Origin of the sequence: Shewanella sp. 1CM18E (assembly GCF_023161665.1) — a bacterium.
GTDB lineage: Bacteria > Pseudomonadota > Gammaproteobacteria > Enterobacterales > Shewanellaceae > Shewanella.
Genome location: NZ_JALNTW010000024.1, coordinates 1 through 57,671 on the forward strand (window position 1 = coordinate 1; position 57,671 = coordinate 57,671).

Here is a 57,671-nt window from a genome sequence, read left to right on the forward strand (position 1 = left end):
CGACATTAGCTCAGTTGGTAGAGCGATACCTTGCCAAGGTATAGGTCATCGGTTCGAACCCGATATGTCGCTCCAATCTTCCTCTGCACATTCTCAAATATCTCAAATCAAACCTGAATCCTGAATAAAACCAAAATATTTATGCGGCATTAGCTCAGTTGCGCTCGTAGAAATGTTGATACCTTTTTTTTGCCAAGGTATAGCCCTATTTTTTATAAGCAGCCGGTTCGAACCCACTCTTTACAAAATCAAAAGTTCGCTTCAATCTTACCCATAGTCATTCCTAACTAAATCTCAGCTATAACTCCTAATAAAGTCTCAAAATGTTTATTTGGCATTAGCCTCAGTTGCGCTCGTAGAAATGTTGATACCGTTTTTTGCCAATCTATAGCCTGCTTACATAAACTGTCGATAAGAACCCACGCCCTATAACATCACCGTTGTTCAAACCTAAAGCCGCTAAAGTTTTCTCCAAAGCTATTTTTATCGTGTGATCAATGTTGTGTTTCTTTAACAAACGCTAAACTAAATAGCTTTGCTAGGACTAAAACTTGATGTTGCTCAAATTTATGGATGTTTTTTCATACCATAATCAATACAGAGTAATAATTCAGCAGCCTATTCGAACAGGCTATCTAGGGAGTGATAGATGCGAATTCAACAATTGAGTGAACTTTTAGACTATGTTGTGTCATGTCGTATAGAGATGGCAAAGCTCTATGGACGACTGCATGCTCAAGCTGACTCTTCTAGAGTGAAGTTGATGCTGGAATACTTTCAGCAACATGAGCGAGAAGCCGCAGAGAAGTTAGAAAACTATATTGATGATGCTCCCAAGAGAGTGTTAGATACTTGGTATAAAGACATTGTATTTGAAGACTTTATCGCTAGATGTCAGAAATTGAATTTGCCTGGAAATATGACAGAAGAAGATGTGCTTGAGCAGCACTTGGTGCTAGATAACCTTTTAATCGATCTGATTGAGAAAACGGCAGGTTCTTCAGCAACCCTAGAAACCAAAGGCGCTTTAGAAGATCTTGTCAGAGCCAAAAGAACCCAGCAGCAGCGCCTAGTCCATAGCAGTATTCGAATGGATGATATTTAAGGCTAATTAGTTTGATGATAATAAGGCACCGAAAGGTGCCTTTTTTGTCCTAAGGCTATAAATGATTTGATTATAATTGGCCAAGATCACATTTAGGCGTAATCAAAGCTGCCAGCTTTTCATATGTAGTTAATCCACGACTTATAAGCTATTACAGTATCTGTAAAGCAGAATTAGGAGCTGAGAAATGAGTGAACTTAACCGACTATCAACACCGTTATATCTGAGTCAGCAAGTCAGGCAAGCTGAAATGGATGCAGTTGATAATGGTGGGGTGAGTTTATACCAGCTTGTGGAGAAAGCGGCACTTGCTGCTTTTGAGTTATTGCAAGCTCGCAATCCTTTGTGCAGCGATGTTTTAGTCTTAGCTGGGCATGGCAATAATGGTGCAGATGCATTTGTCACAGCAGCATTATTACTCGAAGCCGGCGTTAATGTGCAGCTACAGTGCAGCAAGAGTCGTAATCCAAGTGATGAGTTAACTTTGGCAATTAAGCGCTTTAGTCAAGTAGGCGGTATCATTGGTGAGTTTAATCATGCCGATATCAATGATGCTTGCATCATAGTTGATGGACTACTGGGGACTGGTATTCGTGGTGAATTATCTACTGAATACGAACAAATCATAAAAGCGGTAAATCAAAGCGCAGCTTGGGTATTAAGCCTAGATGTGCCATCTGGCATAGATCCTGACACCGGCTATTATGATGCTATCGTCATTGAGTCTGATTTAACGCTAACTTTTGGCGCAATAAAGCAAGGTTTGTTAACTGGTAAGGCTCGACATTGTTGCCCTGAGATAGAACTTGCCGATATCGGACTCACTGAGTTTTTACCTAATCCAAATGCATGGCAAGTTACCAAGCTAGCACTCGAGGGATGTTTTTTGCCTCGCAGAAGAGATGCACATAAAGGTAGTCACGGTAAGGTTTCTATTATAGGCGGTGACTATGGTATGGCTGGTGCTGTGCGTCTTGCTGCTGAAGGCTGTTTACGCAGTGGCGCAGGATTAGTGACGGTAATATCAAGACCTGAACATCAATTTATTATCAGCGCGACACGACCTGAGTTAATGTTTTGGGGCTGTGAGTTAGTTGATATGGAGGTTTACCTAAAGTTAGGCTGGGCATCAGTGCTTGTTATTGGTCCAGGTCTTGGCACCAACGATTGGGGTTATAACTTGCTTAAGGCGGTTGATTTAACGGATAAGCCCTGTGTTATCGACGCAGACGGTCTAAACCAATTAAAAACAGTGCCCATGACGGGCAAAAATTGGGTACTCACGCCACATCCCGGCGAAGCGGCAAGGCTTTTAGGGATAACAACCGCGGAAGTAGAGCTTGATAGGTATAAAGCCGCTAGACAATTGCAACAAAAGTACGGCGGTGTGGTCGTATTAAAAGGAGCAGGCACCATTATTTGCGATGAGGCCAATTGTGTTGTAGCTGCTGTTGGTAATCCAGGATTAGCGAGTGGCGGCTGTGGTGATGTACTTGCGGGGATTATTGGCGGTTTAATGGCGCAAGATTTTACTAACTTTGAAGCGGCTTATTTGGGCGTTATTATTCATGGTGAAGCGGCTGATATTGCCGCAGTATCTGGTGAACGAGGTATGTTAGCCAGTGATTTAATGCCTTACATTCGCCAGTTAGTTAATCAAATCTAGTTTAGAAATCTAGGTGATTAGGTTAAAGTACCGCATTCTACCAGTAATGCTATTAGGGCGCTTTTCGATTCGGAATGAACACGCAATCAATGATATTAAATTTAAAAAACGAACAAGATACTGTAGCGCTAGGAACTAAGCTTGCGGCTCTGATTACTCCACCGTTAACTATCTATTTAAGTGGCGATCTTGGAGCGGGTAAAACCACATTCAGTCGTGGTCTGATCCAAAGCTTAGGTCATGAGGGAGCAGTAAAAAGTCCGACATATACCTTGGTTGAACCTTATGAATTAAGTGGCCTAGATGTGTATCACTTCGATCTATATCGTTTGTATGATCCTGAAGAATTAGAGTTTATGGGGATCCGTGATTATTTCACTGAGCGTAGCCTTTGTATTGTAGAGTGGCCGGATCGTGGTCATGGTTTATTACCTGCTGCTGATATACATATTCATATTAAATATGTTAATACTGAGCGAGAGGTGGAATTACAAGCACTTTCGTCTGTAGGTGAAAAGATATTAGCGGCTTTAAATAATAATGATAATAAACAGTAATATATTTAGATTATTTTTACTTTTAGTTAGTCTTGGGACATCATTTTTTGCGCAGAGTGCCAATAAGCTCGATAGCGTAAGAATTTGGGCTGCGCCGCAATCGACACGTCTGGTATTTGACTTAAGTCAGTCGCCTGATTACAGCTATTTCACTTTGAAAAATCCAGATCGCTTAGTGGTAGATTTGAAAAAGTCTTCTAGCAAAGTCGATCTTGGAAAAATCAAAAATAACAGCAAACTGGTTAAAAAAGTCCGTAAAAGCACGCCGCCTGAAAAAGGCACTTTACGTTTAGTTATTGACTTAAATAAACCCGTTAAAGCGAGTTTATTTGCACTGCCACCAACAGCCCCTTATGGCAATCGCCTAGTGGTTGATCTTGATAGCGGTAGTGCCAAAGCAAAACAACCTGCTATTAGTAAACCTAAAACCACAACCAAATTACGAGATGTGGTTATTGCTATTGATGCTGGTCATGGTGGTGAAGATCCTGGCTCAATTGGCCCAACCGGGATTTACGAAAAGAAATTAGTGTTAGAAATATCGAAAAAAGTTGCCCAAAAAATTAATGCCACTCCAGGTATGCGTGCAGTGATGACGCGTACCGGCGACTATTTCGTTAATTTAAATAAACGCTCTGAAATTGCTCGTAACAGCAAAGCCGATCTGCTTATTTCTATTCACGCAGATGCATTTACTTCACCTCAACCCCAGGGCGCCTCTGTGTGGGTGTTGTCTATGCGACGCGCAAACAGTGAAATTGGTCGTTGGTTAGAACAAAAAGAGAAGCATTCAGAACTACTCGGCGGTGCAGGCGAAATTATTCAAAATACTGATAATGAGCAGTACCTTGCGATGACGTTGCTTGATATGTCTATGGACCGTTCAATGGCAATTAGTCACAATATTGCTGGTGATGTATTGTCGAACTTAGGGCGTGTGACAAAATTACACAAACATAAACCTGAGTCTGCAAGTTTTGCGGTGCTTAAATCACCAGATATTCCTTCTATTTTGGTAGAAACAGGCTTTATTTCTAATCCAAAAGAAGAGCGTTTATTATCGCAACGAGATCACCAGAACAATGTTGCTAATGCTATCCATAAAGGTGTGCTGAAGTACTTCGAACAAAATCCGCCAGTGAATTCATTATTGGCGAGCAAAAGTAGCATCGAGCACAAGGTACGTAGTGGTGAATCTTTATCTGTCATCGCCCAGCGCTATCAGATCTCGGTTAGCAAACTTAAGCAAGCTAACAACCTTAAATCAAATAGTATTCGAATTGGTCAAAAACTGATAATTCCAAGAGCTTAGGCTGTATTAAGAGTAAACCATGGCTATAGAAAAGTTACCGCCACAACTTGCAAACCAGATCGCTGCTGGAGAAGTTGTTGAACGACCAGCGTCAGTGATCAAAGAGCTCGTTGAAAACAGTCTCGATGCGGGGGCAACTCGCGTAGATATCGAGATTGAAAAGGGTGGTGCAAAACTTATTCGAATTCGAGATAACGGCTCAGGGATCCCTAAAGAAGATCTCAGCTTAGCTTTATCTCGACATGCCACCTCTAAGCTTAAATCCCTTGATGATTTAGAAGCTATTTTAAGTTTTGGATTTCGCGGCGAAGCGCTGGCAAGTATTAGCTCGGTTTCACGGCTTATTTTGACCTCGCGTACAGCAGAGCAAACAGAAGCTTGGCAAGCACACGCAGAAGGGACCGAGATGGCAGTTAAGGTTTTACCTGCTGCGCATCCAGTAGGCTCAACAGTTGAAGCGGTTGATCTGTTTTTCAATACGCCAGCTAGACGCCGTTTCTTAAAAAGCGATAAAACCGAATTTACCCATATTGATGAGTGGTTAAAGCGTATTGCGTTGGCAAGACGTGATATTCACTTCACCTTAAAAAATAACGGTAAAACGGTTCGAAATTATCGCCCAGCCAATACCGAAATCCAATATGTTCAGCGTTTAGGTTCAGTTTGCGGTAAAGCTTTTGCTGAAACCTGCTTACGTATCGAGTGTGAACATAACGACCTAAAATTAAGTGGTTATTTACAATCACCAAGCGCTGCAAATGGCTATAGTGAGACCCAATATTTTTATGTTAATGGGCGCTTGGTTAAAGACCGTTTAGTTAACCACGCGGTGCGACAAGCTTTTGCACAGTTTGCTGAAGGTGTGTCGCCAGGCTACGTGTTAATGCTCGACCTTGATCCTCATCAAGTTGATGTTAATGTGCATCCGGCCAAGCATGAGGTGCGTTTTCATCAAAGCCGTTATGTACATGACTTTATTTTACAAGCTTTGCAATCTGCAATGTCGCAATCTATGCAGATATTGCCAAGTAGTGATAACGAAGCACTTTGGGCTGAGCAGCAAGGAACCACTCGGGGCGCAGTTAGTGAGCATAGCACTGTGCAATACCCAGATGAGCCTAGCGGCCAAAGTTTGAATGATCATGAGCATAAGCCTCGAGAGTCTTACGCTTCTTCAGAGGTTCGTGACAGTCAATCTGGAAGAAGTCAGCAAGATTACTCTAGTGGTTCAGGCTCAAGCTCGAACTACCGTAGCCCGCTAAAATCAAGCGCGCGCTCAGAGGTTAATTTACCTTCTCAAAGCAGTATTCGTGCTTATGGTGAGCTGCTAACAACTCAAGGCTATCAGCAACAAGATACATCGGCTAGCGCTGCAAATAGCCAGCAAAATCATACTTATTCTGGTCACGTACCCGCAAGGCAGAGTGGTATGTTGGCCGATGACGCTAATGTCATTACTATGCCTGCAGTTATTGCCGGTGAGTATTGGCTGTTAGCAAAAGAGGATAAGATTTCTTTGCTAAAGATAGCGCTGGTGGCAAATGTCGCGATGAAAGCCGAGATAGCTGCAAAATTTGCTCAAGGGCTTGTTGGCCAGCCGCTATTGATGCCAGTCGCAGTCACTGCCGATAATGACTGGCAGTCACTTATCGAGGAGCGTGAGCAATTACTGCGAAAGTTAGGCATTGAGCTATCTATTCGTTTGGGGCAGTTGATTATTAAGAAAGTGCCCCCATATCTAAGAGATAGCCAATTGGCGAGTCTGATCCCAGAGTTATTGCAATGGATTAGATTTGAGTTACCCAGCGATGAAGCCCTAGTTAAGTGGTTGGCGCAGCAAGGCGCTAATCGTTTTACCTCTGCAAAAGAGGCGTGGAATGCGCTCAATACGTTGCCTGAAGAAACGCAGCGTGAGCTTTATAGTCAATCTCAAGAATTACCTTGGGAGCAATGGATAAAAGAAAAGTCACAGTGAGCGATAAAAAATCACAAAAGGTTATCACTTTAATGGGGCCAACAGCCTCAGGGAAAACCGCATTAGCGATTGAGCTTGTAAAGCAGTACGACTGTGAAATTATCTCAGTAGACTCAGCGTTGATCTACAAAGAGATGGATATTGGCACCGCAAAGCCAGATGCTGCGGAACAAGCTGCAGCGCCGCATAAACTGATCGATATCATTGATCCACTGCAGAGCTATTCTGCCGCAGACTTTAGACGCGATGCGCTAGCACAAATAGAAGATATTCTTAGTCGTGGTAAAACACCGCTACTTGTTGGCGGTACCATGATGTATTTCAAAGCGTTGCTGGAAGGTTTGTCGCCTTTACCAGCGGCTGATGAAGAAGTAAGAAAACAAATTGCAGACGAAGCTGAGTCGCTTGGTTGGCAGGCGATGCACGACCAATTAAGAGAAATTGATCCTGTTTCTGCAGAGCGAATTCACCCTAATGATCCGCAGCGATTAGCACGAGCATTAGAGGTTTATCGCATCTCTGGTCAGTCTTTAACTGAGCTGACAAAAATTAAATCTGATGCATTCCCTTATCAAGCTGTGCAATTTGCGATTGCACCAAGTGATAGAAAGGTGTTACATAGGGCTATAGAGAAACGATTTAACACCATGTTAGCACAAGGGTTTACCAGCGAGGTTGAGCAATTAAAGGCTCGCGGTGATTTGCATTTAGATCTGCCCTCTATGCGTTGCGTAGGATATCGTCAGTGTTGGCAGTATCTTGATGGTGAGATTGACTATGAAACTATGGTCGAAAAAGCTATTGTTGCTACTAGGCAATTGGCTAAGCGTCAATTAACATGGTTACGCGGTTGGCCCGATTTAATCTGGCTAGAAAGTGGGGCTGAAAATAATCTTGCTACAGTAATGCGATATACTCGCTAGCTAATTAGCTGTAGCTGTATAATACTAAAACCAAAGATAAAAGTTTTAGTATGCTTAGAATAACTATTAATTTTAATTAAAAAGGAAATTAGAAAATGGCAAAGGGGCAATCTTTACAAGACCCGTTTTTGAACGCATTGCGTCGTGAACGCGTTCCAGTATCTATTTATCTTGTTAACGGCATTAAGCTACAAGGACAAGTTGAGTCTTTCGATCAGTTTGTTATTTTGCTTAAAAACACTGTGAGCCAAATGGTTTACAAGCATGCCATTTCTACAGTGGTGCCTTCACGTCCATTTAACGTGAGCAACCACCAAGCGACAAACGCTCAAGCTGGCTATAACGCACAGCATGACGATGGCGACGATAAGTAACTTGTTAAGGAGATTGCTTTTTGTTTGATCGTTATGAGGCGGGAGAGAAAGCGGTACTTGTCCATATCGACTTTACTGATGATAACAACCGAGAAGATTTAGACGAACTAAAGTTGCTCGTCGACTCGGCAGGTGCTCAGTCAATTGGAGTGATCTCAGCAAGTCGTCGTTCACCTGACCGCAAGTTTTTTGTTGGTTCAGGTAAGGCAGAAGAATTGGCTGCGATGGTTGCGGCTACTGATGCCAATGTGGTGATTTTTAATCACGCATTAAGTCCAGCTCAAGAACGAAATCTTGAGCAGTTGTGTCAGTGCAGGGTACTCGACAGAACGACTTTGATCTTGGATATTTTCGCTCAACGAGCGCGAACATTTGAAGGTAAGTTACAGGTGGAGCTAGCGCAATTGCGCCACATGTCGACACGCCTAATCAGAGGTTGGACGCACTTAGAACGTCAAAAAGGTGGTATTGGTCTGCGAGGACCAGGTGAAACTCAGCTAGAAACGGATAGACGTTTGTTGAGAGGCCGGATCAGCACCATTAACCGCCGTTTAGCAAAAGTTGATAAGCAACGCGACCAGAGTCGCAGAGCCAGACAACGAAGTGAGATGTCGACAGTGTCGTTGGTTGGTTATACCAATGCTGGTAAATCGACACTGTTTAATGGCTTAACTTCGTCGGATGTTTACGCTGCAGATCAACTTTTTGCGACGTTAGACCCAACGTTACGTAAATTAGATTTACCTGACGGTGATGTGGTTTTAGCTGACACCGTTGGATTTATCAGGCATTTGCCCCATGATTTAGTTGCAGCCTTTAAGGCAACACTGCAAGAGACACGACAAGCAGATTTGCTTTTGCATGTGGTTGATAGCGCAGATGAAAATATGGGGGATAACTTTGAGCAAGTGCAAAAAGTGCTCAAAGAAATCGATGCCAATGAAATTCCACAGTTGATCGTTTGCAATAAAATCGATCTATTGGATGAGGTAAAACCTCGCATCGACTACGATGATGAGGGGACACCGATTAGAGTCTGGGTTTCTGCTCAGCAGCAAAAAGGCTTGGAATTAGTTGAAGAAGCGATTAATCAACTCGTTGGTAAAGCGGTTCAAGAGCTAACCTTGCAAATCCCAGCTTCGGCAGGGCATTATCTCGGCCAGTTTTATAAACTGGATGTAATACAGCAGAAAGCGTATGACGATCTGGGGAACTGTATGATCTCTGTTCGCTTATTGGATGCCGACTGGCGCCGATTAGTAAAACAGAGCCAAGGTGAAATAGAGACTTTTGTGGTCGACCCAGTCGTCGCATAATTAAGTATTTTAGTAATCTCGTTTATTTCATACACTTATGGAGTACTAAATGGCTTGGAACGAGCCCGGTAACAAGGGTCAAGACCCTTGGGGAAATGGCAATAAAGGTGGTAATGATAAAGGACCACCGGATTTAGATGAAGTTTTTCGTAACCTTTCGAAGCGCTTTGGCGGCAAAGGCAATGGCTCTGGTGGCAGCGTAAGCGGTGCTAGCTTAGTTATTGTTTTGGTGATCGCGGTTGTTGTATGGGGCCTTTCGGGCTTCTATACAGTAAAAGAAGCTGAAAAAGGTGTTGCGCTACGTTTCGGTGAATATATCGGTGAAGTCGATCCTGGTCTTCAGTGGAAAGCCACTTTTATAGATGAAGTGACACCGGTAAACGTACAAACAGTGCGCTCTATCCCTGCATCTGGCAGCATGCTAACAGCTGATGAAAACGTGGTTTTAGTACAACTTGACGTTCAGTATCGTGTTAGTAAGGCAAAAGATTACCTGTATAGCGTAGTTGATGCGGATGCCAGTTTGCGTGAAGCAACTGACAGTGCGTTACGTTACGTTATTGGTCACAACACAATGGATGATATTTTGACTACAGGTCGAGATAAAATTCGTCGTGATACTTGGGATGAAATCGAACGTATTATCAAGCCATATGAGCTAGGTATTACGGTTGTTGACGTTAACTTCTTGCCAGCTCGTCCGCCAGAAGAGGTAAAAGATGCCTTTGATGACGCGATTGCCGCGCAAGAGGATGAGCAGCGTTTCATTCGTGAAGCTGAAGCATACTCTCGTCAGTTAGAGCCAAAGGTTCGTGGTACTGTACAGCGTATGGATCAACAGGCTATTGCTTATAAGCAAAGAGTCATTCTAGAAGCTAAAGGTAAAGTGGCTCGTTTTGAGCAGCTATTGCCTGAGTATCAAGATGCACCAGAAGTAACTCGTGAACGTATGTATTTCGATACGATGCAAGAAGTTATGAGCGGCACAAACAAAGTGCTTATTGATGCTAAAAATAGCGGCAACTTAATGTATCTACCGTTAGATAAGTTGATGCAAAACAGTCAGTCTAATAAGTCTGCAAGTGCTAAGAGCAAACCGGCTACGCCTGTTATGTCAGTTAATAGTACAACTCATAATAACAGCAGCATGCCACTAGATGGTCGTCCATCGCGTGGTGAACGCTCGTCGGGGAGGAACTAAGCAATGGGTAGATTTACATCGATTATAGTAGCAATACTTATTGCTATCTCTTTGACTTCAATTTTAGTGGTGAATGAAGGCGAAAGAGCGATTGTTTCTCGATTTGGTAAAGTGCTTAAAGATGACGGCGTAACTCGCGTTTATAGCCCAGGTCTTCACTTTAAGATCCCTATGCTTGATAAAATCAAGTTTATGGATGCAAGGGTGCAGACATTAGATGGTGCAGCAGATCGCTTTGTTACTTCTGAAAAGAAAGATTTGATGGTCGATTCATACGTGAAATGGCGCATTAAAGATTTCGAACGTTACTATCTTTCTACCAACGGTGGTATTAAGGCGAACGCAGAAACGTTACTACAGCGTAAAATTAACAACGATCTTCGTACAGAGTTCGGTCGTCGTACGATTAAAGAAATCGTATCGGGTAGCCGTGATGAGCTGCAATCAGATGCATTAAAGAATGCAGCTGAAAGCGCTGAAGATTTAGGTGTTGAAGTTGTAGACGTGCGAGTTAAGCAAATTAACTTACCTGCAAACGTGAGTACTAGTATTTACCAGCGTATGCGTGCAGAACGTCAAGCTGTGGCTAAAGAGCACCGCGCTCAAGGTCAAGAGCAAGCAGAGATCATTCGTGCTAAGACAGATGCAAGTGTAACCATTCAAACTGCAGAAGCAGAGCGTAAAGCACTGACTACTCGTGGTGAAGGTGATGCTGAAGCTGCTAAGATTTATGCTGATGCATATACTAAAGACCCAGAGTTCTTTAGCTTCATGCGTAGTTTAGATGCTTACAAAGCAAGTTTCTCTGGCGACAAAGACGTCATGGTTCTTGAGCCTGATAGTGAGTTCTTTAGATACATGAATAGCTCAACTGGCAAATAGTCAGCTTTATAGTTAATTAAAAGGCCTAACACTTAGTTAGGCCTTTTTTGTGTCTTAAAATCGCCATATTATTTACTAGCGCTAATTCCTACCTATTGAGTCAACTATTGCATTATAGCCAGCAAAAAAATCACTAATATGAGCTAAGTTGCTAATTTAGTGGACTATGAATGAAATATTTTGCAATGTTCTGCTACGAAATTTTAGCGATTATGTTGGTTCAGATGCGGTCTTTTTATGCAGAAGTAGCACTAAAAGCAACATAGTTAACTAAGTTGAGCGTTTTAACTATGATCTGGTTCTAATTTTTGGCTATAATGAGCCGCGCTTCAAGTTTAGGATCCGATTTAAGTTCGATTCAACTTAGAAGAAGACAGATAAAACAAAAATTCCAACACTCTCTGGAGACAAGTGGATGAGCAATGCGCCAGTCGATACCGGACGTCGCAGATTTCTGACCGCAGCCACCGCCGTAGTTGGTGGTGCTGGTGCCGCTGCTGTAGCGGTTCCGTTTATAAAGTCATGGAATCCGAGTGCCAAAGCGAAAGCAGCAGGTGCGCCGGTAGAAGTAAACATTAGTAAAGTAGAGCCAGGTCAACTTATTCGAGTTGAATGGCGTGGTAAACCTGTATGGGTTGTTCGCCGTACGCAGGAGATCTTGGATGGTCTGCCAGCAATCGATGGTCAACTTCGCGATCCAGACTCTGTAGAACCACAGCAGCCTGCATATGCACAGAATACTGTTCGTTCAATTAAGGCTGAGTTTTTCATAGCCGTTGGCCTATGTACTCATCTTGGTTGTTCTCCAACTTACCTACCAGACACATTTGGTGAGCAAGTAGAGGGTGTCGCTTCAGGCTTCTTCTGTCCTTGTCATGGTTCTAAGTTCGATATGGCTGGTCGTGTATTCCAAGGTGTACCAGCGCCGTTGAACTTGGTTATCCCACCGCATCAGTATCTTGATGATAGCACTGTGCTAATTGGTGTTGATAAAGGAGCAGCGTAATGGTTAAGAACATTGTTAGCTGGATTGATGAACGCATCCCCATGACTGCAACCTACAACCGTCATGTAGGCCAATATGCGACACCATCAAATTTTAACTTTTGGTACTTCTTTGGCTCATTAGCCATGCTAGTACTTGTTAACCAATTACTGACAGGTATTTGGTTAACCATGAATTACGTACCAACAGCCGAAGGTGCATTCGCATCTATCGAATACATCATGCGTGATGTTGAATACGGTTGGTTACTCAGGTATATGCATTCCACGGGGGCCTCCGCTTTCTTTGTGGTGATTTATCTGCATATGTTCCGTGGTCTTATCTATGGTTCATACCAGAAGCCAAGAGAACTTCTGTGGCTATTCGGTATGCTTATCTTCCTAGTGTTGATGGCTGAAGCATTTATGGGTTACTTGCTACCTTGGGGACAAATGTCTTACTGGGGTGCACAGGTAATTATTTCATTGTTTGGCGCAATCCCAGTTATTGGTGATGACCTAACATTGTGGATCCGCGGTGACTTTGTTGTCTCTGGCGCAACCCTAAACCGTTTCTTCGCCTTGCATGTAATTGCATTGCCACTAGTGCTTGTTGTGTTGGTGTTCTTACACCTAATTGCATTGCATGAAGTGGGTTCAAATAACCCTGACGGTATCGAAATCAAGAAGAACAAAGATGAAAATGGCTGGCCAAAAGATGGTATTCCATTCCACCCTTACTACACAGTTAAAGACATCATGGGTGTTGCTGGCTTCCTAATTGTTTTCTGTTATGTGTTGTTCTTTATGCCTGAAGGTGGTGGTTACTTCCTTGAAAAGCCGAACTTTGAAGCGGCTAACCCGATGAAGACACCTGAGCATATTGCACCGGTTTGGTATTTCACACCTTTCTACGCAATCTTACGTGCTATCCCTGATAAGCTGATGGGTGTTATCGGCATGGGCTTGGCAATTGGTGTGCTGTTTATCTTGCCATGGCTAGACCGTTGTAATGTTAAGTCAATCCGTTACCGTAGCTTGACGCACAAATTGAACATCAGTCAGTTTGCAGTTTCATTCTTAGTATTAGGTTACTTAGGTGCAGTACCAGCGACTCCAGCTCTAACAATCGCTGCGCGTATCTTCACGATAACTTACTTTGGTTTCTTCTTGTTCCTATGGATTTACAGTAAGAACGAAAAGACTAAGCCTGTACCAGAGAGGTTGACACACTAATGAAAAAACTACTTATAGCATTAGTTGCATTGGTTCCAACACTAGCGGTTGCCGCTGGTGGTGGCGCCCCACTTGATAAAGCCAATATCGATCTTAATGATACTGAGTCACTGCAACGTGGATTGGAGTTATTCCAAGAAAACTGCGCAGGTTGTCACAGTACTCAATATCAACGCTATGGCCGCGTTGCTGAGGATTTAAATATCCCGATTGATGAGATGCGTGCTAAGTACCTTCCTGAAGGCGCTAAAATTGGCGAACTAATGGAAAATGCCATTCCTGACGCTGACGCGGCTAAATGGTTCGGTGCGGCGCCACCGGATCTAACTTTGGTTGCTCGAGTGCGTGGTGAAGATTGGATTTACTCTTATCTGCATGGTTTTTATAAAGATGAAAGTCGTCCATTTGGCGTAAATAATACAATTTTCCCAATGGTTGGTATGCCGCATGTACTAGAAGATCTTCAAGGTCTTCCGGTTAAACAAGAAGATGGAACAATTGTCGCTAGTGGTGGAGCATTATCTGCCGAAGAGTATGACCAAGTGGTTCGTGATATCACAGGATTCTTGGTTTACTCAGGTGACCCTATTAAGCTAGAGCGCGAAAGACTAGGTTGGTGGGTGTTAGGCTTCTTATTTATTTTCTTTATTGTGGCCTACCTCTTAAAGAAAGAGTACTGGAAAGATGTACACTAACCTAAAATAAAGGTTAGAATGTATTATCCGCAAATTGTAAACGGGGAGCCTTGCTCCTCGTTTACGTTTGCATTTTTTGCTTTTTACTTGTGAATCCCGGAGGGTATCAATGGCTGTTGCTGCCAATAAACGCTCAATCATGACCCTGTATTCAGGTGCAGACGACCTTTATAGCCACCAAGTACGTATCGTGCTTGCTGAAAAAGGTGTAACAGTTGACGTTCTGCAAGTTGATCCAAATGAGATCCCTGAAGACTTGATCGAGCTTAACCCGTACAACACAGTGCCAACTTTGGTAGACAGAGAGCTAGTTCTTTATAACTCTCGTATCATTATGGAATACCTAGATGAGCGTTTCCCTCATCCTCCACTAATGCCTGTTTATCCGGTTTCACGTGGTCAAACGCGCCTATGGATGCACCGCATCGAGGAAGACTGGTACGCACTTGTAGAGCGTATCCGTAAAGGCGACCGTGCTGATGCTGCTCGTAAAGAGCTTCAAGAAGGTCTTACTGCTATCGCACCAATCTTCGGTGAAGTGCCTTACTTCATGAGCGAAGAATTTGGCTTAGCGGATTGCTATCTTGGCCCATTATTATGGCGTTTACCTGTACTAGGTATTGAGCTAGATAGCCGTACAGCTAAAGATATCAAAGCTTACATGACACGTTTATTCGATCGTGAATCATTTAAAGCATCTTTGACTGAGACTGAGCGCGAAATGCGCATGGGTATCTAATGAAAGAGCTAACCCCGAACCGTCCATACTTGCTGCGGGCTTATTATGATTGGTTGATGGATAACCAGTTAACGCCCCATGTTGTTGTAGACGCTTATGTGCCAGGCACGCAAGTTCCACAGCAATATGTTAAAGATGGTCAAATTGTACTGAATATTACTGAAAGTGCTGTAGGTGGCCTACAGATCACTAATGAGTTTATTGAGTTCAGCGCGCGTTTTGGTGGAGTTCCTCAGCAGGTGCTATTGCCGATGGCTTCTATTGTAGCTATCTATGCCAGAGAGAATGGCGCAGGTACAGTCTTTGAGTTAGAGGAAGCTTATCAGCTTGACGATGACATCGAAGAAGAATCGGGACTTTCAGTAGTGAAAGAGCCGGTTGCCGAAACCGGCGAACCTGAAACCGAAACTGCAGAGGCGAAAGAGCCTAAGCGTCGCGGTCACCTTACTTTGGTGAAGTAAATCTAGTTTATTAGGTTTAAGATATTTAAAAGCCAGTCTATCGACTGGCTTTTTTGTGCCTGTAAATTAGGGATTATTTATCGCACTTGATCGCAGCTAAAAATTAATCATCTCTGAGCTCTTAGGTTTTGTAGACAAACTATGCTCCCAATCTGTCCACTTGTGACTATTTGTCCTTTCTGTCATGTAATAATAAGTCGTCATGTCGTAATTGGTTTTTTATAGGGTGATGACTGTCTAGACTTGAGTTTTTCAACAACTTCTCGTCGCAGAATAAGTCTAAGATACGCGCGAATTTTTGGCTAAATAACATTCCACATAAGTTAGCTTGGCCACTACAACGAGCAGATCGGAGTCTTAGGTGATCAAAACAAGAAATACTAAAATCGCAATTATCATCAGCGGCCTACTATCAAGCCAAGCCGTAATGGCTAACGAAGCTAATGACGTGTTTTCACTTGGTGAAATTGTCGTATCAGAGCAAACCGGTGTTAAAGATATCGCTATCAACAACACTATGACCGCAGAGCAGATCGAACTGATTGGTGCAAAAACGGCTGCCGATGCTTTGGATTATGTGCCAGGTGTCCACGTTGCTCAGTCGAGTAAAGGTGAGAAGTTCCTGACTATACAGGGTTTTGAACAAGATAAGGTACTTATCCTGCTTGACGGTGTGCCATATTACGAAACTAACTATGGCCAGTTAGATCTTAACCAAATTCCAGCTAACATCATTGCTAAGATTGATGTGGTAAAAGGCGCATCTTCAGTGCTTTACGGCCCAAACGGTATGGGCGGCGTGGTTAACATTATCACTAAGAAAGGCCAAGAAGGTGTTAGTGGTGACATTAACGCTTCATTCGGTCAAATGGGGCAAAACCACCAAGCAGGTTCAATCAGTCTAGGTAAAAATGGCTTTAGCTTATTTGCTTCAGTTGATCACCGCGGCCGTGATGCGATGCGTATGTCGAATGACTTTGAGCCTGTTCTTTCAGACATCAAAGACAAGTTTGGCGATCTGCCTAAGCAAATGGTCGTTGAAGATGGTGGTAAGCGCGATAACTCAGCTTATGAATCGACTAACATCTGGGTACGTGGTGGTTACGCCAATGAAAGCACAGAACTTTTTGCCAGCGTATTTAGCCTAGACTCTGATCGAGAGCTGCCATACAACACTCGCTATAACAAAGTGTTTAGTGATTTTAGTAGCTTTGCTGATATTTCAGAGTACAAAGATACCGGTATGGATCTAAGTGGTTTACATCGCGTAAATGATTGGCTAACAGTGCGTGCATTAGGTTATTACCACATGCATAACGACAGTTATGATTCATACGATAATCCTGATAAAGATCTTAAGTTAGCAACCAGTAGCTACAGTGACTACACTGCCGGTGGTGCTCTGTTTACCGACATGGCATTAGCAGACTGGAATAGCTTAAGCCTGTCTGTTAACTATAAAAATGATGTGCACAAAAAGAAGAATGTTGCCTACGTTGATGTAGACCGTTCTCACGGGTATGAGCGCTCTCAGCTTGATACTATCAGTGTTGCAGCCGAAGATACTATGACCTTTGGTGCGCTAAATGTGGTTGCAGGTATTGCTTGGCATAAGCAAACGATTGTTGAAGATCGTGGCAATGATGCAACACCGGGTGAAGATGGTTCAGATACCTTAGATCCTATGTTAGGTATGAGCTACACCTTTGATAATGCGGGTCTTGTTTACGGTTCTATCGCACAAAAAACGCGTTTTGCTACTTTCACCGAGATGTTTGACGATACCGGTGCACGTCACGATCTAAAGCCTGAACGTAATACGAGTTACACCTTAGGTTGGAAAAATGACTTTAGCCACAGTTTGTTAAATAGCATCGACGTGGGTCTGTTCTATCACGATATCAGTGACAAAATTGTTGAAACCTACCTACCAGATCCAAATGATCCAGGTTGGGATCTTGAAGTTTACCAAAACATTGGTAAGTCAGAGTTTTACGGTATTGAGATCAGCACCTTAAGCCAGCTGACTGAAAACATCAGCTTATCACTTGATTACACTTATACTCACGCACGTAACAAGAGCGAAAACCGTGACTCTGATTACTTCCGTGATATTCCAAAAGATTCAGTTACAGCGATCGTTAACTGGTACCAGCCTTGGTTAGATATTGATAGTAACCTACGTGTTCGTTACCGCACTGACATCCTAATCGACGAGCGCTCACAAGAGTGGGAGTCTGATACCTTAACTATCGATATGGGTATTAAAAAGGCCATTACACCGCAGCTTTCTGCTTATGTGAACCTTAATAACCTACTCGATGAGTCGCACTACGAAGGATACGGCCAGCCAAACGAAGGTCGTTCTTATGAAGTTGGCGTAAAGTACCGCTTCTAAGGAATTGGAATGTTAGACAGACTATTTAGTGCTGTTGTCATTCTCCTTTGTGGTCTTTCAAGTGTATCGGCGGCGCCGATACACTTGGTCGATCAACAAGGCCGTGAGGTGGTGCTGTCAAAGCCTGCCTCACGCATTGTGACGACGTTTACCCCTGCAAACCTTTTCTCTCTAAGCCTTGGCCTTGAAGATCAATTGGTCGGTATTGGCGGTAGTACCAAGCATTCGCCATTTATTAATCGTATTTTAGGTGAACGAGAGCCTTTAGTGATCGGCAGTCGCTCGGCTGGAACTAGCTTAGAAACTATCGTCGCATTAAAGCCGGATCTGGTTTTAGTCTTTGGTAAAAAAGATGGCTATAGATTGGCAGACCGTCTGACCTCATTAGGTATTGCTTGCTTAGTTATTCAGCCTGAAAGCTTTAAAGATAGTGAAGTTGTGCTGTCGTTATTAGCAAAAGCAACGGGCACAGAAGACAAGGCGGCTAAGATCGCGGCTGAGAACCAGCGTTTAGCAGAGATTATTGAAACTGGGTTGAAAGGGCTAAGTGACGATCAACGCTTAAATGCGTATTACGCCAATAGTTCAGATCTATACCGTACCGCCAGTGAGCAGATGTTTCAACATCAGCTAATGGCTGTTGCAGGTCTTAAAAATGTCGCAACAGGAGTGCCTGGCTTTTACCCTAAAGTGAATGCAGAGCAGTTACTCCTTTGGCAGCCGCAATTGCTTGTACGCGAGTCTAATGATTCGACCAAAGTTGATGAGCAACTTAAAAAGTCACTGATGACGCAAATTGCTGAGCTACCGCAGATCAAAATACCTAAAGGCAGTTTCTGGGATATGCCGTCACCGATGGCAATGGCAGGGGCACTTTATATTGCGGTTAACGCTTACCCTGAACGATTTAAAAACATCGATGTAGATGCCGAAATCGCTCACTACTATCAAGTCGCCTTTGGTGATGCTTGCCTGTCTCCGCTGCAAGAGATGAACCAATGTTTGTAGCAAAAACACGCGCGCTACAACCGGTTCAATGGCTTGGCGTGGCCATTGTAGTTGGTCTGGTGGGTCTTTGTGCTGGGCGTTTTTCGATTAACCCCAGCGACTTATTCAGCGCTATTCAAAAGCTGCCGTCCGTATTAGGTAGCTTATTACTTACAGGGCAAGTGCCAGATAACTTAACCCAAGAAGAAAGGGTTATTTTGTTGATCCGCTTTCCGCGTTTATTGACAGCTCTGATCGTTGGTGCAGGTCTTGCCGTATCTGGCGCCGTGTATCAAGGTGTGTTTCGTAACCCTTTGGTGTCACCGGATATTTTAGGCGTAGCTTCAGGCTGCTTGTTTGGCGCAGCTATGGGCTTGATCCTGCCAGGAAGCAGTTGGTTGATGGTGCAGTTATTAGCTTTTGCTTGCGGACTCGCCGCTACTTGTGCAGCTATGTTCATGGCAAAGCGCTTTGGTAGCAACAGCCTACTGCTAATGATTATGACCGGCATTATTGTTGGTTCGATATTTGGTGCTGGCTTGACCATGTTAAAAGCATTAGCCGATCCCTATGGCGAGTTACCTGCGATTGTATTTTGGTTAATGGGCTCTTTGTCGGTAAGTAGTTGGAGCACGGTCGCACAGCTTATAGTGCCTGTGGCTGTAGGTTATGGGCTTATTCATACACTGCGTTATCGACTCAATGTGCTCTGCTTAGGTGATAGTCAATGCCGTAGCCTTGGGGTTGAGCCTGCAAGGCTGCGTATGGTGCTGATAGTAATTAGTTCATTTATCGTGGCTTCATGTGTGGCAACTGTAGGCTCTGTCGCTTGGATAGGCCTAGTGGTGCCACATATGGTGCGCACCTTCACTGGCGCTAACAATATGCGCTTAATCCCGTTATCGACTGCAGTTGGCGCCATGTTTTTGCTACTAGCAGATAGCGTTGCTAGGGCGAGCTTTAGTATGGAGATCCCCATTGGCATTGTCACCTCATTGGTTGGTGCGCCTTTATTTGCCTTCTTACTGTTTCGTTTTCGTCAGGGAGGCGCGTATTAATGCTAGCGGTTGAGAATGTGAGCTTTGCTGTTGCGGGCAAGCAACTATTACAAGGTGTCAGCTTTGAGCTGGCGGCAGGCGAGTTTTTAGCTGTTCTAGGCGCTAATGGTGCGGGTAAAACGACACTAATGAATTGTCTGTGTGGTTTAAATCAACCAAGCAAAGGGCGAGTTAAGCTGAATGGTCAGCCGTTAAACAATATGACTCGTGCAGAAATAGCACAGCAGATGGCATTAGTGCCGCAGCAACAAGAAACCGCCTTTGCTTTTACTGCGCTGGAAATGGTGGTAATGGGACGGACGCCGTTTTTATCAACTTTTGAATCACCTTCAGAGCAAGACATTCATGACGCTAAAAGAGTTATGCAGTTGCTTGATGTCGGCGGTTTAGCCAAGGCGGACTATAACCGCTTATCAGGTGGCGAGCGTCAACTGGTTATGCTCGCCAGAGCCTTGTTTCAGAGTGAGCAGTTATTGCTGCTTGATGAGCCGACTAACCATCTTGATTATCGCAATAAATTTCAAATTCTTTCTCAGGTCAAACGCAGTTGTGTTGAATCTAACACCGCAGTGATTGCGATTTTGCATGATCCAAATCTGGCTCAGTTATACGCAGACAAAGTGCTGCTGTTGGAGCACGGCAAGGTATTGGATTACGGCGAGCGCAGCGCTGTAATGACCAGTAAAAATATCAGTCGACTATATGGTTTGGCTACAGCCAGCTATCAAGTTGCCTCGCAGGAGTTTTTTATGCCGCAAAACGTATTGGGCTTGAGCCTCAGCAAAGTGCTGATTGTAACTGGTGAAAGCGGTAGCGGGAAAACCACCGCTTTAGCAGCATTCATTGAGCAGTGCCAACAGCAGCAGATTAAATTAAAAGGCATGCTTTGCCCCGGTGTAATGAAAGATGGTCGCCGTTTTAGTAGCGACATTGTTGATATCGCCACAGGTGAGCGTTGTCTATTTGGCCATCGTACTGGCGTGTTAGATAAGAAAACCGGCACTCGTTTTAGTTTTACTGAAGCCGGATTGGCCCTTGGTTTACAAGCCCTTGATCATAATAACGTTAACCAAGGCGATATCTGTATAGTCGATGAAATTGGCCCGATGGAGCTTGGTGGCCAAGGCTTTGGTAAGCAAATCGCGCCACTACTCGCAGTGGCAAATAGCCGCCATATCTGGGTGGTACGGCCAAACTTGATTGAGCAAGTTTGTCGCCATTGGTCGCTGCATAACCCTGAAGTTATCGATATTGAAGATGCGCATTTAGCACAAAAGCTTATGCAGTTTATTAACGCAGAGACTGCAGCTTTTGTAAGTGAGCAAAGCCAATGAAAGATGTCAGCTTGAATCAAACGAGTACACTTGAGCAGCGCTTTATCGCTGCGCGTCTTGCCTGTGTGGTCGTGCTCGCGTTGTCGGTGACAACGCTGACCTTAATTAATGCCAATAGCTTGCTATTTCCTGGTAGTAGCGTGACAACATATTTAGTGGTCACAGCCATTGTTAGCTCGTTAGCTGTGTGCATTTTACCAATCCGTAATGCTTTACAAGCTCGCTATGCATGGATAGTTAGCGGCTTTGCGCTATTGCTACTTATCTATAGTAAAAACCTTGAGCCACCAATGGGTGACAGTGCCATGCTGACATCCCTTTGGGCACAACTATTCTTCCTTTCTCGTCCCATTGCACTAGGTTTAGCTATCGCTGCTTGTGTGGGGTACTTATTGCATGCATTCGGTCGTGATGTGCGATTAGAGAGTCATAGTCATCTATTGAGTCTTCTTGCCGGCACAGCGTTTCTTGGCGGCGAAATTGCGGGGAGCTATTGGGCATTTATCGGCTGGGGGCGCAGCTGGAGTTGGAGTGGCCACTTCTTTTTCTCGGCGCTGACTTACCTGTTATTTATCTTAGTGTTTCACCTACCAAAAGCTTGGTTTGCTAATGGTAAAGCGCTGGCATTAGGCAAGGCTGCGGTGCTTGGTTTTATTTGTGTATTGATGTTGGGGTATCGCCTGTCATGACAATGAACTGGTTGTTTTCAATGCGGTTAGCTTTTGTATTGCTATTGCTGCTGTCGGTGTGGTTTGCCCTTGGCGTTGCGATGAGTGAACAAGATGTTTATCGCCAAGTATTACGCTCACTTAATGAACTGCCTATGTCGCAGTGGATGCAGAGTTTAGCCAACGCGCCTATTGTGGCAAGTTGGCTGGCAGGGCTATTTGGTTTGATGTTTCTACTTGGGTTAAACACTGCACTTTGTTCTTGGCGCGATTTGTTGCCAACTTGGCGTCATAAGCGCTGGCGCAGTCCACGGATCATGATGCTGCCGATCCATATCCTGACCTTGTTAGTGTTCATCTTTCATGGCGTCGACTTAGTGTTTATTCATGGTCACGACAGTGTTGTGTTGCATCAAGGAGAGCGTTTTAACAGTGGACGCTACCAAATTGAGTTAGTCAAAGTTGATTATCGCAACGATGTTAGTCAAATCATCGAAGATGAAGCAGGTTTTAGCCCGGCAGGTCGCATCACACGTCGTAGCGTAGAGGTATTCGATCCGCGCATAAACAATGCTTATTTTAAGGTAAGCAATGGCGAGCAAACCGTCAGTGGTCATGCTGGTTTTCTGCGTCCATTCAACTGGGGCGATCTGTATATCACGGTGACGGACTTTCGTGTGCCATATCAACAGCAGGCAAAAGGGGTGCAAGTTAAGGTGCTAGCGGTACATAACCCGCTGATTAACTATTTCTTTATCTGTTACTGCCTATTGCTGCTGAGTTTACTGTTACAAGGGTTGGTGTTTTGGCGTCGTTCAATCAAAAAAGGGGGCCGCAAATGCTAGCTCGAGTTTATATCGGTTTATTGGTCGCCTTTAGTGTATTGCCGCTCAACGTTAATGCGACTGCAGCAGTGACAGACTCAAGCAGTCAGTTAGCTGAACGCTGGCGCGAACAAATACAACAACCTGTGATGCAAGCAGTGCAGCTTGGCGAAGAAGCTGCTGCATGGCAACAGCAAAAAGCACAGTCTTTGTCGCAGCAACAACAAGACTTGGGTGAGCTTTACTGGACTGAGTATCAGCTGCAAAAACAGCAAAGATACTTAGCCTCATTGCAAGCTGAGGTTGCGCAGTTGCAACAAGACATTGCCACGATAAGCGCATTAAAGCAGGAGCTCGAGCCACAGCTTGAGATCTGGTATGCCATGTTGGAGCGTCAAGTGAGCAGCGATCTTCCGTTTGACTTTGATGAGCGTAAGCGTCGCTTAGCATTTTTACGTACTGCAATGGATAGCCACGATCTGCCATTAGCCGAGCGTTTTAGACGGCTCCTTGATGTGATGACCATCGAGGTTGCTTATGGTTATGGCCAGCAGTTAACCCAAGAGGTTATCGCAATCGATGAGCAACCAGTGCAGGTTAATTTATTGCGACTAGGACGTTTATCTTGGTTTTATATCACTCCAGATGAACAACATTTAGGTTGGTTTGATATTGAGTCCCGTCAGTGGCGGCCATTACCTGTTGATCAACAAGGTGACATTAAAGTAGCCATGGCTATCACAGCTAATAAACAGGTGGCGCAAATTGTGAGCCTTCCATTAGGGGGGCAAGAGCAATGAGAACTGTGATTGCAATTTTACTATTTAGTGCCTCTATTCAAGCTTTTGCTCAAGACCAAGCTTTTGCAAGTACTCAAGTGAGCAAAGCTGCTGGTCATTATCAGCAGCAAAAGACTCAAATCGATAAGCGAGCAGCAGATATCCGTCAGCAAAATGCAGTTTGGGATCGTCAGTTAAAGCAAGAGATCGATGAGGTAAAATCTAACCAACAAGCGTTAAGCGCAAGGTTAGCCAGTAAACGCGCACAATTAACAGCATTAAATGAGCAATTAGTCGCACTTACTCAGCAAAAGCGGCAATTAACCAGTAGTTATCAACTCGCTGTTGATGATATGCAGTTGGTTCAAGGGGCTTATCAAAAAGCGCTGAGTAGCTTATCGCAGCAATGGCAGCAAAGCCCTACCAGCTTAGTTGAAGTGCAACGAGAGCCAAGTTTAGCTGTCGCTAAGGCAAGCTCTGGTTTTCCAAGTCTGAAGCAGCTTAATGAGCTTGTTGATTACGCTGTTGACGATATGCAGATGACCGCACAAGTTGCCCGTGCTTCAGCAGCAATAAGTCAAGCAGATGGCAGTGTTAGCACCAAAGAGCTATTTGTCATTGGTGGCTTAATGGCGGTAACAGACACTGATTTACCGAGCTTCATTGCTTTTACTGACAAACTGCCAACCGCTATTACACCTGTTGATAGTGATGTTAGCCAGCGACTCAAAGCGTGGATAGATGGTGAAACTCAACTAGTGGCAATGGATTTAAGCCAAGGCCGTATGCTGCCAAGCTTGGCGCAAAAGCAAAGCCTTGGCCAATGGGTAAAAGATGGTGGCGAAGTTTTGTGGCCAATTCTTATTTTGGCAGCGTTTGGATTACTGATAGCCCTCTGGCGTGCGGTTGTCTTACTGTATTGGCGGCCATTAGCTCAGCTTGAAAACGATGCTAGTACTAAAGCAGATCTGCAACAAATTAAGCAGCAACTACAGAGTGTGTCTCGAGTGCCCGCAGCGAAAGTACTAGCCGATGCCATTGTTGAGGGCAGTAGTGTTGACGCAATGGATCAGCGACTCAAGCGGTTGATGTTGAGACAGATGACGCAATTTGAACGAGGCCTTGGCTTTATTGCGCTACTTGCTGCAATGGCGCCGATGCTAGGTTTGTTGGGAACAGTTTCCGGCATGATTGAAACTTTCCAATCACTTACTGAATTTGGTAATAGCGATCCTAAGTTGCTGTCACAAGGGATCAGTAAAGCACTGATTACTACTCAAGCAGGCTTGCTGGTGGCATTGCCTTTATTGTTACTGCATTACCCGTTAAAGCGCCGCGCTCAAGCGTTAAGTTTGAATATGGAGCAGCAATCAGCCTTGTTACTAGCACTCAATCTTGAGCAAGGGGCAGGCCATGGTTCAAAGTAGTGTTATAGCATCACTAGCGCATTTTCTTAATGCTGTTTTAGGCTTTATTGAGCTTGGTGGCATAGTGATGTGGCCGCTATTTATCTGCTGTTTATGGATGTTGTGGTTAGTGAGTCGCGCTTTATTTAAAGAGTCTAGCTCAGATTTGGATAAAACTGGCCTAACAACCGAGTGTGATTGGCTTAATCAGCGCTTGCGTTTGTTAGCATTAAGACAAGCTCAAGCTCAGCAGTATGGCGATCTTCAAGGGGTTAAATTGCTGGCTATGGTGGCGCCGCTACTTGGTTTACTCGGTACAGTGAGCGGAATGATCGCCATGTTTGATGCGGGTGCTAATTATGGCTTTCACGATCCTGCGGTGATCTCAGCCGGGATCTCCATGGCAATGGTGACCACGCAAACAGGTTTATTTGTCGGGTTAACTGGCGCCATATTAGCCTTTTTCTGGCAACGAAAATTGAATCGTGTCGATACTAATTTATTAGCAGGGGGCACTAATGCTTAGCGATCGATTTAGACAAGATAAAGATCCTGAAATCAATATGACACCCATGCTGGATGTGGTGTTTATTTTGCTGATTTTCTTTATTGTGTCGACCAACTTTGTGCAGCAAGCGTCAGTTGAGATCAAGCGTCCTCAAGCCAGCATGGCAACCAGTGTTGATGGTAGTCCTATTGTGGTCACGCTCGACACTACAGGCCGGGTTTACTTTGAGTCGAAAGAGATCGATATTTACTATCTACCGGGAAAGCTGCAAAAAATTGCCAGTCAAACGCCAAAAGCCAAACTCTTGGTGGTCGCCGATACTAACTGCCCAACCGGAGTAACAATTAAAGTACTCGATATTGCTAAACAGGCAGGCATTAGTTTTAGTTCTGTCGCGTCAGAGATCCAATAATGGCTACGGTGCAATTGAAAGTGGTTGGGGTTAAGTCCGTAAGGTTTATTTTATCGTTAATGGCAACGATTTTACTTTGCTACTATTTACCCAATAGTTTAAATCAAAGCCAAACAGTAGGGCTGCTGAGTCAGCAGTTTGAGCCACAACCACTGCCCTTGTTACCGCCAAATAAACCGCGCCAATCTGAACCTGAAAAAGTGCAGTCAAAACCAGTAACCGCAAGTGCGGTAACGCCGATTTCAAGCAGTATGCCGATTATGCCAACCGTTGCCGATATGCCGTTGCAAGTGCCTGTTATGGCAACCCCTACATTAAACGGCTTGAGTTTACCTAGCATTGCTCCGGTTATTGCTGGGATCAAAGATGTTGATAAAGCGCCTGAATTGCTACGTTTTATTCAGCCAAAAATGCCTGTCGCTGGCCGTAAATTTAAGCAAGGCGGTAAAGTCTTACTGCGGCTGATTGTGGAGGCCGATGGCGTAGTGAGTCAGGCTGAGGTGTTAGAGGCTGAGCCCAAACAAGTATTTGATCAATCTGCGATAGAGGCGGCGCGTAAATGGCGCTTTAAGCCTGCGGTATTAGCAGGTGAGGCGGTTAAGGTGTTTGTTGATGTACCGATTAATTTCAAGGTGAGTTAGTGATGACACGTATTCAGCAGCTCGCACTTGCGCTTTTATTCAGTGGGTCTTTAGTGAGTTTTTACAGCCATTCTCAACAAGAGGAAAAGGCAGACCAAGGGCGCTCACTGAATCGATTTGAGTCTAACTTGCTTAATAAAGCTAGCGTATTGTTAGAGTCTAGGGATTATGATGCTGCTTTGGCTATGATGCAGCCGCTACTTGAGCAAGCAACTCCGCACCCTACGGTATTTCAATATGCTTGTAAAACCATTGCCGATACTGGTTCTGAAGCCGAATCGCTTGGTTGCTGGCAACGTGCTTATAAGCTTTATTCAAATAATGACAATATTGCGATTAATCTCGCTCATGCACAATTACAGCTTGAACATTTTGAGGCGGCGATAATCAGTTTAGCAGGCGTTAACCTTGCAAATGTAGACCAACCTATTGCGGCACAGGTGCGCTACATGCGCGGCTACGCGCACTATCAACTCGCGCAATATCAAGCGGTATTAACTGAGCTGCTTCAAGACGTCAAACAAGTTAAACCCCATTGGTGGCCGCTGATTAGTTACAGTCAATTGGGATTAGAGCATTGGCAAGCTGCTAAAACTAGCGCCGAGCAATGGCTAGCATTAGAGCCAGTGAATCGCAGTGCCTGGCAAGTATTAATGCGCAGTGAGCTTGGACTCAACCAGCTTGTTGAGGCGGCTGTTGCTAATGATATTGCTGCAAGCTTGCTGGTAAATAATACCAGCAGTGCAACAGATAGCATTGGGCTATTGGCTCAGATTAAAGCTTACAACTTAGCTGCAAGCTGCAGCAGGTTAGTTAATCCCAAAGCGAGTCTCGTAGAGTTTAGCGCAGCGAATTTTGCTTGCGCGCAATATACTTGGCTGTCAGGGCGCTACCAACAAGCGTTAGATATGTTAGCGGGCTTTGATATCACCACCCAAAACCAGCTGCATGATGACTTTTACCTACTTCAGGGGCAGTTGTTTGCAGGATTAAAGCAGGGCGATAAGGCACGTTTTGCATGGGCTAAAGTAGGCTTACAAGCGTTACCACTAGGCAGTGCTGCGCAGATAAAACATACCCGTCAGCGCCGTAGTCAGCTCCAAGGACAGGCTTTATTATTAATAGGGCAAAGTTACTGGCTAGATGGCTTGTGGCCTGAGGCGCAGGCGAGTTACAGAAAACTTGCGCAAACGCCGGGGTTTGCAACTATAGCGGGTGCTTTTAATCAAAGGTTATCTAGCTTAGTGCTGTTTGACGAGAAACTCAGATGATCAAAGCGGATGGCTGTGATAGCATCTGCGCCCAAATCATCCATATTGAGTGTTATTGGTCTAGCAAGGCAATAAGCTATTCGTTAGAAAAATAACGCCAGCAGCATAGGTTCTTAGATCTTTATGATCTTAATGATCGACAATTACGACTCATTTACTTTTAATTTGGTGCAGTATTTTCAGCAGCTTGGTCAAGATATTCTGGTTAAGCGCAATGATGAAATCACCCTCGCAGAGATAGAGTCTCTGGCACCCGATCATTTAGTTATTTCTCCTGGCCCTTGTTCACCTAATGAGGCTGGTCTGTCGTTGGCGATAATTAACCATTTTGCTGGTAAGTTACCGATCCTCGGTGTTTGCTTAGGTCATCAAGCGATTGCCCAAGTTTTTGGTGCTAATGTGATCCGCGCCAAGCGGGTAATGCATGGCAAAACTAGTGCAATAATCCATAACAATAGCGGTTTATTTAGTGGTTTAGCGAATCCGCTTACTGTCACTCGTTATCACTCACTGCTGGTGGATAAGGTACCTGAAGGCTTTGTACTTGATGCATGGTTTGACGACGAGCTGCATGGTCGTGAGATCATGGCGATGAGTATGCCGGCGAAAAAGATCTACGGTGTGCAGTTCCATCCAGAATCAATCCTGACTCAGCAAGGGCATGATTTATTAGAAAATTTTATTAAGATAAGCTAACGCCTTCAGCTTATGAAGCCGGTGCGAACGCTATAGGCTTTATCTAACAGATAAGAGGGTATGTCTGCGATAAAGCTTGACGATTAGACCATTAATACTAGCTAACCTTGTTGCTTGAACTGTTAGCAAGTTATAGCAAAATCAGCGAAAAACCTATCATCTGTTACAAATTTTACCGCTTTTTCAGATAATCCCGTTGCCAAAGTGTGGTATAAAAGTCCGCAAAAATACCAATAATAATAGGGATGGATATGAAAAGCGTGATTCGTTATGTCAGCATAAGTGCACTTTCATTGGCAGTTTTAGCGGGTTGTAGCGCAACCAATAACTCTACAGAACAAGTTCAGGCTTCTAATCAAGTATCGAGTCAAACTACCCAAGTGGCCTTATCTGTGCCGCCACAAGTCGATCAAGCATTAACCTTAAACCAAATTATGGCTAATCCTGATTGGATGGGCTTATTTGCTCAAGGTGCCTATTGGAGTGATGACGGTCAGTCAATTTACTTTGCAAGACAAGCACACGGTGCACCAACTAAAACCTATTATCAGCAAAGTATTGATGGTACCGCGGCAAGCGAGTTGGCACTAAATCAACTTCACACAGCTGATCAGCGCCGAGGCGTATTAAACAATGACAAAACACGCAAAGCTTATATCTATCAAGGCAACCTGTTTGTTAAAGATTTAAACAACGGCAAGATAACTCAACTTACTCGTCAAAATACAGCTGTAGATGGGGTACGCTTTTTAACTAATGGTGATATCGCATATTGGCAGGGTGATAATATTTTTAAAATTCACCAAGACTCTGGGTTGGTGGAAGAGATCGCTAATATCAAAATGGCAGCAGAGCCAAAAGGCGTACAAGACCCATCAAACTATCTTGCTAAGCAGCAACACCGACTCATCCAGTATGTTGCGATGCAACATGATAATGCTAAAGCTAAGCAAGACTATAAGGCAGAGCTTACCAAAGCAGATCCAACTATGTCGGCCAAGACATGGTATTTAGGCGATAAAGAGATAGTGACCAATTTAAGCCTGTCTCCTAACGGCCGCTATGTGATTGTGGCACTTAAAGATAAGAGCTACAGCTGGCGTGGTGAGCACGACATTATGCCAAATTACTTAGGTAAAGATGGCTATGTAGATGCAGTGCCTGCCCGCGCTCGTGTCGCTGAAGATAAAAACCCCGGCGAGCGTTTAGTACTGCTCGATTTAACTAACCATAGTAAAAAAGATATTACCATCGAAGGCCTAACAGGCTTTGATGAAGATGTGTTAGCGGCGGTTAAGGCTGAGAATGCCAAAGCTAAGGGTGAAAGCTATAAGAGTGAAAAAGCACCGCGTAATATCCAGCTAATGCAAGACTGGGGCTGGTCGCAAAGTGCTATTCAATGGTCAGGATCAGGTGATAGTGTTGCGGTAATGCTTGAAGCGGTTGATAACAAAGACCGCTGGATTGCGACAGTTAACTTAGATAAGGGCAGTTTAACTACTCTGCACCGTCTGCATGATGACGCTTGGATTAACTACACCTTTAACCAATATGGTTGGTTACCTAATAGTGATAGCATCTACTATCTTTCTGAGGAAACGGGCTTTTCTCAGCTTTACCTAAAACAGCAAGGTGAAAAGCCACAAGCACTGACTCAAGGTAAGTTTGTGGTGAGTGACGTTACCTTAGGCCCTAAAGCGCAGTTTATTTACTACAAGGCTAACAAGACTCACCCAGGTATTGATAACGTTTACCGCGTTGAAATTGCTACCGGTAAGGATGAGCAGTTAACCCAGTGGCAAGGCCAGCTTGATTACACTTTAAGCCCAGATGGCAGCGCACTGCTATTAAATGCATCGACTCGTATTCAGCCTGCTGAACTGTTTGTGCAGCCAATTGGTGGCGAGCTTAAGCAGCTAACTAACTACACCAGTGATGCCTTCAAAAACTACGCATGGCAAGCGCCAGAAGTTGTAGCTGTGCCATCAAGCCATGGTGCGGGTGAAGTTTATGCTCGTGTTTACTTGCCGCAAGGTTACAGTAAAGACAACGCAGATAAGTACCCAGCGGTGATCTTTAACCATGGCGCAGGTTATCTGCAAAATGCTCATTACGGCTTCTCAGGGTACTTCAGAGAGTTTATGTTCCATAACCTATTAGCGCAGCAAGGCTACGTGGTAATGGACATGGATTTTAGAGGCTCGAAAGGTTACGGCCGCGATTGGCGCACAGCAGTGTACCGTCAAATGGGCACGCCGGAAGTACAAGATTTAAAAGATGGTGTTAATTGGATGGCGGCTAACGTCAATGTTGATGCGGGTAAAGTCGGTACTTATGGTGGCTCTTACGGCGGCTTCTTAACTTTTATGGCACTGTTTAATGAGCCTGAGTTATTCCAAGCAGGTGCTGCCCTGCGTCCAGTAACGGATTGGGCACATTATAATGCGCCTTATACGTCGAATATCCTCAATACGCCATATGTTGATCCAATCGCTTATGAGCGTAGCTCGCCGATTGAGCATGCTGACGGCTTGCAAAAGCCATTGCTTATCATGAGTGGTGTATTGGACGACAACGTATTCTTCCAAGATAGTGTGCGTCTAGTACAACGTCTAATCGAGCTTGAGAAACCTATGTTTGAAACTGCCATTTATCCTGTGGAACCTCATGGCTTCCGCCAGCCATCAAGTTGGTTGGATGAATATCGCCGTATTCATAAGTTATTTGAGCAAGAGCTTAAATAACTACTCGCTTAAAAAGGCTTCATGATGAAGCCTTTTTTATTGTTATAACTAAGGAAAATTAACGATTTATACTAATTGGTATAATAGGTAAACTGAGCTTAGGTTTTGTAGGAGAAGATTAATTCGTGGCAATTTCAGTTGCTGGTGGGGTTAAGCCAGCGCAAATAATCGAAGTAGAGCAACGGCTGCTCAAGCGGTTGATTATCGGTAAAGAAAAAGTGGCCGCGATGGCTGACGATATCAACTCAGAGCTGGAAATGGATGCCAATAAGCTTGCGGTTGAACGCGAAGCTATTCGCGCGCGATTGGCAAAGCAAAATGAAGCCAAAGCAGTGTTTGAGGCAGTTTCAACCCAGCTTATCGCTAGTGTTAATGCTAATATCGAACATCAATTATCATCTCCAGAACAAGTATTAGCCGCATCCAAACTTGATGAAAAACAGGTTGCGCTATTAGAGTTCCTCTACGCTGACCAAGTTGATTTAGCGCGTATTAGGCCGCTGGTGGAGTCGTTACCTTGGTTAAAGCGTGACTTGATAAACATGCTTAACAGCTCAAGTTTTAGGCATCGTCGCCCTAAATCATCAGATGTCCAAGTTACTGATATTAAGCTGGTACTCAACTATATTGGTATCGAGAACTTACAGGCATTAATTCCCTACTTTTGCCTGCGTAACTTAATGCCTAGTGGTCAAACACAAATGCTGTGGTTAAGTCGTAAACTGTGGCGTTATACCGTGGTGGCCGCCATTGCAGCGCAAACCTTAGCTCAATTACATAACAAGCCTATGGCTTTTCTTTATAGCTGTAGTTTGATGAGTCAACTTGGCACCGTGAGTGTTATCAATCAATGTGGTAAAGAGTTTGATGATATGTGGGGCAATTGGCTCAGAGAGGCTAGCGCCAGTGGTGATAAAGCCCTTTATGATGCGGTGATAGCGACAGAGTTTCCTGCAAAAGATGTCTATCAACAAGTGCTTGCTCATAGTCATGCGCTCAATTGGCAATTGCTTTACTTGCTTGAGTTTAAAGATAGCCGCTTAGCTAAAACCTTTAAGGCGATAGACACCCACCTTAAATATGCAGATCTTGATGAAGACTCAGCTTTGATTGAACGTGCGAACTGCTATGCCAAAGTTTACCTGTTGCAAGAGGTTGATAAGATCACCACAGCTGAGAGTCGAGTGATGTTTGATTATTATCAACTGTCAGAGCAAGAGTTAATCAGGTTGAGTGGGCAAAACTTCCGTAAATTGCCATTATTTTAAAATCCGCCTCATAGGTGCATAAAGGTTTTTCTATGAGCGCTTTTAAGATATTTATCATCGATAATGCAATAGCGCACATATAAGTATGTAATTACTTTGTTGGTAAATGCGCATTTGTTGCCCATAAATCTGACGGTTTTTATCTATATTGATTAATTGTTTATCAGCTGTTTTTGCTCACTTTGATGGTTTTATGCAGAAACAGCTATGTTGACAGTTAGCTGATAACGCTACAGTTAAATAATATACAATTCTTATTAGCTTGAACTGTCTAACTCTCTCACTGTATTTCTCTATATTTACTGCACAAAACTTAGCTAAAAAAGACACTTTTATTGCAATTAGTTATTCAATAACTGTGAATAACTAGTGTAACTAGACGTTAAATAACTTTTTTATGACTATTTATGCTTAAAGCCCCGCTATATACGCTTTGTTAATTCTAAAACTCAAATCTTTATGCACTGTTTACAGAGCTAGCTCACTTGAAGGTTGTTAAAAACTGGTATTTTGATCACATTTTAGCTAATAATGTCTTCTTGATTAGACAAACAACCGCCATGTTACCTACAGAAACATAAAAACATTACGCGGGAATACGGCTTGTAAAAAGCCGATTTTTAGAAGGATGAGAAGCAATGAGCGTTAATATGAATCTTACACGTGCCCAATTTGACGAAGTAATGGTGCCTAACTATGCGCCTTCAGCGGTTATTCCAGTTCGTGGCGAAGGGAGCCGAGTTTGGGATCAAGAAGGTAAAGAGTACATCGACTTCGCTGGTGGTATTGCGGTTAACTGTTTAGGTCATTGTCATCCTGCCCTTGTTGGCGCACTAAAGGCCCAAGGCGAGAAGCTTTGGCACCTTGCTAACGTTATGACTAACGAGCCAGCACTTGAGTTAGCGACTAAGCTAGTTGACGCAACGTTTGCTGACCGTGTGTATTTTGCTAACTCAGGTGCAGAAGCTAACGAAGCGGCACTAAAGCTTGTTCGTCGTTATGCAATGGATAAGTTTGGTGCTGAAAAAGATCAAATTATCGCTTTTGACAAAGCCTTCCATGGTCGTACCTTTTTCACCGTAAGTGTTGGTGGCCAAGCAGCCTATTCAGATGGTTTTGGTCCTAAACCACAAAGCATCACTCATGTTCCTTTCAATGACATCGCTGCGTTAGAAGCGGTCATTTCAGATAAAACCTGCGCAATTATGATGGAACCACTGCAAGGTGAGGGGGGCATTATCGATGCTGATCCTGAGTTCCTAAAAGCGGTACGCGCACTATGTGATAAGCACAACGCCCTATTGGTATTTGATGAAGTACAAACTGGTGTTGGTCGTCTAGGTGAGCTATACGCATATATGCGTGGCGATGTAGTGCCTGATGTACTTACTACTGCAAAAGCACTAGGCGGTGGCTTCCCTATTGCAGCTATGCTAACCACCAAAGAGATTGCCGATCACCTTAAAATTGGTACTCATGGTTCTACTTACGGTGGTAACCCACTTGCTTGTGCTATCGGTAATGCAGTACTTGATGTTGTGAACACGCCAGAAGTATTAAACGGCGTGAAAGTACGTGAGCAGCTACTGCGTGACGGCTTAACTAAGATCAATGATAAATATGACGTGTTCTCTGAAGTTCGCGGTCAAGGTCTATTGATTGGTGCGGTCATGAATGAAAAATTCCAAGGCCGTGCTAAAGAGTTTTTAGTTGCGGGTATTAGCGAAGGCGTAATGAGCCTAGTTGCTGGCGCTAATGTTGTTCGCTTTACGCCATCTCTAGTTATTCCTGAAGCAGATATTGCCGAAGGTCTAGCACGCTTTGAGCGCGCCGTAGCGAAAGTAGTCGAAGCCTAAATGGCAAACGGAGTGTTACCGTCGGTAGCGCTCCTTTTTTGTCTTTAGGAAAGCTTGAACGTTTAGATTGTTGGCCTTTGGCCGGCAAACTTAAACAACAAGTGATAGCGAGGAGACTCCTAGATGCTAGTTATACGTCCAATCCGCTCAACTGACTATGAAGCACTTTATCAAATCGCCCAAGAGTCAGGGCACGGATTTACATCTCTACCTGTAAATGAAGATTTGCTGCGCAGTAAGATTGCTCGAGTAGAAGAATCATTTACTAAGCAAGTCGATACTCCATTCGATGAAGGCTACCTGATGGTGCTAGAAGATACCGAAACCGGTGAGGTTGTCGGTACTTGTGGTATTGAAGCCGCGGTAGGCATGGTCGATGCTTTTTATCATTATCGATTAGGCACAGAGGTTTATCATTCAGAGCAGATTGATGTTCGCAATGAAGTTGAAACCTTAACCTTATGTCACGACTACACCGGCGCAGCAGAGCTTTGTACGCTGTTTTTACGCAGTAGTTACCGTAAAAATAATAATGGTCGCATGCTTTCAAGAAGCCGCTTCCTGTTTTTAGCTCAGCACGCTAAACGCTTTGGCGAAACTGTGATTGCTGAAATGCGCGGTGAAAGCGATGAAGAAGGTAACTCGCCATTTTATGGTTGGTTACAAGAGCACTTCTTAGGTATTGATTTTGTGCGTGCTGATTACCTGTCAGGCTTAAGCCAAAAAGCATTTATGGCTGAGATGATGCCTAAAAATGCAGTTTATGTGTGCTTGTTACCTAAAGAAGCGCAGAAGGTGATTGGTGAGGTGCACACAAATACTCGTCCAGCACTGAATCTACTGCAAGCCGAAGGCTTTAGATGTCGCGGTTATGTGGATATTTTTGATGCCGGCCCAACCGTTGAATGTCACTTAAACGATATCCGCTCGGTACGTGAAAGCCGCTTGTTAACTGTCACTATTGGCGACACTCCAAGCGATGCCACAAGCTATATCGTTTCCAATACTGAACTAGAAAATTACCGCGCAACAGCTGTGAATTTAGCTGTCACTGACGATAGCGATGACGTGATCTTAGATGCCCAAACCGCAGCAGCCTTAATGGTTAAAGACGGTGGTCAGATCCGCGTATTGCCAATGTAGGAATAGAAAATGACACAATTTATTGAAGGTAAATGGGTAGCAGGTTTAGGTCACGAAGTGACATCAATTAACCCTGCAAACCAAGAAGTGATTTGGAGCAGCAAGACTGCAACACCAGAGCAGGTGTCTAACGCAGTAGATGCTGCGCGTAATGCACAATTTGATTGGTTTATGCTGGGCTTTGAAGCGCGTCTAGCCATAGTCGAAGCATACCGCGACCAGCTTGAAGCTAACAAAGCTGAAATGGCCGAAGTTATTGCTCAAGAAACCGGTAAACCACAGTGGGAAACCGCCACTGAAGCGGGCGCGATGATTGGTAAAATTGGTTTGTCAGTAGCCGCTTACAATAAGCGTACTGGCACGACTGAAAACGACACGCCAGCAGGGCGTGCAGTTCTGCGTCATAAACCTCATGGTGTTGTTGCTGTATTTGGCCCTTACAACTTCCCTGGTCACCTACCAAATGGTCACATTGTTCCTGCATTACTTGCGGGTAACACTGTTGTGTTTAAGCCATCAGAGCTTACACCGAAAGTGGCTGAGCTAATGCTTAAGCTTTGGGAGCAAGCAGGTTTGCCAGCAGGCGTAATTAACCTAGTTCAAGGTGAAGTTGAAACAGGTAAAGCACTTGCTGCTCACCCACAAATTGACGGCCTTTTCTTTACCGGTAGCTCACGCACTGGTCATATATTGCATCAGCAATATGCAGGCGACCCTGGTAAGATTTTGGCACTTGAGATGGGTGGTAACAACCCACTGATCATTAAAGATGTGGCGGATACCAAAGCTGCGGTACACGATATTATTCAATCTGCTTATATTTCTGCTGGCCAGCGCTGTACTTGTGCTCGTCGTTTATATGTAGAAAAAGGCGCTGCTGGTGATGCACTACTCGAGCAACTGGTTGCCGCTGTTAAGCAAATTCAAGTTGGACCATGGAACGCACAACCGCAACCATTTATGGGCTCAATGATTTCAGAAGCAGCAGCAAAAGGTATGGTTGAAGCGCAGCGTAACTTAGTTAACCTAGGGGCTAACGTTTTAGTTGAGCTAACTCATCTAGAAGCTGGCACAGGTTTAGTATCGCCAGGCCTTGTTGATGTAACTGATGTGATTGAACTGCCAGATGAAGAATACTTTGGCCCGTTATTGCAGGTGGTGCGTTATAGCGATTTTGATCAAGCTATTAAACTAGCTAACGCCACTCGCTACGGTTTATCTGCAGGTATTTTAGCTGATAGCCGTGAAGATTATGACTACTTCTTAGCGCGTATTCGTGCGGGTATCGTTAACTGGAATAAGCAGATCACTGGTGCTTCAGGTGCCGCACCATTTGGTGGTGTAGGTGCATCAGGTAACCACAGAGCAAGCGCATTTTATGCCGCGGATTACTGTGCTTACCCAGTAGCATCGGTTGAGGCTGACGCAGTTAGCCTGCCAGCAACATTAAGTCCTGGCTTGAGTATTTAAGCTTAGGTAGTTAATTCAAAAGGGAAGCGCTCGGGGGCGCTTCCCTTTTGTTTATTACGATAAAACAAGCAAGCAGTAATTTTAAAACGTGTACCGCCTCGTGCGCTCAGCCAACCAACAAAATATATAGGCAAGCACGCAGGCTTAAAGGAGTTAATCATGCACACGAATGTAAACGCGCTATTTGAAGCACTTTGGCAAGACTATATTGAAATGACGCCATCGGCGGCAAAAGTTCATCAGCTATTGTCGAAAGGTGATGCCATTATCAATGATCATATTGCACTGCGTACCTTTAATATTGCTAAGGTTAATCTTGAAGTATTAGCCGCACATTTCGAGTCTATTGGCTACGTTGCATGTGGCGACTATAAGTTTGAAGCTAAAAAGCTCAATGCTAAGCACTTTGAGCACCCTGATAGCACGCAACCAAAAGTGTTTATCTCAGAGTTATTAGTTGAAGAGTTCAGTGATGAGCTGCAAGCAACGGTTAACGGCTTAATTGAGCAAATTGATAGCGTAGCAACGACTGCAGATAACTTCCTATATTCAGGTCGTCACTGGGAGCTAGACAGTAACACTTATCAAGCGCTTTTAGCTGAAAGTGAATACGCTGCTTGGGTTGCAGCATTTGGTTATCGTGCTAACCATTTTACAGTTTCGATTAACCATTTACCGGGTTATGAGACAATTTTCGAAGTTAACGATGCACTAAAGGCGGCAGGCTTTGTATTGAACGCTTCAGGCGGTGAAGTGAAAGGCACGCCTGAAGTTTTGCTTGAGCAATCATCGACCATGGCTGACAAGATCTCAGTTAGCTTCTCAGACGCTGTGGTTGAGATCCCTAGCTGTTTTTATGAGTTTGCCTTGCGCTATGCTAAACCAGACGGTGAGCTTTACACGGGCTTTGTAGCGGCCTCTGCGGACAAGATTTTCGAAAGCACCAACGTTAACTAGTCACTGGTTAACCTTGAATATAAAAAACCGGAAGTGATTCCGGTTTTTTTATTGGTTGATCCAATCTTCAGTGAATTAGAACAATAAGGTCACTTTCAACCCCGATAGACTTTGGCTATGTTCAAATTTGAGTTCAATCTTATATTGCTCGGCAATATCTTTAACGATTGATAAGCCTAAGCCATGCCCCATAGTCGCCTCGTCAAGGCGCTTGCCTCTGTGAGTTAATAATTCGAGCTCTTCGGTTTCCACACCCGGGCCATCATCCTCAATACTTAACTTTAGCTGCTGCTCATGTTGGCTAATACAAACGCGTATTTCAGACCTTGCCCACTTATAAGCGTTATCAAGTAAGTTACCTAGTAGCTCCATACCGTCTTCACGATGCATCGGCAGACGAGTGATGCCACTAGGAATATCAAAGCGGCAGTGAATTGATTTAGTGCGATGTACTTTATTGAGTGTTTGCGATAAGTCTTCGATATCTTTTGGCAACTGCATTTGCGCAGCAGGTAGCATATCACCCGTGATGCGCGCAGCAGCCAGTTTGCGCTCAATCATCTTATGTACTAAATCGAGCTGTTTTTGCAGTGCTTCTGCGGACTCAGGCTCTTTTAAGTAAAGCGCTTCAACCTGTTGCTGCATCACTGCAAGCGGGGTTTTAAGACCATGGCTTAAATTGCCCAAGTTATTACGGCTACGCTCAATTTGTTTGCTCGAGTAGGTGAGTAACTCATTGTAATTTTTAGCCAGCGGCTGCAATTCAAGTGGAATAGAGTTTAAATCGAATGATGAAATCTCGCCTTCACGTAGTTTCGCCAAGGTATCTTTCATTTGGTTTACGGGCTTAAACGACTGCCGTAAGACTAAGAAAATCCCCATAATCATGGCAAGTAACATGGCTAGGTTGACCAGAAACTTAGTGCCGTAAACTTCAGTAAATACTTTACGACCAATACTTAAGTCTTGGGCAACGGTTAACGTGGCGCTAAGGCCAGAGGTCTCAGATTTTAGGCCAATCGATAATAATTGAATATCGTGATTCTGCGGGCCTTTAGTTTGCCAAGCGCGCGTCTCGCCTTTTTCTAAATCGACAACTTCAAGGCGTTGATCCCATAGTGAGCGTGATCTTAGCTCTTGTTCCGGTAGGTCGAGTTGATAGTAACGGCCTGAATAAACTGGGCGATAGAAGCTAGATAGCTGATTTTCATCAATTCTGAAAGTGCCATCATCTAAATGGGTGGCGAGTAGGACTTGCTGTAAGTCTTCTTGAAGTCTGGCAATAATCGAGTCGTGAAACGCTTGGCGTAGCATTGACTCGAAAAAGATAATGCCGATAGCGGTAGAGATCACCACTAAGCCTGTTAACCACAGGCTTAGCTTGGTGCGGATGGATATCATTGTGCTAAACCGTGAAAGATATATCCTTGTCCGCGGCGAGTTTCAATGGCTGTTTTGCCAAGTTTTTTACGCAGGTGAGTCACGTAAACTTCGACGACATTACTCTCTTTTTCATCATCAAACTGATACAGCTTATCGGTAAGCTGGGCTTTTGATAACAGCTTTTTAGGCGACATTAAGAAGATTTTGAGTAATCTAAATTCCATCGCAGTGAGTTCAAATGTTTGTTCGCCAACTGTCACTGATTGCTGGCTTTCATCGAGTGCAACACCGGCATAAGTTAACTGCTTATTAGGCGTGTTAGCTTTACCGTGGGCGCGCTGAATAAGCGCTTGAATGCGCACCAGTAGCTCTTGAGTGTGGAATGGCTTACCTAGGTAATCATCAGCACCTGAGTTAAAGCCTTCGACCTTTTCATGCCATTGGCTACGGGCGGTTAGCATGATGACTGGCGTATGGATACCTTGCTCACGCCACTTTTCTAGCAACTCTAAGCCGTTACCGTCAGGCAGGCCAATATCTAAGATAACGCAATCATAATTGGTTTCTTTAATGAGGTAATCAGCTTCGCTGACCTTGTCAGTCGTATCAGTAACATAACCCGCTTGCTTAAGCTGTTTAACGAGTTCTTCGACTAATAAAGTGTTGTCTTCAACAAGAAGTAATTTCATAGAATGCTCTCAATGTTGCCGTGTAAACTGACTGGCGATTTACATCATAAATTCATGTTAACTCAAAAATGGCTTTGCGGTGCAACTAGATTTGATTTTTAACGTTATTATTACAGCGTTTCAGCATTACAGCTGGCCGGGAGTCGAGTAGGTTGGGCAAGTTGCCCTGTGCTGGCGTCAAGTAATAGCTCCACTAGCAGGCCACTGTTAGTGCGGATTTGGATCTCGTAGCGCCAGTCGCCTTGGTCTTGATATAAATGGGCATCAATTAGCTTGCCATGACACATAGCTTGAATGCTTGTCAGGGTTACATCGAGAGATAGAATTTTACCGCTACTTACCAAGCTTTGCGCTTCGTAATGCTGAATTTCAATTTTTTGATTAGCTAATGCTGTAGGCAGGTGTAGCATCGCAGTCAAAAGGCATAAGTAAAATGCTATTTTCACGCTGAACTCCTAATAAAAAAAATGGCCTGAGATAATCTCAGGCCACTTTATAGAAGCTGTCTTAAACCGAGCTTAATACTGGCTTATCGGGTTCCGTAAACTACAATTGTTTTACCGTGAGCTTGAATAAGATTTTGTTCTTCAAGCATTTTTAAGATACGGCCAACTGTTTCACGAGAACAACCAACGATTTGGCCAATCTCTTGACGAGTGATCTTGATTTGCATGCCATCTGGATGTGTCATCGCATCTGGTTGCTTAGCAAGGTGAAGCAATGTTTGTGCAATTCTTCCAGCAACGTCTAGGAAGGCTAGGTCGCCCACTTTTTGACTTGTGCTGTGCAGACGGTACGCCATCTGAGAAGAAAGCTTCATCAAGATTTCTGGGTTTACTTGGATTAGCTGCTTGAACTTCTTGTAAGAAATTTCTGCAATTTCACAAGCTTGTTTAGCACGAACCCACGCAGTACGTTCAGCTTGTTCTTCGAACAGGCCAAGCTCACCGATAAAGTCGCCTTGGTTAAGGTAAGAAAGAATCATCTCTTTACCTTCTTCGTCTTTAATCAAGACTGCTACAGAGCCTTTAACGATGTAGTAAAGGGTATCTGAATCTTCACCAGCGTGGATCAAAGTACTTTTGGCTGGATATTTATGAATGTGACAGTGTGATAAAAACCATTCCAAAGTCGGATCTGGTTTTGGCTTTCCAATCAGAGCCATGCCTATGTTCCTCGGCTGATTTACATTAAAAGTAAGAATATGCTAATTAAGTATCTTACGTCAATTAAGCTATTAAAACCTTGATAAGAGTCTTACTTTAGTTCGACTCAAGTCTAAAGGTGAATAACCATTTATATAGTGTATTCTGATACATTAGTGATATAAGTCAACTGAATCCGCCACTAAGGGTCATTGTTGCACTCACAATTAGGCGTGTATCACATCTTGTTTAAAGTGCTGTTAGTTTTGGTGATTACAGCAGCTTAATTATACGTGCATTAAATATGCAGAAATTTGAAGCTTGTCAATAATAATGATTCTCATTAACGAAAGCGAGTGATTTACACTCGACATTTTGAGTGTTTTCTGGCTAACTTGGGTAAAACTAAAATAATACGTGAAGTAGCCGTACCCTAGATTTGAGTTACTTTTGAGTACTTGGAGGCAGTTGTGAGTAATAGACCTTGGATTTTAAATACTGTAGTGGTCTTTTGTTTGGCATTTAGCCAAGCTGCTAGCGCATTTTCGATTCCACAGCCAAAAGGTGCACAAGAAGCGAGCCGCTCCGCTCATATTCAACTTAAAGCTGCGCAAGGTGATGCAGATGCTCAATATTTACTAGGCCTTATGTATCTATCCGGCCGTTATATTGAACAAAATCGAGAACTTGGTGCAAAATGGGTAACAGCAGCTGCTAGTGCTGGGCATGTCAAAGCACAACAAACAATGGCTGACTTATCGTTCGAAGGTAGCCTGATTGAGCGTAATTTATCAACTGCTGAGCAATGGTATAGCGAGCTTAGCAAGCAAGGACATAAGTGGGCTAATTTCAGACTTGGCTTTATTTACGCCGCGGGTGGAGAAGGTGTTGAGCGCAATTGCGGTAAAGCTGTTGAACAATTTAATACCGTGGGTGATGAGGTATCACTGGGGAACGTAGCGTGGATATTAGCTACTTGCCCTGAAGCGCAGTACCGCAACGGTGATAAAGCATTAGAGTTGTCTTTAACTTTACTTGAAAGTGATAGGCAAGACCCAACGAACTTAGATAATCTTGCTGCTGCCTACGCCGAAATCGGCAATTTCGATGCAGCCATATCTACGCAGTTAAAAGCGATTAAAGCGTTAAAGTTAAGTGCTGATAAAAGTAAATCTGCTGAGTTTAAACAGCGTTTAAAAACTTATCAGAACTCTGAACCTTATCGTGAAATATTGCCATTATCGCCTAACTAGTTTCATTAAATAAACTTGATGGCTAATCGCGCTCATAACCCATAGTGCGATTGACACTAGATAATCAAGCTCCTCTACGCAGGGGCTTTTTTTATGTCTAGCCGCTAGAAACAGTTCTAAGGTAGAGCTCATTTAGAAGGTGTGTGGTTTTTTATATGAGGGATGTATATGGCACGCGTGAATGCTAAAAGGAATAAGATATTAAGTATGGATGCGGAATTCACTCTAGGGTGTGTTAGTTAGGAGATTGGTAGTTGCGTGAAACAAGCTGTGTGATTTTTGCTGTGTTTAATAAAAATTAGGTCAGCTAGTAATCCCAAGGAAACAAACAGAGCAAGCATAGATGTGGAATTTACTCTTTGGCGAGTTAAATAGCAGATGAATTTGGAAATAAACAGTGATTAGGTCAGTTAGCAATCCCACGGAAGCTAAACAGAGCAAGCGTGGATGCGGAATTCACTTTTGGGAATGCAGTGACTTAGTCAGTAAGATAGACAAACAGCGTGATGTTGCAGTTTTTTATGATTAGGTCAGCTAGCAATCCCAAGGAAACAAACAGATCAAGCGTGGATGTGGAATTCACTTTCGGGAGAGTAGTAGCTTAGCCACTAAGGGACATTTGTAGTTTTTAATAAAGATTAGGTCAGCTAGCAATCCCAAGGAAACAAACAGATCAAGATGGGGGAATTCACTCCCAAGGGAATGCTAACTTATCGTTCTTTCGCCTGAAATCCCGATGACTGAAGTCTACCTATTTAGGCTTAAACTAATCTTAAGCCTGGCTAAATTAACCCTGTTTTATTCACTTTCTGGTGAAAGCAGCTGAATACGTTTATCCATCAAGTCTTTTACCAAAGGCGTTAAAATCAGTTCCATTGCTAATGACATCTTTCCGCCTGGCACAACCATAGTATTCACTCGAGACATAAACGAGCCTTGGATCATGCTGAGATAATAAGGAAAGTCGACATTGTTAATTCCGCGAAAGCGAATGACCACAAAGCTTTCATCTAAACTAGGGATACTTTTGGCACTAAAAGGGTTAGAGGTATCTACTGTGGGGACACGCTGAAAGTTGATATGAGTGCGCGAGAACTGCGGCGTCATATGGTTGATGTAGTCGTCCATACTGCGCACAATTGAATCCATCACTTTTTCACGACTGTGGCCACGTTCCGAAGTATCGCGAATAATCTTCTGGATCCACTCAAGGTTTACAATTGGCACCATACCAATAAGCAGGTCGACATGTTGCGCCACGTTGCAGTCATCAGTGACTACACCGCCATGTAAGCCTTCATAGTAAAGCATGTCGGTGTTTTCAGGTAATGGATGCCACTGAGTAAAAGTGCCGGGCATTTGGTTAAATGGCACAGCCTCATCAAACGTGTGCAAATAGGCGCGGGTTTCCCCTTGGCCGGTGTTGCCATAATCACTAAAGCACTGTTCGAGACGGTTAAAGTCATTCGCTTCTGGGCCAAAATAACTGATGTTACGATTTTCTGTCTTTTCCTTACGGATCATCACTGCCATTTCAGGGCGGGTATAGTGGTGAAAGCTATCACCTTCAACGATTGCGGCGTTGATACCAAGTTGTCTGAAAATATGGTTGAATGCAGTCGTTGTCGTGGTTGTGCCCGCTCCAGAGGAGCCCGTGACTGCAATAATCGGATGTTTCGCTGACATGTATTTACCCAAAAGATAGTTAACTATCACCTGTACACGGGTCTGTTAATGACGCATTAAAGTGATTCAGGTAAGAAGCGTGTGCTAATAATGTTCATTTATACGGCTTCACTCGGCTTAGGTCAATCTGCGCCTAAGCCAAGAGCAGCTTTATATCATTTACCATTGGTCCTGCTGATATTCTTGAATAACAATATCTTCTTTACGTCGAATACCAATCGACTCATCTTCTTCGCTGAACTCAACTACTAAAATGCCCTGCTTTAGCGCGGCTTTGCATTGCAAAATAGCGCGCTCCATACTGTGCTCGCCTTCACCAGAAAAACTGCCATCTTCAACTTGGCTGATAAGGTACTCTTTAATAAGGTTGTCAAACGTGTCACTAGGGAGCTGCGCAAGCGACTCATAGGGGACTAACATACAGGTGCTTCCAATGAAGTTAAAAAAGATAAGATACGTTGTTCGAGATAATACTTAGGTCGCCACGGGCTACCGCCATTAATAAAACCAACATGGCCGCCATTCTCATGAAGCTCGTATTGTACATGCTCTGATAGCTGGTCTCGCGAAGGGATAACCGCAGGAGTCATAAAGGGATCGTCTTTGGCGTGGATCACCAGTGTCGGTTTAGCTATGCGGCTTAGGTAGGGCATGCCACTGGCACGAGTGTAATAATCATCAACACCACTAAAGCCGTGCAGTGGTGCAGTGACTTTGTCATCAAACGCATAAAAGGTTGTCAGCTCATCAATATCGCCATGATTGATTGGCATTAACGGCTGTAAATCAGGCTTAGCGACCTTGCCGCGCATCTTTTGTTGCAGCTGCTTAATCAAGTAGCTTTGATAGACCTTGGAAAAGCCTTTCTCAAGACGATTTGCACAAGAGCCAAGCTGCAGCGGTGCTGAAATCGCAACGGCTTTATCAACTAAGCTCGAATCCCGCTGCTCACCTTGGTATTTAACTAATACATTGCCGCCAAGACTATAACCAACAGCGAGCAAACGATTATGAGGATATTTAGCTTTTATGTGCTCAAGCGTGGTTTGAAGATCTTGAGTGTCGCCGCTGTGATAACCTCGAGCAAGGCGATTTAACTCACCAGAGCAGCTACGGTGGTGGTGCACAACGCTGCATAAACCTAACGCCTTGCTCGCTGCTAAAATCCGCCTGGCATAGTGGGATTCAGCGCTGCCTTCTAGGCCGTGAATAATCACCAAAATAGCTTGATTTGCTTGTGGACTGCCTTGCCAATCGAGATCAATAAAGTCGCCATCAGCAAGCTCTAAACGCTCGCGTTGCAGGACAGGTCTGTCCACTTTAGTCAGTACTGGAAGAATCGTTTGCACGTGGGGGTTTTTAGCCCACCAAGGTGGTGAAAATTGTTGGCTCATAATAATTGACTATTGCTGAAAATTAAAACGTGTGTTTAATTGTTATTGTCTGCAGAGTGTAACATAGAATGAAATCTTGAATTTTGTTGAGATTGTTTCCAGTTGTAAGTGCCGTAAAAACGGTATGATGAGAGACAAGGTTGCGCTGCCCAATCGCGTAACAATAAGCAATAGAGGACGCGATGGAACGACGTACTTTTATCACAACCGCTATAGCGGGAACGGCCTGTTTAGCACTGGGAGTAAATTATTACTCTGCAGATGATATTGGCGTGAATAAGGAACTCGATAACAATCATAGGTTGTTGTTGAGTGTGTTATTGCCTGTATTTTTAGATGGGGCTTTACCTGATGTAGCCGCACTTAAGCGTGATGCGCTTCATCGAACCTTAGATGCTATAGAGCACACTATCTCCATTCTTCCACTCGATACTAAAGCAGAGCTTGAGCAGTTATTTGAAATGCTCGAGGGTCGTTTAGGTTTACTGATCTTAACGGGTAGCGTGACTCCATTAATGATGCGCAATCAATCTGAGCTGGTTGATATGCTACAAAGTTGGCGAACAAGTTATCTTGATCTTATGGTCACAGCCTATCAAGGCCTGCGAGAGTTGGTAATGGCAAGCTACTACTCAAGCCCTGAGCACTGGAGCCGTTTACACTATGCTAAGCCAAGCTTTCTCGAGGACATGAAATAATGCATATCAGAGCAAACGAGATGAGCAATAAGGCAATCGACTATGGCTATTAAAGATCCGATTAAAGCTGGTGTCGACTCTGGCTGGGCACATATTAATGCGGCTAAGCTCACCGAAAGCCAAACTTTAGAAGCCGACGTTGTGATAGTGGGCAGTGGCGCCGGTGGTGGAGTGGCGGCTGAGGTTCTCACCCAAGCAGGCTTATCGGTGATCATCGTTGAAGGCGGGCCGCTTAAATCCTCTAGTGACTTCAATATGGAAGAGCGCCGCGCTTATCCAGATCTATATCAGCAAGCCGCTGGCATGAAAACCACTGACAAAGCGATAGGGATCTTTCAAGGTCGCGCGGTCGGTGGTTCAACAACCGTTAATTGGACCACTTCTATTCGTACTCCTGAGCCTGCGTTAGCATATTGGGCGCAAGCTAAATCGGTACAAGGTTTATCAAAAGCTGAACTCGAGCCTTGGTTTGAGAAAATGGAGCAGCGGCTGAATATCAGTGAGTGGGCCTATGCACCTAACCGTAATAATCAGGCGTTAAAGCAAGGCTGTGAGCAGTTAGGTTGGCAATACACAGTTATTAAACGTAATGTGAAAGGCTGTTGGAATACGGGATACTGCGGCATGGGCTGCCCGGTTAATGCCAAGCAATCCATGTTAGTGACAACGATCCCTACAGCGCTTGCAGCTGGCGCAACACTTGTGAGCCAAGCAAAAGTGGTAAAGCTTGAGCACCACAAGGATAAAATCTTTGCGGTTAAGGCCCAAGCTGTTGATGACAATATGAAGCCATTAGCGATTGAAGTTATGTTTAAAGCCAAGCATTACATTTTGGCTGCAGGTGCAATTCATACGCCGACAATCATGCTGCGCTCTAAATTGCCAGATCCACATGAAATAATCGGTAAGCGCACCTTTTTGCATCCTACATTATTGAGTGGCGCTGTTTTTGCCGATCCGATTAATGGGCATAGCGGCGCGCCGCAGTCGATCTATTCTGATGAGTTTGTTTGGCAAGATGGCGCCGATGGCGAACTCGGTTATAAGCTGGAAGTTCCACCTATTCACCCAATCTTAATCGCTTCAAAAACCATAGGTTATGGCAAAAGTCATGCAGAGCTGATGGAGAAGTTTAATCAGTTACAGGTGACTATCGCTTTGGTACGTGATGGCTACCATGAAAACAGCCAAGGTGGTCAAGTTAGGCTGACGGATAACGCTAGTACCTTAGATTATCCGCTAACCGATGCATTTTGGCGTGCAGCGCGCCGTGCCTATGCCAGTATGGCTGAATTGCAATTTGCAGCAGGTGCTCAGCAGGTATTGCCTATTAGTGAGGGCATGCCTTACTTATCAAGCTGGAATGAAGCTAAAAAAGCCATTGCTGAAATGGATTTAGCGCCGTTAAAAACCGTTGTGGCCTCAGCGCATGTAATGGGCGGTTGCCCAATGGGTGAAGACCTTAAGTTATCTATGGTAAATAGCTATGGTGAATCCCATTACTTTGAAAATTTATCTGTAATGGATGGTTCAATATTTCCAACCAGCTTAGGGGCGAATCCGCAATTATCTATTTACGGTATCACCGCTAGAAACGCCACTCGTCTTGCTGAAAAGCTAACGGCTTAAGTTGCTGTGGTGTTTGATATTGGCAAAAAGGCGAGCATAGCTCGCCTTTTTATATCGTTTGGTCATTAGCTCTGATATTACTACTCGCTACTGAATTAGTTCGCAATAATCTTGGCTATTGAGGTTAAATAAAGCTAAGTAACGACTAAAATTGCTATCGGGTTTAGCTGGATTTACCTCGTCTAAAATCATGGATTTTAGGGCTGCAAGGATTTTTGCTTGCGACTTATGCTCCAGCATGAGCTCTACATCTAACATTTGTTGATATTCAGCTTGTTCAAGCGCGGCTTTACTTAAGCGTCTTAGCCTGCGGTAAGGCAATAATAGCCTTTGTTCCCACTCTAACAGGCTTTGTTGTAGCTGCTGCCAATCTGATGAGGCGAGTAATTGGTGATGGCTATCGAGCCAAATGGCTAACAATAATAGATTTACATTGAGCTGGTGGTCATCTTGCAGTGCTAACAAGCTTGCTTGGTGCTGCATATAAATGGCATCACAATCTTGCCAAAGGCTGTGGTAAAAATTGGCATTAAAACGACCCGGTAATGTCATAGGTTAGCGGTCCTGTTTATATTGAAATACTTGCTCTTAAGAGGGTAAGCAAGCTAACAAAAAGGGAAGCCATGCTTCCCTTTATAGATATTTATAAGACTTCAGCGCGCACGCTTTGTTCAATATTTTCGATCTCTTCTTGGATCTCAAGCCACTCCATTTCGCTTTCTTCAAGCCCTTGAGTCAAGGTGGTGCGCTCAGCAAGTACTTGCGTCAATTTCGCCTTGTTATCAGCATCATAAAGACTGGTATCTGCTAGCATTTCTTCTAGCTCTTTTAGGCGGTCATTGGCTTTTTGCTGCTCTTTTTCAAGCTTAGTTTGCACCTTTTTAAGTGGTGATAGCTTTTGTCTAAGCTCAGCCTCTAAGCGTTTTTGCAATTTCTTATCTTGCACTGGCTTGCTAGCATCAGGGTCTTCTTCTACTTTGCCAGCAGCTTTGGCAGCATCGAGTAACCATTGATGATAATCATCAAGATCACCTTCAAAGCTATTCACTTCACCTTGATCGACTAAATAGTAGTCGCTGCAGCTTAAGCGCAATAGGTGTCTATCGTGCGATACGATAATCATCGCACCTTCAAAAGTTTGCAAAGCCATGGTCAACGCATGACGCATCTCTAAGTCTAAGTGGTTGGTTGGCTCATCAAGTAGCAATAGGTTAGGGCGTTGCCATACAAGTAACGCTAATACTAAACGGGCTTTTTCACCACCAGAGAATGGTCTCACAGGTGCAAGAGCCATATCACCATTAAAACCATAACCGCCTAAGAAATTACGTAACTCCTGCTCTCTAGCGTTAGGAGCAAGACGCACTAAATGCTGCAATGGTGAGTCATCTAGGCTGAGAAACTCAAGTTGGTGCTGCGCAAAATAGCCAATGTTGAGTCCAGGGTTGGTTTCATACTTACCTTTCATTGGTGATAACTCACCAGAAAGCAGTTTTACCAAGGTTGATTTACCTGCGCCATTACGGCCAAGCAAACCAATGCGTGCACCTGGGACTAAGTTTAGGTGCACCTTTTTTAGAATTTCGGTTTCGCCATAACCAATCGACACTTGCTCCATAGTAACAAGTGGGTTTGGCAGTGCTTCAGGTTCTCTAAAGGCCATGTGAAATGGGCTATCAGCTTGAGACGGCAATAGCTCTGTCATACGCTCAAGGGCTTTTAAACGGCTTTGTGCTTGTTTAGCTTTACTGGCTTTATAGCGGAAGCGGTCAACAAAAGACTGCATATGTGCACGTTCTTTTTGTTGGCGTTCAAAGGCCACTTGCTGCTGAGCCATACGCTCAGCACGTACACGCTCAAACGAGGTGTAGTTACCTTTGTAGTAGTTGAGCTTAGTGTTTTCTACATGAACAATTTCGTCGACAATGCCATCAATAAAGTCGCGGTCGTGACTGATAAGGATTAGTGTACCTTGATAAGCTTTAATCCAACCTTCTAACCAATACATGGTATCTAAGTCTAAGTGGTTGGTTGGCTCATCGAGAAGCAGTAGATCTGAGCGGCACAACAGCGCTTGGGCTAAGTTAAGGCGCATACGCCAACCACCAGAAAAGCTCTTAACTGGGTTGCTTTGCTCTTGTTCGCTAAAGCCTAAGCCAGCTAACAAACTTGCGGCGCGAGAATGAATCGCATAGCCGCCAATCGCATCAATTTTGCCGTGAAGCAAAGCAATGTTGTGACCATCATCTGCATCTTGAGCTGCATGCAGCTGAGTTTCAAGTTCGCGGTATTCGGTATCACCATCAATAACGTATTCAATGGCAGAGACTTCTAACGCAGGTGTTTCCTGAGCAACAGTGGCAATTTGCCAGCCGCTCGGCATACTAAAATCGCCTTTATCTAGGCTGATTTTGCCCATAATTAAGGCAAGTAAAGAAGATTTGCCGCTGCCATTAGCGCCGACTAGACCGACTTTATGCCCCGGATAAACAGTTAATGAGGTTTCATCGAGCAAGGTTTTCGAGCCACGAACGAGTTGAGCTTGAGTGATGGTGATCATTTAAGTCGGCTTTAAGTCAGAGAAGTAGCAAATATTGGGGAGTGATGATAGCCCAGAACCCATAGTTACTTCTATGGCGTAGACCATAAAAGTGCGGTCATAAGCCGACTTTTATGGCAAAATGTTGACCGAATAAGGATAGGAATTTGAATCATGACAATAACAACTAAAAAAGTGAAAAAGCGATTTGTTGCTGGCGCTAAATGTCCAAAGTGTCACGCTAAAGAGTCAATCGTATTGTTTAAAGAAAATGGTATCGAAACCGTAGAGTGCGTTGATTGTGATTATCGTGAGCAACAAACTGAAGCGAAAGTTGCTAAAAAAGCCTCTGGCGCAGTAATTGGTGTGTTTACACCTGATTAAACCACTCATCTTAATATTAGTTTGTACACAGTTGTGTATTTTGCTGTATTTGGTTTGGATGCTAGTGTAAAATTTGCTCATTAAATGCTGGCGGTAAAGCTAGCACTACCACCAGTGAGTAACGACCATGACTGCAACACGTATCTTTTTGCTGAGCTTAACCCTGCTACTAACCGGCTGTGGCACCATTCAAGATTACCGAAATTCGCAAATGTTTAGTACGTTTGAAGATTTTCGCCCAGGTCCTGCAGGCGGTAGTGATTTAGTTTGGGCGCAGCCAAAAATTAAAAGTGTTAGTGATCTTAATGCCATTCTAAGTGGATACGATAATGTGATTGTCGACCAAGCTTGGTTAGTGTTAGATGATAAAACCCGCTACGACAATCTAGATCAAGAAGACATTGTTGAAGTATCGCGCTATCTAGTGGGCCAAATTAAGCTTAAAGCCGGTAAACGTTTTAAGCTGATTGAGCCTGAACAGTTACAGCAAGCTGACGATAAGCAACCAAGCGAAAAAACACTTAGAGTGAGTGTTGCTTTAACCAATATTGAAACTCCAAACCCGATCCTAGCGGTAACCAGCAGTATTCTGCCTTTTGGTCTGGGGATCTCTAGCATCTCAAAAGTAGTAACCGGTGAGCACACTAATGTGGGTAGTGCGACTATCGAGCTGATGATAAGTGACGCTAATAGCGGCCAGCCGATTGTGGCAGTGATAGATCGTAAAGCGGGCAGTAAAGATCTTGGCACTATGATTGATTCAACCGATGACGCAAAAGATGCCGTTGACTGGTGGGTTGAGCGTTTAGGCGTCACTCTGCGGGGAGAGAAATTGTAAGCGCTTAAACAGCTGGTTTATATCAAACAAGCATAAAAGCTGACTAATATGGTCAGCTTTTTTATGTCGGCGACTTCTGTTACCCAAGGATAATCGTGGTTGATGAAAGATAGACCGGATTAGAAATCGCAAAAATTTAACGGTAGCAATATATTTATCAGTTATCCTTTATTGAGCATGCTGCAACTAAAAGAATAACTGCTACAATAGCGCGCTATAATTTATAGCGATAGCAAACGACAACTTTTACTCCAGATAATTTGGAGTCTTGTCACCATGATTTTATCACTGCAACACGAGATTTGATGAGCCTTAGCTAGGTATCGAGTCCTATAGGGAAAACCGCCCTAACCAGCAGTGCATACTTAGGAAAGATACTTTGACTCAAACAGTCCCAAATACCGATGACCAAGTGCCGTTCTCAAGCCTTAACCTTAAGACTGAGCTGCTAGATAACCTAAAAACTATGGGTTATGACTCGATGACCCCTATTCAAGCGCAAAGCTTACCGGCGATTCTTAATGGCGAAGATGTGATTGGTCAAGGTAAGACTGGCTCAGGCAAGACTGCTGCGTTTGGCTTGGGCTTATTGCATAAACTAGACGTTAAGCGTTTTCGCATTCAGTCTTTGGTTTTATGTCCAACTCGAGAGCTTGCCGATCAAGTTGCTAAAGAGATCCGCACCCTTGCGCGTGGTATCCACAATATAAAAGTACTAACCCTTTGTGGTGGTGTACCTATGGGGCCGCAAATTGGTTCTCTAGAGCACGGCGCACACATTATCGTTGGTACACCGGGCCGTATTATTGATCACTTAGATCGCGGCCGCTTAGATTTAGAAAACGTACATACTTTAGTGCTTGATGAAGCGGATCGTATGTTAGAGATGGGCTTTCAAGTTGAACTTGAAGGCATTATGGAGCGCATGCCAATAGAGCGTCAGACGTTGCTATTTAGTGCGACTTTCCCTGAGCAGATCCAGTCGATTGCCGACAAGATTATGTTCAAGCCGGTAATGGTTAAAGTGGCTTCAACTCATGCAACGAGCAGTATTGAGCAGCACTTTTACGAAGTGGGTAATAATAACGATCGCATGCGAGCGCTTAAATTATTATTACTGCAATACCGCCCTGAAAGTGCGGTAGTGTTTTGTAATACTAAGCGTGAAACCAAAGACGTTGCAGCGCAATTGAAAAACGATGGCTTTAGCGTGGTTGCACTGCATGGCGATCTTGAGCAGCGCGATCGCGATCAAACCTTATTGCAGTTTGCTAATAAGAGTGTGTCTATCATGGTTGCCACTGACGTAGCAGCTCGTGGTTTAGATATCGATGCCCTAGATGCAGTAATTAACTACCACGTTGCTTACGATACTGAAGTGCATATTCACCGTATCGGTCGTACTGGTCGTGCCGGTAGTAAAGGTTCTGCGCATACTTTCTATAATGATGAAGATGGCTACAAAATTGCGTTACTAGAAGATTATTTAGAGCGTGATATCGTCAATGAAGCGCTGCCATCAGAGCACTTGCTAGATACTTTTCCTGTGCAGCCAGTAATGACAACGCTACAAATTGATGGCGGTAAAAAGCAGAAATTACGTCCAGGAGACATCTTAGGTGCGTTAACTGGTGAAGATGGCATTCAAGGTTGTGAAGTGGGTAAGATCAAAATTACTGATATGCGATCTTATGTGGCGGTTAACCGCAAAGTGGCTAAAAAAGCCCTACATAAAATTACTAACGGTAAGTTAAAAGGCCGTTCATACCGCGCTTGGGAACTACGTTAAGCAGAGTTTGTTAGCGTGGAGGCTCAACGAGGTTGAGTTTCCTTATAGCTATTAGCGATAAAAAAGCAGCGCCAAAGCGCTGCTTTTTTGTGTCTGGAACACTTATGCCAAGGCCCATGGATGGTTAGCCTTGGTATTTGTGTCTGGAACACTTATGCCAAGAGCTCTTATATCAAGAGAAATGGATGGTTAGCCTTGGTATTTGTGTCTGGCACACTTATGCCAAGGCTCTTATATCAAGAGTCATGGATGATTAGTCTTGGTATTTGTGTCTGGAACACTTATGCCAAGGCCCATGGATGGATAGCCTTGGTATTTATGTCTGGAACACTTATGCCAAGAGCTCTTATATCAAGAGAAATGGATGGTTAGCCTTGGTATTTGTGTCTGGAACATTTATGGCAAATGCTCTTAAACTACGAATTCAGATATCAAGGTCATTTGAGGCCTTGATATCTAATTGATACTCAATGCTTAGCTATTGTTACTTGGCTTGTTGGCAGCTCGGTTGCCATTATTCGCTCTATTAGGATTAGGGCGGCGTTGGCCAGAAGGCTTACCTTGAGTTGAAGCTGAGTTATTGCCTGCATTCGGTCGACGTTGGCGTCTAGGTTTGCTTGGCTGAGAGTCTGCGCTTGGCTGGTGGCCGCGTGTCATTTCACCGCTACGTTGACCATCTCTGTGCTCTGTTTTAGCCGCAGCATTTTGACCGCCTTGGTTATTACCTTGGCGACGTGGGTTCGCTGACTTATTGCTAGCTCCACCAGAGTTAGCCCCTTTATTCGGGCTACGTGAGCGGCCATTGCCACGACCTTGGCCACCGCCATTACGTGGACCTTTGTTTTGCCCATGAGATTTACCAGTAAGATCAGTCTCTGGTAGGTGATAAGTCGGCTCAAAACCTTCGATTACGCGGCGCTCTAAGTTCTGCTTGATCAGTAACTCAATGTCACGTAATAGTTTAATTTCTTCATCACCAACAAGTGATACTGCATGGCCTGATGCGCCCGCACGACCAGTACGGCCAATACGATGTACATAATCCTCAGGCACGTTTGGTAGATCAAAGTTAACCACTTGTGGTAGTTGGTCAATATCAAGGCCGCGTGCAGCAATGTCAGTAGCGACTAGTACACGAACGGCACCGCTTTTGAAGTCAGCCAAGGCTTTGGTTCTTGCACCTTGGCTCTTGTTGCCGTGAATTGCTGCTGCAGTAATGTCTTTAGCTTCAAGGTTTTTTGCAAGACGGTTAGCACCGTGCTTAGTTCGGCTAAATACCAGTACTTGTTGCCAGTTATTTTGCTTAACCAGTTTAACTAATACAGCGGCTTTTTGGCCTTTATCAACAGGGCAGATCCACTGTTGAACGGTATTGGCTGTTGCGTTACGTGGGGTAACAGAGATCTCAACAGGGTTATTTACAAGCCCTTTAGCTAACTGACGGATCTCGTCAGAGAAAGTGGCTGAAAACATCAAGTTTTGACGCTTGGCTGGTAATACCGCCAAAATCTTTTTAATGTCGTGAATAAAGCCCATATCTAACATGCGGTCAGCTTCATCAAGCACTAACACTTCAAGCTGGCTAAAGCTCAACGCACGTTGGTTGTATAGGTCAAGTAAACGTCCTGGGGTTGCCACTAAAATATCAACACCACGATTAAGTTTAGTAATTTGTGGGCCAATACCGACACCACCAAAAACCACTGCTGATTTTAATGGTAAATTTTTACCATAAGTTTCTACGCTTTCACCTACTTGAGCTGCAAGTTCACGTGTTGGTGTTAATACCAAAGCACGTACTTGTTTTGCTGATGCTTTATTGCCTTTTGAAAGTAGCTCTAACAGTGGCAAGGTAAAGCCAGCTGTTTTACCCGTACCGGTCTGCGCAGCAGCCATGACGTCTTTGCCTTCTAACACGGCCGGAATAGCTTGTGCTTGGATAGGCGAAGGAGTGTCATAACCTTTATTGGCAACGGCTTTCAAAATTTGGGCTGATAGGCCCAGTGAGGCAAAACTCATAGATAGGTCTCGTTTCGGCTGCTAAATAGGCGCTAAAGTACGACTGGCAGCGGTTTAAGGGGGCCTGCTGATGCTGGCGGCCGTGCAGCTTACAGGATCTGCCTAGAAAGCGCTAATTAATAAACAATCAGTTGCTAAATAAACCGCATATCCATTGCATTGCTGACTATATAGAGTATGGCAGTTAACCAAGGTAACTCCATTTGCTCGATGCAGAAACAGGCCTGATTGATTATTGTTATCGAGATAAATTGATTAATTTTGCAAAAAATTATCGATTGTGTGATTTTTGGTCGATTAAAAGATGTTGTTTCAGCGCTGCACGTGTTAATCTCGCGCCCCTGAAAGTTCATCTTCCAATTTTCACCAGCAAAATCTAGGTATATTGCTACCTATTTCGGCGGTTTGCCATGCAACAACCTATCGTTAGTTATCATAAAGATGATGAAGATCATTGGGTTGCTAATTTGTCTTGCGGTCATTCGCAGCATGTTCGTCATCGTCCCCCTTGGGAGATACGAATTTGGGTAACCAGTCAGCAAGGCAGAGACGCCATGCTAGGTTATAATCTGGGCTGCAAGCTGTGTGAACGAGATTTGGAAGTGGAATAAATTGCGTGATGATTCAGGTGATCATTACTGAGCGATTTAGAAACAGAATTATGAACGTGAGAGTGATACTTAGGGTGTTGGTCTTGCGTATCGATTGAGCTTTGCTATAACGATATCGAGTTGGCTATTTAATAATAGCGGCCTTATGTTGATAGCCGGTTTAGCTCAAGTATTAGCATTATTGTTAGGATAAAAAGTAACATGACACAAACTAAGAAGTATGATTTTCGCGTAGTTGCTGATGGCGCAACTTGGACTGGCCAAATTACTCGTCGCCAAACTGCAAGAAAGATTGTTGTTTCTAAAGCAAAGAAAGGCTTTGCCACTGAAGCTGAAGCACAAGCTTGGGGCGAAACTGAGCTTAAATCATTCTTAGAAAACTTGATTAAGCGTAACGAGCGTAAAGCTAAAGCACGTGAAGAGCGTAATGAAGCTGCTGACGCTAAAGAGCTTGCTGCTGATGCATGGCGCAATGCACGTCCAAGCAAATCATCAGATTTTGATGAAGATAACCTAGATTATGAGTCTGACTCAGAGGGTTAATCTCTTAAATCAAGAGAATTTGTTTTAGTAAGCACTAAACATATTGATAAACCGCAGTGAGCCTAGCTTATTGCGGTTTTTTTATGTGTTAAGTTTATATCTCAGTGTGTTTAGTGGGCTGCGATTTATTGATCTAGCTCAATTTTTGTGAGTCCGATAACATTTACAGCATTGTTGTTTTATTCTGCGATTAATGCCTGCGATACTGCAATGATATTGTGTTTTATTCGTCTTTGGTAAGTTTAAGAGATTGAACTTACATCAGTCGATAAAGTCTTTAGAGCATGGACTTTTGCTAAAGTCACGCGCAGTTGCAAACTCACCCTCTTGTTGTCGTTAGTCTGGAATAACATGGATAAAACAGTAGAAAAAAAACTTACTAAATGGCTAAAGCTGCAAAAGAAAGCCTGTGGCTTTTATTTGAATTTGTCAGTTTTTTTCGGAGTGTTAACCGGGCTAAGTCTGATGTGTCAGGCATGGTTAATTGCCACGGTTTTACAAGGGATTATCATTGATGAACTGCCAAAGAGTGATTTTATTAATCATTTCTGGGCGCTGTTAGCACTGACTATTGTTCGCGGTATATTGGCATTTGCTCGTGAGCGTGCCAGCTTTCAAGCGGGTGCCAAACTCAGAGTAGAGATGCGCGCCGCAGTGCTCGACAAGCTTGCGCTATTAGGGCCTGCATTTATCAAAGGCAAACCCGCAGGCAGCTGGGCCAGCATAGTGCTTGAGCAAGTAGAAGATCTGCAAGACTTTTATGCTCGTTACCTACCACAAGTTGTACTTGCTGGATTTATTCCTTTAATCATCTTGGTCGCTGTTTTCCCGATTAACTGGGCTGCTGGACTCATTCTACTTGCCACTGCGCCACTTATTCCTATGTTTATGATTTTGGTTGGCATGGGCGCTGCTGATGCTAATCGTAAAAACTTTAGCGCATTAGCTCGTTTAAGCGGCCATTTTATGGATAGGCTTAAAGGGCTATCGACGCTTAAGTTGTTTAATCAGGGCGAGAAAGAAGCCAGAGTGATCAAAAAGGCCTCTGAAGAATTCCGTGAACGTACAATGGCTGTACTGCGCATGGCATTTTTAAGTTCCGCTGTACTGGAGTTTTTTGCGGCGGTGTCGATTGCCGTTATGGCGGTTTACTTCGGTTTTAGTTACCTACACCACCTCGACTTTGGCCACTATGGCGCACCAATCAGTTTGTTCACTGGTCTTT

53 protein-coding genes (1 of these 53 running past the window's edge) are annotated in these 57,671 nt (G+C 44.0%); 43 read left to right on the forward strand and 10 right to left on the reverse strand.

Features of this window, described 5'->3' with window-relative positions:
• Positions 1 to 649: 649 nt before the first annotated feature.
• The 34 genes from MSG37_RS20100 (at position 650) to MSG37_RS20265 (ending at position 37,846) form a co-directional block, all read left to right on the forward strand.
• A complete protein-coding gene (locus tag MSG37_RS20100; RefSeq protein ID WP_248472480.1) occupies positions 650 to 1,105 on the forward strand; it encodes a hypothetical protein in 456 nt (151 codons plus the stop codon).
• Positions 1,106 to 1,292: 187 nt separating this feature from the next.
• A complete protein-coding gene (locus MSG37_RS20105; protein ID WP_248472482.1) occupies positions 1,293 to 2,771 on the forward strand; it encodes an NAD(P)H-hydrate dehydratase in 1,479 nt (492 codons plus the stop codon).
• Between the two features lie 74 nt (positions 2,772 to 2,845).
• The gene (gene tsaE, locus MSG37_RS20110; protein WP_248472484.1) at positions 2,846 to 3,328 is read left to right on the forward strand and encodes a tRNA (adenosine(37)-N6)-threonylcarbamoyltransferase complex ATPase subunit type 1 TsaE; all 483 of its coding nucleotides are present in this window, start codon (positions 2,846 to 2,848) and stop codon (positions 3,326 to 3,328) included.
• Complete coding sequence (locus MSG37_RS20115) at positions 3,312 to 4,640, forward strand: N-acetylmuramoyl-L-alanine amidase (protein WP_248472486.1); 1,329 nt, start codon at positions 3,312 to 3,314, stop codon at positions 4,638 to 4,640. The genes tsaE and MSG37_RS20115 overlap by 17 nt, the downstream gene beginning before the upstream one ends.
• Before the next feature lie 19 nt (positions 4,641 to 4,659).
• The gene (gene mutL, locus MSG37_RS20120) at positions 4,660 to 6,615 is read left to right on the forward strand and encodes a DNA mismatch repair endonuclease MutL (RefSeq protein WP_248472488.1); all 1,956 of its coding nucleotides are present in this window, start codon (positions 4,660 to 4,662) and stop codon (positions 6,613 to 6,615) included.
• On the forward strand, positions 6,591 to 7,538 hold the full coding sequence (gene miaA, locus MSG37_RS20125) for a tRNA (adenosine(37)-N6)-dimethylallyltransferase MiaA (RefSeq protein WP_248472489.1): 948 nt from the start codon (positions 6,591 to 6,593) through the stop codon (positions 7,536 to 7,538). The genes mutL and miaA overlap by 25 nt, the downstream gene beginning before the upstream one ends.
• A 95-nt stretch (positions 7,539 to 7,633) precedes the next feature.
• On the forward strand, positions 7,634 to 7,912 hold the full coding sequence (gene hfq, locus MSG37_RS20130; protein WP_028766005.1) for an RNA chaperone Hfq: 279 nt from the start codon (positions 7,634 to 7,636) through the stop codon (positions 7,910 to 7,912).
• 20 nt (positions 7,913 to 7,932) lie between these two features.
• Positions 7,933 to 9,228 (forward strand): ribosome rescue GTPase HflX, encoded by a 1,296-nt coding sequence (hflX, locus tag MSG37_RS20135; protein ID WP_248472491.1) that lies wholly within the window; start codon positions 7,933 to 7,935, stop codon positions 9,226 to 9,228.
• Between the two features lie 49 nt (positions 9,229 to 9,277).
• The gene (gene hflK / locus MSG37_RS20140; protein ID WP_248472493.1) at positions 9,278 to 10,429 is read left to right on the forward strand and encodes an FtsH protease activity modulator HflK; all 1,152 of its coding nucleotides are present in this window, start codon (positions 9,278 to 9,280) and stop codon (positions 10,427 to 10,429) included.
• Positions 10,430 to 10,432: 3 nt separating this feature from the next.
• Positions 10,433 to 11,311 (forward strand): protease modulator HflC, encoded by an 879-nt coding sequence (gene hflC, locus MSG37_RS20145; RefSeq protein ID WP_248472495.1) that lies wholly within the window; start codon positions 10,433 to 10,435, stop codon positions 11,309 to 11,311.
• Positions 11,312 to 11,726: 415 nt separating this feature from the next.
• Complete coding sequence (petA, locus tag MSG37_RS20150) at positions 11,727 to 12,317, forward strand: ubiquinol-cytochrome c reductase iron-sulfur subunit (protein ID WP_248472496.1); 591 nt, start codon at positions 11,727 to 11,729, stop codon at positions 12,315 to 12,317.
• Positions 12,317 to 13,531, forward strand: a complete 1,215-nt coding sequence (locus MSG37_RS20155) for a cytochrome bc complex cytochrome b subunit (protein WP_248472498.1) — start codon at positions 12,317 to 12,319, stop codon at positions 13,529 to 13,531. Before petA ends, MSG37_RS20155 begins: the two co-directional genes overlap by 1 nt.
• Complete coding sequence (locus MSG37_RS20160; RefSeq protein WP_248472500.1) at positions 13,531 to 14,226, forward strand: cytochrome c1; 696 nt, start codon at positions 13,531 to 13,533, stop codon at positions 14,224 to 14,226. The genes MSG37_RS20155 and MSG37_RS20160 overlap by 1 nt, the downstream gene beginning before the upstream one ends.
• Before the next feature lie 109 nt (positions 14,227 to 14,335).
• Complete coding sequence (sspA, locus tag MSG37_RS20165; protein ID WP_012156731.1) at positions 14,336 to 14,965, forward strand: stringent starvation protein SspA; 630 nt, start codon at positions 14,336 to 14,338, stop codon at positions 14,963 to 14,965.
• Positions 14,965 to 15,426, forward strand: a complete 462-nt coding sequence (locus tag MSG37_RS20170) for a ClpXP protease specificity-enhancing factor (protein ID WP_248472501.1) — start codon at positions 14,965 to 14,967, stop codon at positions 15,424 to 15,426. The genes sspA and MSG37_RS20170 overlap by 1 nt, the downstream gene beginning before the upstream one ends.
• Positions 15,427 to 15,787: 361 nt before the next feature.
• Complete coding sequence (locus MSG37_RS20175) at positions 15,788 to 17,824, forward strand: TonB-dependent receptor (protein ID WP_248472503.1); 2,037 nt, start codon at positions 15,788 to 15,790, stop codon at positions 17,822 to 17,824.
• A 9-nt stretch (positions 17,825 to 17,833) separates the two neighbouring features.
• On the forward strand, positions 17,834 to 18,832 hold the full coding sequence (locus MSG37_RS20180) for an ABC transporter substrate-binding protein (protein ID WP_248472505.1): 999 nt from the start codon (positions 17,834 to 17,836) through the stop codon (positions 18,830 to 18,832).
• Positions 18,823 to 19,869: an iron ABC transporter permease gene (locus MSG37_RS20185; RefSeq protein ID WP_248472507.1), complete on the forward strand. Its 1,047-nt coding sequence runs from the start codon at positions 18,823 to 18,825 to the stop codon at positions 19,867 to 19,869. The genes MSG37_RS20180 and MSG37_RS20185 overlap by 10 nt, the downstream gene beginning before the upstream one ends.
• On the forward strand, positions 19,869 to 21,203 hold the full coding sequence (locus tag MSG37_RS20190) for an ATP-binding cassette domain-containing protein (RefSeq protein WP_248472508.1): 1,335 nt from the start codon (positions 19,869 to 19,871) through the stop codon (positions 21,201 to 21,203). The genes MSG37_RS20185 and MSG37_RS20190 overlap by 1 nt, the downstream gene beginning before the upstream one ends.
• Positions 21,200 to 21,892, forward strand: a complete 693-nt coding sequence (locus tag MSG37_RS20195) for a hypothetical protein (protein WP_248472509.1) — start codon at positions 21,200 to 21,202, stop codon at positions 21,890 to 21,892. The genes MSG37_RS20190 and MSG37_RS20195 overlap by 4 nt, the downstream gene beginning before the upstream one ends.
• Positions 21,893 to 21,912: 20 nt before the next feature.
• Entirely contained in the window at positions 21,913 to 22,716 is an 804-nt protein-coding gene (locus tag MSG37_RS20200; RefSeq protein WP_248472510.1) for a hypothetical protein, read from the forward strand.
• Positions 22,710 to 23,495, forward strand: a complete 786-nt coding sequence (locus MSG37_RS20205; protein WP_248472511.1) for a DUF3450 domain-containing protein — start codon at positions 22,710 to 22,712, stop codon at positions 23,493 to 23,495. Before MSG37_RS20200 ends, MSG37_RS20205 begins: the two co-directional genes overlap by 7 nt.
• Positions 23,492 to 24,901, forward strand: coding sequence for a MotA/TolQ/ExbB proton channel family protein (locus MSG37_RS20210; RefSeq protein WP_248472513.1), 1,410 nt, complete (start codon positions 23,492 to 23,494; stop codon positions 24,899 to 24,901). Before MSG37_RS20205 ends, MSG37_RS20210 begins: the two co-directional genes overlap by 4 nt.
• Positions 24,888 to 25,406 (forward strand): MotA/TolQ/ExbB proton channel family protein, encoded by a 519-nt coding sequence (locus MSG37_RS20215; protein WP_248472515.1) that lies wholly within the window; start codon positions 24,888 to 24,890, stop codon positions 25,404 to 25,406. Before MSG37_RS20210 ends, MSG37_RS20215 begins: the two co-directional genes overlap by 14 nt.
• Positions 25,399 to 25,800 carry a biopolymer transporter ExbD gene (locus MSG37_RS20220; protein WP_248472517.1) on the forward strand — a complete coding sequence of 134 codons (402 nt, stop codon included), beginning with the start codon at positions 25,399 to 25,401 and terminating at the stop codon, positions 25,798 to 25,800. Before MSG37_RS20215 ends, MSG37_RS20220 begins: the two co-directional genes overlap by 8 nt.
• Positions 25,800 to 26,441, forward strand: coding sequence for an energy transducer TonB (locus MSG37_RS20225; protein WP_248472519.1), 642 nt, complete (start codon positions 25,800 to 25,802; stop codon positions 26,439 to 26,441). The genes MSG37_RS20220 and MSG37_RS20225 overlap by 1 nt, the downstream gene beginning before the upstream one ends.
• Before the next feature lie 2 nt (positions 26,442 to 26,443).
• Positions 26,444 to 27,712 carry a tetratricopeptide repeat protein gene (locus tag MSG37_RS20230; protein ID WP_248472562.1) on the forward strand — a complete coding sequence of 423 codons (1,269 nt, stop codon included), beginning with the start codon at positions 26,444 to 26,446 and terminating at the stop codon, positions 27,710 to 27,712.
• A 123-nt stretch (positions 27,713 to 27,835) separates the two neighbouring features.
• Positions 27,836 to 28,408: an aminodeoxychorismate/anthranilate synthase component II gene (locus MSG37_RS20235; RefSeq protein ID WP_248472520.1), complete on the forward strand. Its 573-nt coding sequence runs from the start codon at positions 27,836 to 27,838 to the stop codon at positions 28,406 to 28,408.
• 251 nt (positions 28,409 to 28,659) lie between these two features.
• A complete protein-coding gene (locus tag MSG37_RS20240) occupies positions 28,660 to 31,152 on the forward strand; it encodes a prolyl oligopeptidase family serine peptidase (RefSeq protein WP_248472522.1) in 2,493 nt (830 codons plus the stop codon).
• Between the two features lie 125 nt (positions 31,153 to 31,277).
• Positions 31,278 to 32,420, forward strand: coding sequence for an HDOD domain-containing protein (locus MSG37_RS20245; RefSeq protein WP_248472524.1), 1,143 nt, complete (start codon positions 31,278 to 31,280; stop codon positions 32,418 to 32,420).
• 638 nt (positions 32,421 to 33,058) lie between these two features.
• Positions 33,059 to 34,276 carry an aspartate aminotransferase family protein gene (locus tag MSG37_RS20250; RefSeq protein WP_248472526.1) on the forward strand — a complete coding sequence of 406 codons (1,218 nt, stop codon included), beginning with the start codon at positions 33,059 to 33,061 and terminating at the stop codon, positions 34,274 to 34,276.
• Between the two features lie 123 nt (positions 34,277 to 34,399).
• A complete protein-coding gene (astA, locus tag MSG37_RS20255; RefSeq protein WP_248472528.1) occupies positions 34,400 to 35,419 on the forward strand; it encodes an arginine N-succinyltransferase in 1,020 nt (339 codons plus the stop codon).
• 9 nt (positions 35,420 to 35,428) lie between these two features.
• Positions 35,429 to 36,889 carry a succinylglutamate-semialdehyde dehydrogenase gene (gene astD / locus MSG37_RS20260; RefSeq protein WP_248472529.1) on the forward strand — a complete coding sequence of 487 codons (1,461 nt, stop codon included), beginning with the start codon at positions 35,429 to 35,431 and terminating at the stop codon, positions 36,887 to 36,889.
• 159 nt (positions 36,890 to 37,048) lie between these two features.
• A complete protein-coding gene (locus MSG37_RS20265; protein WP_248472531.1) occupies positions 37,049 to 37,846 on the forward strand; it encodes a DUF1338 domain-containing protein in 798 nt (265 codons plus the stop codon).
• 75 nt (positions 37,847 to 37,921) lie between these two features.
• On the opposite strand, the gene MSG37_RS20270 is transcribed toward MSG37_RS20265, so the two are convergent.
• From MSG37_RS20270 to crp, 4 genes are all read right to left on the reverse strand, one after another.
• Entirely contained in the window at positions 37,922 to 39,247 is a 1,326-nt protein-coding gene (locus tag MSG37_RS20270) for an ATP-binding protein (protein ID WP_248472532.1), read from the reverse strand.
• Positions 39,244 to 39,918: a response regulator transcription factor gene (locus MSG37_RS20275; protein WP_248472534.1), complete on the reverse strand. Its 675-nt coding sequence runs from the start codon at positions 39,916 to 39,918 to the stop codon at positions 39,244 to 39,246. The genes MSG37_RS20270 and MSG37_RS20275 overlap by 4 nt, the downstream gene beginning before the upstream one ends.
• 110 nt (positions 39,919 to 40,028) lie before the next feature.
• Complete coding sequence (locus tag MSG37_RS20280; RefSeq protein WP_248472536.1) at positions 40,029 to 40,364, reverse strand: hypothetical protein; 336 nt, start codon at positions 40,362 to 40,364, stop codon at positions 40,029 to 40,031.
• An 83-nt stretch (positions 40,365 to 40,447) separates the two neighbouring features.
• Positions 40,448 to 41,083, reverse strand: coding sequence for a cAMP-activated global transcriptional regulator CRP (gene crp / locus MSG37_RS20285; RefSeq protein WP_012156707.1), 636 nt, complete (start codon positions 41,081 to 41,083; stop codon positions 40,448 to 40,450).
• 468 nt (positions 41,084 to 41,551) lie between these two features.
• On the opposite strand from crp, the gene MSG37_RS20290 reads away from it, so the two are divergent.
• The gene (locus MSG37_RS20290; protein WP_248472564.1) at positions 41,552 to 42,316 is read left to right on the forward strand and encodes a tetratricopeptide repeat protein; all 765 of its coding nucleotides are present in this window, start codon (positions 41,552 to 41,554) and stop codon (positions 42,314 to 42,316) included.
• Positions 42,317 to 43,114: 798 nt separating this feature from the next.
• On the opposite strand, the gene MSG37_RS20295 is transcribed toward MSG37_RS20290, so the two are convergent.
• From MSG37_RS20295 to MSG37_RS20305, 3 genes are all read right to left on the reverse strand, one after another.
• Complete coding sequence (locus MSG37_RS20295; RefSeq protein ID WP_248472537.1) at positions 43,115 to 44,002, reverse strand: phosphoribulokinase; 888 nt, start codon at positions 44,000 to 44,002, stop codon at positions 43,115 to 43,117.
• Between the two features lie 159 nt (positions 44,003 to 44,161).
• Complete coding sequence (locus tag MSG37_RS20300) at positions 44,162 to 44,422, reverse strand: YheU family protein (protein WP_248472539.1); 261 nt, start codon at positions 44,420 to 44,422, stop codon at positions 44,162 to 44,164.
• Positions 44,416 to 45,396 carry a hydrolase gene (locus MSG37_RS20305; protein ID WP_248472541.1) on the reverse strand — a complete coding sequence of 327 codons (981 nt, stop codon included), beginning with the start codon at positions 45,394 to 45,396 and terminating at the stop codon, positions 44,416 to 44,418. Before MSG37_RS20305 ends, MSG37_RS20300 begins: the two co-directional genes overlap by 7 nt.
• Positions 45,397 to 45,578: 182 nt before the next feature.
• Between MSG37_RS20305 and MSG37_RS20310 the strand changes: the two genes are divergently transcribed.
• On the forward strand, positions 45,579 to 46,094 hold the full coding sequence (locus MSG37_RS20310; protein ID WP_248472542.1) for a TAT leader-containing periplasmic protein: 516 nt from the start codon (positions 45,579 to 45,581) through the stop codon (positions 46,092 to 46,094).
• 42 nt (positions 46,095 to 46,136) lie between these two features.
• Positions 46,137 to 47,723, forward strand: a complete 1,587-nt coding sequence (locus tag MSG37_RS20315) for a GMC family oxidoreductase (RefSeq protein WP_248472544.1) — start codon at positions 46,137 to 46,139, stop codon at positions 47,721 to 47,723.
• An 87-nt stretch (positions 47,724 to 47,810) separates the two neighbouring features.
• Here MSG37_RS20315 and MSG37_RS20320 read toward each other — a convergent pair whose 3' ends face one another.
• Together MSG37_RS20320 and MSG37_RS20325 are read right to left on the reverse strand one after the other, a co-directional pair.
• A complete protein-coding gene (locus tag MSG37_RS20320; RefSeq protein WP_248472546.1) occupies positions 47,811 to 48,275 on the reverse strand; it encodes a TIGR02444 family protein in 465 nt (154 codons plus the stop codon).
• Positions 48,276 to 48,366: 91 nt separating this feature from the next.
• Entirely contained in the window at positions 48,367 to 50,283 is a 1,917-nt protein-coding gene (locus tag MSG37_RS20325) for an ABC transporter ATP-binding protein (RefSeq protein ID WP_248472547.1), read from the reverse strand.
• Between the two features lie 153 nt (positions 50,284 to 50,436).
• On the opposite strand from MSG37_RS20325, the gene MSG37_RS20330 reads away from it, so the two are divergent.
• The 3 genes from MSG37_RS20330 (at position 50,437) to dbpA (ending at position 53,273) form a co-directional block, all read left to right on the forward strand.
• Entirely contained in the window at positions 50,437 to 50,646 is a 210-nt protein-coding gene (locus tag MSG37_RS20330) for a YheV family putative zinc ribbon protein (protein WP_248472549.1), read from the forward strand.
• A gap of 127 nt (positions 50,647 to 50,773) precedes the next feature.
• Complete coding sequence (locus MSG37_RS20335; protein ID WP_248472551.1) at positions 50,774 to 51,484, forward strand: DUF3313 domain-containing protein; 711 nt, start codon at positions 50,774 to 50,776, stop codon at positions 51,482 to 51,484.
• A gap of 412 nt (positions 51,485 to 51,896) precedes the next feature.
• Positions 51,897 to 53,273, forward strand: coding sequence for an ATP-dependent RNA helicase DbpA (dbpA, locus tag MSG37_RS20340; protein WP_248472566.1), 1,377 nt, complete (start codon positions 51,897 to 51,899; stop codon positions 53,271 to 53,273).
• Positions 53,274 to 53,747: 474 nt separating this feature from the next.
• Here dbpA and MSG37_RS20345 read toward each other — a convergent pair whose 3' ends face one another.
• Positions 53,748 to 55,292 (reverse strand): DEAD/DEAH box helicase, encoded by a 1,545-nt coding sequence (locus MSG37_RS20345; RefSeq protein WP_248472553.1) that lies wholly within the window; start codon positions 55,290 to 55,292, stop codon positions 53,748 to 53,750.
• Positions 55,293 to 55,702: 410 nt separating this feature from the next.
• On the opposite strand from MSG37_RS20345, the gene MSG37_RS20350 reads away from it, so the two are divergent.
• From MSG37_RS20350 to cydD, 3 genes are all read left to right on the forward strand, one after another.
• Positions 55,703 to 55,903 carry a DUF3565 domain-containing protein gene (locus tag MSG37_RS20350; protein ID WP_248472555.1) on the forward strand — a complete coding sequence of 67 codons (201 nt, stop codon included), beginning with the start codon at positions 55,703 to 55,705 and terminating at the stop codon, positions 55,901 to 55,903.
• Positions 55,904 to 56,104: 201 nt separating this feature from the next.
• Positions 56,105 to 56,446, forward strand: a complete 342-nt coding sequence (locus MSG37_RS20355) for a DUF3622 domain-containing protein (protein WP_248472557.1) — start codon at positions 56,105 to 56,107, stop codon at positions 56,444 to 56,446.
• A gap of 351 nt (positions 56,447 to 56,797) precedes the next feature.
• Positions 56,798 to 57,671, forward strand: partial view of a cysteine/glutathione ABC transporter permease/ATP-binding protein CydD gene (cydD, locus tag MSG37_RS20360; RefSeq protein ID WP_248472558.1) — the 5' portion only. 935 nt of this gene lie beyond the right edge of the window; the window shows 874 of its 1,809 coding nt (coding positions 1–874); the start codon lies at positions 56,798 to 56,800; the stop codon falls past the right edge of the window.

Bases quoted from the DNA above. Each gene is read 5' to 3' on its own strand.
- MSG37_RS20210 (WP_248472513.1), top strand. From the start codon at position 23,492: ATGAGAACTGTGATTGCAATTTTACTATTTAGTGCCTCTATTCAAGCT.
- MSG37_RS20190 (WP_248472508.1), top strand. From the start codon at position 19,869: ATGCTAGCGGTTGAGAATGTGAGCTTTGCTGTTGCGGGCAAGCAACTA.
- MSG37_RS20160 (WP_248472500.1), top strand. From the start codon at position 13,531: ATGAAAAAACTACTTATAGCATTAGTTGCATTGGTTCCAACACTAGCG.
- MSG37_RS20335 (WP_248472551.1), top strand. From the start codon at position 50,774: ATGACTGCAACACGTATCTTTTTGCTGAGCTTAACCCTGCTACTAACC.
- MSG37_RS20300 (WP_248472539.1), bottom strand. From the start codon at position 44,422: ATGTTAGTCCCCTATGAGTCGCTTGCGCAGCTCCCTAGTGACACGTTT.
- MSG37_RS20265 (WP_248472531.1), top strand. From the start codon at position 37,049: ATGCACACGAATGTAAACGCGCTATTTGAAGCACTTTGGCAAGACTAT.
- MSG37_RS20155 (WP_248472498.1), top strand. From the start codon at position 12,317: ATGGTTAAGAACATTGTTAGCTGGATTGATGAACGCATCCCCATGACT.
- MSG37_RS20350 (WP_248472555.1), top strand. From the start codon at position 55,703: ATGCAACAACCTATCGTTAGTTATCATAAAGATGATGAAGATCATTGG.
- MSG37_RS20305 (WP_248472541.1), bottom strand. From the start codon at position 45,396: ATGAGCCAACAATTTTCACCACCTTGGTGGGCTAAAAACCCCCACGTG.
- MSG37_RS20215 (WP_248472515.1), top strand. From the start codon at position 24,888: ATGGTTCAAAGTAGTGTTATAGCATCACTAGCGCATTTTCTTAATGCT.
- MSG37_RS20240 (WP_248472522.1), top strand. From the start codon at position 28,660: ATGAAAAGCGTGATTCGTTATGTCAGCATAAGTGCACTTTCATTGGCA.
- MSG37_RS20320 (WP_248472546.1), bottom strand. From the start codon at position 48,275: ATGACATTACCGGGTCGTTTTAATGCCAATTTTTACCACAGCCTTTGG.
- MSG37_RS20295 (WP_248472537.1), bottom strand. From the start codon at position 44,002: ATGTCAGCGAAACATCCGATTATTGCAGTCACGGGCTCCTCTGGAGCG.
- hflK (WP_248472493.1), top strand. From the start codon at position 9,278: ATGGCTTGGAACGAGCCCGGTAACAAGGGTCAAGACCCTTGGGGAAAT.
- astA (WP_248472528.1), top strand. From the start codon at position 34,400: ATGCTAGTTATACGTCCAATCCGCTCAACTGACTATGAAGCACTTTAT.
- MSG37_RS20310 (WP_248472542.1), top strand. From the start codon at position 45,579: ATGGAACGACGTACTTTTATCACAACCGCTATAGCGGGAACGGCCTGT.
- MSG37_RS20325 (WP_248472547.1), bottom strand. From the start codon at position 50,283: ATGATCACCATCACTCAAGCTCAACTCGTTCGTGGCTCGAAAACCTTG.
- MSG37_RS20250 (WP_248472526.1), top strand. From the start codon at position 33,059: ATGAGCGTTAATATGAATCTTACACGTGCCCAATTTGACGAAGTAATG.
- MSG37_RS20230 (WP_248472562.1), top strand. From the start codon at position 26,444: ATGACACGTATTCAGCAGCTCGCACTTGCGCTTTTATTCAGTGGGTCT.
- MSG37_RS20270 (WP_248472532.1), bottom strand. From the start codon at position 39,247: ATGATATCCATCCGCACCAAGCTAAGCCTGTGGTTAACAGGCTTAGTG.
- MSG37_RS20275 (WP_248472534.1), bottom strand. From the start codon at position 39,918: ATGAAATTACTTCTTGTTGAAGACAACACTTTATTAGTCGAAGAACTC.
- MSG37_RS20180 (WP_248472505.1), top strand. From the start codon at position 17,834: ATGTTAGACAGACTATTTAGTGCTGTTGTCATTCTCCTTTGTGGTCTT.
- tsaE (WP_248472484.1), top strand. From the start codon at position 2,846: ATGAACACGCAATCAATGATATTAAATTTAAAAAACGAACAAGATACT.
- crp (WP_012156707.1), bottom strand. From the start codon at position 41,083: ATGGCTCTGATTGGAAAGCCAAAACCAGATCCGACTTTGGAATGGTTT.
- mutL (WP_248472488.1), top strand. From the start codon at position 4,660: ATGGCTATAGAAAAGTTACCGCCACAACTTGCAAACCAGATCGCTGCT.
- MSG37_RS20195 (WP_248472509.1), top strand. From the start codon at position 21,200: ATGAAAGATGTCAGCTTGAATCAAACGAGTACACTTGAGCAGCGCTTT.
- MSG37_RS20105 (WP_248472482.1), top strand. From the start codon at position 1,293: ATGAGTGAACTTAACCGACTATCAACACCGTTATATCTGAGTCAGCAA.
- hfq (WP_028766005.1), top strand. From the start codon at position 7,634: ATGGCAAAGGGGCAATCTTTACAAGACCCGTTTTTGAACGCATTGCGT.
- MSG37_RS20330 (WP_248472549.1), top strand. From the start codon at position 50,437: ATGACAATAACAACTAAAAAAGTGAAAAAGCGATTTGTTGCTGGCGCT.
- sspA (WP_012156731.1), top strand. From the start codon at position 14,336: ATGGCTGTTGCTGCCAATAAACGCTCAATCATGACCCTGTATTCAGGT.
- MSG37_RS20205 (WP_248472511.1), top strand. From the start codon at position 22,710: ATGCTAGCTCGAGTTTATATCGGTTTATTGGTCGCCTTTAGTGTATTG.
- MSG37_RS20115 (WP_248472486.1), top strand. From the start codon at position 3,312: ATGATAATAAACAGTAATATATTTAGATTATTTTTACTTTTAGTTAGT.
- astD (WP_248472529.1), top strand. From the start codon at position 35,429: ATGACACAATTTATTGAAGGTAAATGGGTAGCAGGTTTAGGTCACGAA.
- hflC (WP_248472495.1), top strand. From the start codon at position 10,433: ATGGGTAGATTTACATCGATTATAGTAGCAATACTTATTGCTATCTCT.
- miaA (WP_248472489.1), top strand. From the start codon at position 6,591: ATGGATAAAAGAAAAGTCACAGTGAGCGATAAAAAATCACAAAAGGTT.
- MSG37_RS20200 (WP_248472510.1), top strand. From the start codon at position 21,913: ATGCGGTTAGCTTTTGTATTGCTATTGCTGCTGTCGGTGTGGTTTGCC.
- MSG37_RS20185 (WP_248472507.1), top strand. From the start codon at position 18,823: ATGTTTGTAGCAAAAACACGCGCGCTACAACCGGTTCAATGGCTTGGC.
- MSG37_RS20315 (WP_248472544.1), top strand. From the start codon at position 46,137: ATGGCTATTAAAGATCCGATTAAAGCTGGTGTCGACTCTGGCTGGGCA.
- MSG37_RS20220 (WP_248472517.1), top strand. From the start codon at position 25,399: ATGCTTAGCGATCGATTTAGACAAGATAAAGATCCTGAAATCAATATG.
- MSG37_RS20225 (WP_248472519.1), top strand. From the start codon at position 25,800: ATGGCTACGGTGCAATTGAAAGTGGTTGGGGTTAAGTCCGTAAGGTTT.
- petA (WP_248472496.1), top strand. From the start codon at position 11,727: ATGAGCAATGCGCCAGTCGATACCGGACGTCGCAGATTTCTGACCGCA.
- MSG37_RS20170 (WP_248472501.1), top strand. From the start codon at position 14,965: ATGAAAGAGCTAACCCCGAACCGTCCATACTTGCTGCGGGCTTATTAT.
- MSG37_RS20355 (WP_248472557.1), top strand. From the start codon at position 56,105: ATGACACAAACTAAGAAGTATGATTTTCGCGTAGTTGCTGATGGCGCA.
- MSG37_RS20345 (WP_248472553.1), bottom strand. From the start codon at position 55,292: ATGAGTTTTGCCTCACTGGGCCTATCAGCCCAAATTTTGAAAGCCGTT.
- MSG37_RS20235 (WP_248472520.1), top strand. From the start codon at position 27,836: ATGATCTTAATGATCGACAATTACGACTCATTTACTTTTAATTTGGTG.
- MSG37_RS20100 (WP_248472480.1), top strand. From the start codon at position 650: ATGCGAATTCAACAATTGAGTGAACTTTTAGACTATGTTGTGTCATGT.